51 protein-coding genes (1 of these 51 running past the window's edge) are annotated in these 56,950 nt (G+C 62.5%); 23 read left to right on the top strand and 28 right to left on the bottom strand.

All coding sequences use genetic code 11. The annotated features are described in order from the left end of the window. Positions 1 to 8: 8 nt before the first annotated feature. The 5 genes from F3J43_RS17035 to F3J43_RS17015 form a co-directional block, all read right to left on the bottom strand. Positions 9 to 992, bottom strand: a complete 984-nt coding sequence (locus F3J43_RS17035) for an IS5 family transposase (RefSeq protein ID WP_166889026.1) — start codon at positions 990 to 992, stop codon at positions 9 to 11. Between the two features lie 86 nt (positions 993 to 1,078). Beyond that, positions 1,079 to 1,459 (bottom strand): hypothetical protein, encoded by a 381-nt coding sequence (locus F3J43_RS17030; protein WP_166889023.1) that lies wholly within the window; start codon positions 1,457 to 1,459, stop codon positions 1,079 to 1,081. 8 nt (positions 1,460 to 1,467) lie between these two features. Beyond that, a complete protein-coding gene (locus tag F3J43_RS17025; protein WP_166889019.1) occupies positions 1,468 to 6,738 on the bottom strand; it encodes a two-partner secretion domain-containing protein in 5,271 nt (1,756 codons plus the stop codon). A 27-nt stretch (positions 6,739 to 6,765) separates the two neighbouring features. Beyond that, the gene (locus F3J43_RS17020; RefSeq protein ID WP_166889016.1) at positions 6,766 to 8,496 is read right to left on the bottom strand and encodes a ShlB/FhaC/HecB family hemolysin secretion/activation protein; all 1,731 of its coding nucleotides are present in this window, start codon (positions 8,494 to 8,496) and stop codon (positions 6,766 to 6,768) included. 260 nt (positions 8,497 to 8,756) lie between these two features. After that, positions 8,757 to 10,574: an ABC transporter ATP-binding protein/permease gene (locus tag F3J43_RS17015; RefSeq protein ID WP_166889013.1), complete on the bottom strand. Its 1,818-nt coding sequence runs from the start codon at positions 10,572 to 10,574 to the stop codon at positions 8,757 to 8,759. Between the two features lie 149 nt (positions 10,575 to 10,723). Between F3J43_RS17015 and F3J43_RS17010 the strand changes: the two genes are divergently transcribed. Next, positions 10,724 to 11,143, top strand: a complete 420-nt coding sequence (locus F3J43_RS17010) for a GNAT family N-acetyltransferase (protein WP_166889010.1) — start codon at positions 10,724 to 10,726, stop codon at positions 11,141 to 11,143. A 59-nt stretch (positions 11,144 to 11,202) separates the two neighbouring features. Here the strand turns inward: F3J43_RS17010 and F3J43_RS17005 are convergent, their stop codons facing one another. The 6 genes from F3J43_RS17005 to F3J43_RS16980 all read right to left on the bottom strand — a co-directional run bounded on the left by F3J43_RS17005 (position 11,203) and on the right by F3J43_RS16980 (position 18,795). After that, on the bottom strand, positions 11,203 to 11,409 hold the full coding sequence (locus F3J43_RS17005; protein WP_166889007.1) for a formate dehydrogenase subunit delta: 207 nt from the start codon (positions 11,407 to 11,409) through the stop codon (positions 11,203 to 11,205). Next, entirely contained in the window at positions 11,406 to 14,291 is a 2,886-nt protein-coding gene (gene fdhF / locus F3J43_RS17000) for a formate dehydrogenase subunit alpha (protein ID WP_166889002.1), read from the bottom strand. The genes F3J43_RS17005 and fdhF overlap by 4 nt, the downstream gene beginning before the upstream one ends. After that, positions 14,288 to 15,841, bottom strand: coding sequence for a formate dehydrogenase beta subunit (locus F3J43_RS16995; RefSeq protein ID WP_166889000.1), 1,554 nt, complete (start codon positions 15,839 to 15,841; stop codon positions 14,288 to 14,290). The genes fdhF and F3J43_RS16995 overlap by 4 nt, the downstream gene beginning before the upstream one ends. Further along, positions 15,835 to 16,320 (bottom strand): formate dehydrogenase subunit gamma, encoded by a 486-nt coding sequence (locus F3J43_RS16990; protein ID WP_166888989.1) that lies wholly within the window; start codon positions 16,318 to 16,320, stop codon positions 15,835 to 15,837. The genes F3J43_RS16995 and F3J43_RS16990 overlap by 7 nt, the downstream gene beginning before the upstream one ends. Before the next feature lie 232 nt (positions 16,321 to 16,552). Then, a complete protein-coding gene (locus F3J43_RS16985) occupies positions 16,553 to 17,686 on the bottom strand; it encodes an acyltransferase family protein (protein ID WP_166888988.1) in 1,134 nt (377 codons plus the stop codon). Then, positions 17,683 to 18,795 carry an acyltransferase family protein gene (locus F3J43_RS16980; protein WP_166888985.1) on the bottom strand — a complete coding sequence of 371 codons (1,113 nt, stop codon included), beginning with the start codon at positions 18,793 to 18,795 and terminating at the stop codon, positions 17,683 to 17,685. Before F3J43_RS16980 ends, F3J43_RS16985 begins: the two co-directional genes overlap by 4 nt. A gap of 221 nt (positions 18,796 to 19,016) precedes the next feature. Here F3J43_RS16980 and F3J43_RS16975 point away from each other — a divergent pair, with 221 nt between their 5' ends. Both F3J43_RS16975 and F3J43_RS16970 read left to right on the top strand, forming a co-directional pair. Further along, entirely contained in the window at positions 19,017 to 21,974 is a 2,958-nt protein-coding gene (locus tag F3J43_RS16975; RefSeq protein WP_166888982.1) for an aminotransferase, read from the top strand. A gap of 106 nt (positions 21,975 to 22,080) precedes the next feature. After that, entirely contained in the window at positions 22,081 to 22,986 is a 906-nt protein-coding gene (locus tag F3J43_RS16970) for a LysR family transcriptional regulator (RefSeq protein WP_166888977.1), read from the top strand. 9 nt (positions 22,987 to 22,995) lie between these two features. Here the strand turns inward: F3J43_RS16970 and F3J43_RS16965 are convergent, their stop codons facing one another. Next, on the bottom strand, positions 22,996 to 23,310 hold the full coding sequence (locus F3J43_RS16965) for a DUF2388 domain-containing protein (protein ID WP_166888972.1): 315 nt from the start codon (positions 23,308 to 23,310) through the stop codon (positions 22,996 to 22,998). A gap of 237 nt (positions 23,311 to 23,547) precedes the next feature. Here F3J43_RS16965 and F3J43_RS16960 point away from each other — a divergent pair, with 237 nt between their 5' ends. The 4 genes from F3J43_RS16960 to F3J43_RS16940 all read left to right on the top strand — a co-directional run bounded on the left by F3J43_RS16960 (position 23,548) and on the right by F3J43_RS16940 (position 27,611). Continuing rightward, entirely contained in the window at positions 23,548 to 24,132 is a 585-nt protein-coding gene (locus tag F3J43_RS16960) for a hypothetical protein (RefSeq protein ID WP_166888967.1), read from the top strand. An 816-nt stretch (positions 24,133 to 24,948) separates the two neighbouring features. Continuing rightward, a complete protein-coding gene (locus F3J43_RS16950) occupies positions 24,949 to 25,932 on the top strand; it encodes a DUF1852 domain-containing protein (protein ID WP_166888964.1) in 984 nt (327 codons plus the stop codon). Positions 25,933 to 25,959: 27 nt separating this feature from the next. Next, positions 25,960 to 26,994 carry a methionine synthase gene (locus tag F3J43_RS16945; protein ID WP_166888960.1) on the top strand — a complete coding sequence of 345 codons (1,035 nt, stop codon included), beginning with the start codon at positions 25,960 to 25,962 and terminating at the stop codon, positions 26,992 to 26,994. 107 nt (positions 26,995 to 27,101) lie between these two features. After that, the gene (locus F3J43_RS16940; RefSeq protein ID WP_166888956.1) at positions 27,102 to 27,611 is read left to right on the top strand and encodes a flavin reductase family protein; all 510 of its coding nucleotides are present in this window, start codon (positions 27,102 to 27,104) and stop codon (positions 27,609 to 27,611) included. A gap of 24 nt (positions 27,612 to 27,635) precedes the next feature. Here F3J43_RS16940 and F3J43_RS16935 read toward each other — a convergent pair whose 3' ends face one another. Then, a complete protein-coding gene (locus F3J43_RS16935) occupies positions 27,636 to 28,529 on the bottom strand; it encodes a LysR family transcriptional regulator (protein WP_166888953.1) in 894 nt (297 codons plus the stop codon). A gap of 94 nt (positions 28,530 to 28,623) precedes the next feature. On the opposite strand from F3J43_RS16935, the gene F3J43_RS16930 reads away from it, so the two are divergent. The 3 genes from F3J43_RS16930 to F3J43_RS16920 all read left to right on the top strand — a co-directional run bounded on the left by F3J43_RS16930 (position 28,624) and on the right by F3J43_RS16920 (position 33,376). Beyond that, the gene (locus tag F3J43_RS16930; RefSeq protein ID WP_166888951.1) at positions 28,624 to 29,790 is read left to right on the top strand and encodes an MFS transporter; all 1,167 of its coding nucleotides are present in this window, start codon (positions 28,624 to 28,626) and stop codon (positions 29,788 to 29,790) included. Between the two features lie 735 nt (positions 29,791 to 30,525). Further along, positions 30,526 to 32,679, top strand: a complete 2,154-nt coding sequence (locus tag F3J43_RS16925) for a DEAD/DEAH box helicase (RefSeq protein ID WP_166888948.1) — start codon at positions 30,526 to 30,528, stop codon at positions 32,677 to 32,679. Then, on the top strand, positions 32,672 to 33,376 hold the full coding sequence (locus F3J43_RS16920; RefSeq protein ID WP_166888945.1) for a DUF2290 domain-containing protein: 705 nt from the start codon (positions 32,672 to 32,674) through the stop codon (positions 33,374 to 33,376). The genes F3J43_RS16925 and F3J43_RS16920 overlap by 8 nt, the downstream gene beginning before the upstream one ends. 98 nt (positions 33,377 to 33,474) lie before the next feature. On the opposite strand, the gene F3J43_RS16915 is transcribed toward F3J43_RS16920, so the two are convergent. From F3J43_RS16915 to F3J43_RS16905, 3 genes are all read right to left on the bottom strand, one after another. Beyond that, positions 33,475 to 34,047 (bottom strand): hypothetical protein, encoded by a 573-nt coding sequence (locus F3J43_RS16915; RefSeq protein ID WP_166888941.1) that lies wholly within the window; start codon positions 34,045 to 34,047, stop codon positions 33,475 to 33,477. Positions 34,048 to 34,156: 109 nt separating this feature from the next. Continuing rightward, entirely contained in the window at positions 34,157 to 34,429 is a 273-nt protein-coding gene (locus tag F3J43_RS16910; protein WP_205297922.1) for a DNA adenine methylase, read from the bottom strand. 22 nt (positions 34,430 to 34,451) lie between these two features. Next, a complete protein-coding gene (locus F3J43_RS16905; protein ID WP_166888590.1) occupies positions 34,452 to 34,802 on the bottom strand; it encodes a primase-helicase family protein in 351 nt (116 codons plus the stop codon). On the opposite strand from F3J43_RS16905, the gene F3J43_RS24135 reads away from it, so the two are divergent. The 3 genes from F3J43_RS24135 (at position 34,786) to F3J43_RS16895 (ending at position 35,950) form a co-directional block, all read left to right on the top strand. After that, positions 34,786 to 34,920 (top strand): hypothetical protein, encoded by a 135-nt coding sequence (locus F3J43_RS24135; protein WP_286184691.1) that lies wholly within the window; start codon positions 34,786 to 34,788, stop codon positions 34,918 to 34,920. The two genes, F3J43_RS16905 and F3J43_RS24135, sit on opposite strands and share 17 nt — an antisense overlap. Beyond that, on the top strand, positions 34,917 to 35,303 hold the full coding sequence (locus F3J43_RS16900; RefSeq protein ID WP_166888588.1) for a hypothetical protein: 387 nt from the start codon (positions 34,917 to 34,919) through the stop codon (positions 35,301 to 35,303). Before F3J43_RS24135 ends, F3J43_RS16900 begins: the two co-directional genes overlap by 4 nt. A 371-nt stretch (positions 35,304 to 35,674) precedes the next feature. Next, positions 35,675 to 35,950, top strand: coding sequence for a pyocin activator PrtN family protein (locus F3J43_RS16895; protein WP_166888937.1), 276 nt, complete (start codon positions 35,675 to 35,677; stop codon positions 35,948 to 35,950). A gap of 264 nt (positions 35,951 to 36,214) precedes the next feature. On the opposite strand, the gene F3J43_RS16890 is transcribed toward F3J43_RS16895, so the two are convergent. The 3 genes from F3J43_RS16890 to F3J43_RS16880 all read right to left on the bottom strand — a co-directional run bounded on the left by F3J43_RS16890 (position 36,215) and on the right by F3J43_RS16880 (position 39,288). Next, positions 36,215 to 36,940 carry a hypothetical protein gene (locus F3J43_RS16890; RefSeq protein ID WP_166888934.1) on the bottom strand — a complete coding sequence of 242 codons (726 nt, stop codon included), beginning with the start codon at positions 36,938 to 36,940 and terminating at the stop codon, positions 36,215 to 36,217. A 413-nt stretch (positions 36,941 to 37,353) separates the two neighbouring features. After that, complete coding sequence (locus tag F3J43_RS16885) at positions 37,354 to 37,773, bottom strand: GIY-YIG nuclease family protein (RefSeq protein ID WP_166888929.1); 420 nt, start codon at positions 37,771 to 37,773, stop codon at positions 37,354 to 37,356. 393 nt (positions 37,774 to 38,166) lie between these two features. Further along, entirely contained in the window at positions 38,167 to 39,288 is a 1,122-nt protein-coding gene (locus F3J43_RS16880; RefSeq protein WP_166888924.1) for a tyrosine-type recombinase/integrase, read from the bottom strand. 56 nt (positions 39,289 to 39,344) lie between these two features. Here F3J43_RS16880 and dusA point away from each other — a divergent pair, with 56 nt between their 5' ends. The 3 genes from dusA (at position 39,345) to F3J43_RS16865 (ending at position 43,496) form a co-directional block, all read left to right on the top strand. Beyond that, on the top strand, positions 39,345 to 40,400 hold the full coding sequence (gene dusA, locus F3J43_RS16875) for a tRNA dihydrouridine(20/20a) synthase DusA (RefSeq protein WP_205297921.1): 1,056 nt from the start codon (positions 39,345 to 39,347) through the stop codon (positions 40,398 to 40,400). A 152-nt stretch (positions 40,401 to 40,552) separates the two neighbouring features. After that, positions 40,553 to 41,479 carry a transaldolase gene (gene tal / locus F3J43_RS16870; RefSeq protein WP_166888918.1) on the top strand — a complete coding sequence of 309 codons (927 nt, stop codon included), beginning with the start codon at positions 40,553 to 40,555 and terminating at the stop codon, positions 41,477 to 41,479. A gap of 163 nt (positions 41,480 to 41,642) precedes the next feature. After that, a complete protein-coding gene (locus F3J43_RS16865; RefSeq protein WP_166888915.1) occupies positions 41,643 to 43,496 on the top strand; it encodes an alkaline phosphatase D family protein in 1,854 nt (617 codons plus the stop codon). Positions 43,497 to 43,538: 42 nt separating this feature from the next. Here F3J43_RS16865 and rssC read toward each other — a convergent pair whose 3' ends face one another. Together rssC and rssB are read right to left on the bottom strand one after the other, a co-directional pair. Continuing rightward, the gene (gene rssC, locus F3J43_RS16860; RefSeq protein ID WP_023631332.1) at positions 43,539 to 44,021 is read right to left on the bottom strand and encodes an anti-sigma factor antagonist RssC; all 483 of its coding nucleotides are present in this window, start codon (positions 44,019 to 44,021) and stop codon (positions 43,539 to 43,541) included. Continuing rightward, positions 44,018 to 45,202, bottom strand: coding sequence for a two-component system response regulator RssB (rssB, locus tag F3J43_RS16855; RefSeq protein ID WP_166888912.1), 1,185 nt, complete (start codon positions 45,200 to 45,202; stop codon positions 44,018 to 44,020). Before rssB ends, rssC begins: the two co-directional genes overlap by 4 nt. Positions 45,203 to 45,472: 270 nt before the next feature. On the opposite strand from rssB, the gene F3J43_RS16850 reads away from it, so the two are divergent. Next, a complete protein-coding gene (locus tag F3J43_RS16850) occupies positions 45,473 to 45,772 on the top strand; it encodes a PilZ domain-containing protein (protein ID WP_166888909.1) in 300 nt (99 codons plus the stop codon). A gap of 52 nt (positions 45,773 to 45,824) precedes the next feature. Here F3J43_RS16850 and F3J43_RS16845 read toward each other — a convergent pair whose 3' ends face one another. Beyond that, positions 45,825 to 46,532 carry an MlaA family lipoprotein gene (locus F3J43_RS16845; RefSeq protein ID WP_166888906.1) on the bottom strand — a complete coding sequence of 236 codons (708 nt, stop codon included), beginning with the start codon at positions 46,530 to 46,532 and terminating at the stop codon, positions 45,825 to 45,827. Positions 46,533 to 46,721: 189 nt separating this feature from the next. Between F3J43_RS16845 and pcrP the strand changes: the two genes are divergently transcribed. Both pcrP and F3J43_RS16835 read left to right on the top strand, forming a co-directional pair. Beyond that, a complete protein-coding gene (gene pcrP, locus F3J43_RS16840) occupies positions 46,722 to 47,285 on the top strand; it encodes an HAD superfamily inactivated hydrolase PcrP (RefSeq protein WP_166888902.1) in 564 nt (187 codons plus the stop codon). 123 nt (positions 47,286 to 47,408) lie between these two features. Further along, positions 47,409 to 47,672, top strand: a complete 264-nt coding sequence (locus F3J43_RS16835) for a DUF4404 family protein (RefSeq protein ID WP_166888899.1) — start codon at positions 47,409 to 47,411, stop codon at positions 47,670 to 47,672. 129 nt (positions 47,673 to 47,801) lie between these two features. Here F3J43_RS16835 and queF read toward each other — a convergent pair whose 3' ends face one another. Both queF and F3J43_RS16825 read right to left on the bottom strand, forming a co-directional pair. Further along, positions 47,802 to 48,632, bottom strand: coding sequence for an NADPH-dependent 7-cyano-7-deazaguanine reductase QueF (gene queF / locus F3J43_RS16830; protein WP_166888896.1), 831 nt, complete (start codon positions 48,630 to 48,632; stop codon positions 47,802 to 47,804). Positions 48,633 to 48,699: 67 nt separating this feature from the next. Next, a complete protein-coding gene (locus F3J43_RS16825; protein WP_166888893.1) occupies positions 48,700 to 49,218 on the bottom strand; it encodes a cupredoxin domain-containing protein in 519 nt (172 codons plus the stop codon). 229 nt (positions 49,219 to 49,447) lie between these two features. On the opposite strand from F3J43_RS16825, the gene F3J43_RS16820 reads away from it, so the two are divergent. After that, entirely contained in the window at positions 49,448 to 50,128 is a 681-nt protein-coding gene (locus F3J43_RS16820) for a heavy metal response regulator transcription factor (RefSeq protein WP_166888890.1), read from the top strand. Beyond that, positions 50,128 to 51,471, top strand: coding sequence for a heavy metal sensor histidine kinase (locus tag F3J43_RS16815; protein ID WP_286184687.1), 1,344 nt, complete (start codon positions 50,128 to 50,130; stop codon positions 51,469 to 51,471). Before F3J43_RS16820 ends, F3J43_RS16815 begins: the two co-directional genes overlap by 1 nt. A 47-nt stretch (positions 51,472 to 51,518) precedes the next feature. Here F3J43_RS16815 and F3J43_RS16810 read toward each other — a convergent pair whose 3' ends face one another. From F3J43_RS16810 to F3J43_RS16800, 3 genes are all read right to left on the bottom strand, one after another. Beyond that, the gene (locus F3J43_RS16810) at positions 51,519 to 52,763 is read right to left on the bottom strand and encodes a lipoprotein-releasing ABC transporter permease subunit (RefSeq protein ID WP_166888888.1); all 1,245 of its coding nucleotides are present in this window, start codon (positions 52,761 to 52,763) and stop codon (positions 51,519 to 51,521) included. Positions 52,764 to 52,825: 62 nt separating this feature from the next. Continuing rightward, positions 52,826 to 53,509, bottom strand: coding sequence for a lipoprotein-releasing ABC transporter ATP-binding protein LolD (lolD, locus tag F3J43_RS16805; protein ID WP_205297920.1), 684 nt, complete (start codon positions 53,507 to 53,509; stop codon positions 52,826 to 52,828). A 7-nt stretch (positions 53,510 to 53,516) separates the two neighbouring features. Beyond that, positions 53,517 to 54,767, bottom strand: a complete 1,251-nt coding sequence (locus F3J43_RS16800) for a lipoprotein-releasing ABC transporter permease subunit (RefSeq protein WP_166888880.1) — start codon at positions 54,765 to 54,767, stop codon at positions 53,517 to 53,519. A gap of 201 nt (positions 54,768 to 54,968) precedes the next feature. Here F3J43_RS16800 and F3J43_RS16795 point away from each other — a divergent pair, with 201 nt between their 5' ends. Then, entirely contained in the window at positions 54,969 to 55,445 is a 477-nt protein-coding gene (locus F3J43_RS16795; RefSeq protein WP_205297919.1) for a PilZ domain-containing protein, read from the top strand. A 29-nt stretch (positions 55,446 to 55,474) separates the two neighbouring features. Beyond that, positions 55,475 to 56,191 carry a glycerophosphodiester phosphodiesterase gene (locus F3J43_RS16790; RefSeq protein WP_166888874.1) on the top strand — a complete coding sequence of 239 codons (717 nt, stop codon included), beginning with the start codon at positions 55,475 to 55,477 and terminating at the stop codon, positions 56,189 to 56,191. A 48-nt stretch (positions 56,192 to 56,239) separates the two neighbouring features. Here the strand turns inward: F3J43_RS16790 and sthA are convergent, their stop codons facing one another. Next, positions 56,240 to 56,950: the 3' portion of a Si-specific NAD(P)(+) transhydrogenase gene (sthA, locus tag F3J43_RS16785; protein ID WP_166888871.1), read on the bottom strand. It continues 684 nt past the right edge of the window; the window shows 711 of its 1,395 coding nt (coding positions 685-1,395); its start codon lies beyond the right edge, outside the window; the stop codon is at positions 56,240 to 56,242.

Below are 56,950 nucleotides of genomic sequence, written 5' to 3'. Positions count from 1 at the left end.
TTCTGCCCTCACGCGCGCACCTCTCCCGCAGTAGACAATAATTGCCGGCGCACCATCCACAGATTCGACAGCGCGAACAGTGTGGTCAATTGCGCCGTATTCTTAGCCAGGCCGCGGAAGCGGGTCTTCACATAACCGAACTGACGCTTGATCACCCGAAACGGATGCTCGACCTTCGCACGTAACTGGGCTTTGGCCTTCTCGATCTTGCGCCTGGCCTTGTACAGCGCACTGCGTTTGCTCAAATGCTTGTAGGTGCTGCGTCGCGCCGCGACCTGCCAGATCACTTGCCGACCGTCGTGCTCAGGCCGTTTCTCTACGCCGGTGTAACCGGCGTCAGCACAGACAATGTTCTCGCCACCGTGCAACAGATGGGCCACTTCCGTCACGTCAGCCACGTTGGCGGCGGTGCCATGAACATGATGTACCAGGCCCGATTCTGCGTCGGCTCCGATGTGCGCTTTCATGCCGAAGAAGTACTGGTTGCCTTTCTTCGTCTGGTGCATTTCAGGATCGCGTTTGCCTTCCTTGTTTTTGGTCGAACTGGGTGCGTGGATGATAGTGGCGTCGACGATGGTGCCCTGGCGCAACGACAGGCCCTTGTCTTGCAGGTAATTGTTGATGGTTTCCAGAATGCCCGCCGCCAACTGATGCTTCTCCAGCAGGTGCCGGAAATTCATGATCGTCGTGTCTTCGGGGATCGGTGCGCTGAGCGTTAGCCGAGCAAACTGGCGCATTGAAGTAATCTCGTACAGCGCCTCTTCCATGGCCGGATCACTCAACGAGAACCAGTTCTGCAACAGGTGAATGCGCAGCATGGTTTCCAGTGGATACGGCTTGCGGCCACCGCCAGCCTTTGGGTAATGCGGCTCGATCAACGCCACCAACCCGCTCCACGGCACCACCTGTTCCATCTCGGCCAGGAAACGCTCGCGGCGGGTTTGCTTGCGCTTACCGGCGTACTCGAAATCGGAAAAGCTCATCTGGCTCATGGGATGGCGGGCTTGGAGAGGGCAGTTGGACGGAGGGCTATTTCAGCACAGGTCAGATGACCTGTGCTGACTTGTTCGGAGAATCCCTAATCAACCATGTTTTTCAGAAAATTAATACCAAACTCATCACGAATCACATACAAACTTTCGTACTGAAAAGAAAGAACAAATTTAAAATCCGTCTCTATCGACAGCTTCGCAAGGAAAGACTTAATATCCTCAGAACTCTCCAGCAAATATTTTATAGGGCAATGAAACGCTCCACTCATACCTGCTTTCCAATCAACATTAACCCCTTCAGCAGCAACGTCCTCAGGTGTACTAAAGCAACGAAATACAAAATAAACACCTGAATATTTAAAGTTACCTGTTAGATAACCACTTTCAATTGCGTGCTCAGCCCCCATCACTGAGAGCACTGAAGCAATTTCTTCAAAGGAAATTCCAACTTCAATCTCAAGATTCATTGTAATTGTCACTTCGCTGCCCCTATCACCCTAAATTCCCCGCCCTTCATCAAATAAAGCTTTTTCAAGCCTTCGACAGGATTCGAGCGCAGTGCGTTTTCTATCTGCTCAAAGGTCAATGGAGAGTCAGCCAAATTCACAACAATATTGCTAGCCTGAGTCTCAACTTTACCGGTTATTGTTTTCAGCACTGAAATTGGACTATTGGTGATTGGCGAGAAAACATCAGCTAGTTCACCATTAATCCGCAAATCAGGGTTGGCTCCTTTTTTCCCAGAATTTGCCAACTGCTCAACATCATATCCAGCTTGAGCAAGTCCTTTCGAAGCTTCATTTTGACGCTCAATTGATCGAATCATGTCCGGACTTGCATTTTTTGGTGGCAGCTCAGGCTCTCCCTTCAAAGAACCTATCTTTGCCAATCCACTGGTTCCAGCCTCAGCGTCTGTTATAGCACTCGTCGGATTCAGATTACTCGCTGGCCCTCCTTTTGCACCGTTAGCCCCCGGCAACGCCAACGGCTGCCCCACCGCCTTGCCATACGACCCTATCTCACTCACCCCATTCGGGTAAACGACCTTCATCGTATCGTCGGCCACCGTCACCACACTGCCCTTGGGCAGCACCTTCCCGCCCGCCAGCGTCACCGCCTCGCTCAGCTGTACCGTGGTATTGGCCTGGATGACTTTGCTCTCAACGTAGGTCGCGCCGCCCTTCAGAACAGCCTCCCCCACCTGTTCCGCCACCTTGGCTTCGACGGCCGCTGCCGCTTTGCCGCCGACACTGGCCGCACGCCCCAACGGCATCACATCCAGCAGGGTGAAGTCCTTCAATCCGCCAATGGTCGAGTCCCGAACACGCTGCATCGTCGTATCGGACGCGTCGCTGGAACCCTTGAACAGGCCGATCTCAGAATGCCGCTTCACCGCCGTCTCTGCACCGAAGCGTTCGGCATCGCCCTGCAGGTTGCCAGCCATAGGCCCGAGGCTGCCGCTGCCATTGCTGGCAAACAGCTGACTGTCCGCCTTCTGCTCGGCCGTCGCCTGGAACGCACGCACTTCCTTGCCATGCGCGGTGATGACCGAGCCATCCTTCCAGTGCAGCGGCGTGCCCAGCTCGCTCATTTGCTGCACGACCGTACTGGCGAACTTCATGTCACTGTCGAACTTCGCGATCAGTGGGTTGCCTTGTTGCGAGTCGGCCTTCAATGCAGCGCGCAATGCGTTGTATTTGCGCTCGGCACTGTTGTCCAACTGGCTGTCACTGGCCAGTGTCAGCAACTCTTCCCAGGTGAACCCCTCCAGCTTCGGCTGACCACGCTCACGTGTCAGTTCTGCCGCCTTCTCCTTGATCAGGAGCTTCTCCTCAGGGTGCAACTGACGGTTGTACGCCGTCGCATCCTTGGCGATGTCGATCCCGGTCTGCAGGTCGCCACCGATCATCGCCGCCGAGGTCAGACCGACCAACTGCGAGGCCATCAGCTCCAGTTGCTTGTCACCCTTGACCAGCTTGCTCAAGCCATCGCTCAGCGCCTCGTTGGCGCCAGCCGCCAACGCGCCGGTGGTAAAGCCCTTGCCCTCGGCCTCGCTGAGCAGGCCGCCGACCAATGCATGCAGCGCGGTCTTCTCGAGGCTGGCGTTCGCCCATTTGTGATCGCCGGCGAAGTCTCCCACGGCATTGAACGCGACGCCGCGCAGCACGCCTTGCGCCTGGGAGGCCAGGGAACTGCGCAGGTTGTCCCCGAGGCTGCCACCTTGCAGCGCGGTGCTGAACGACGCCTGGGCGGCGCCCTGCGCAGCCGAATAAGCGGTGAACTTGCCAATATCGGACAGCTTGCTGAGGTCGAAGCCCTTGGTCACCCGGTTGACGTTGTCCCCCGTGACCCCGAACGCGTTGTCCAGCACGCCGGCGGTAAAGCCGGCGGTCAACGCGCCCGAGGCATAGCCACGCAGGTTCTGGCTCGAGGTGACATCCTTGAACGTCGCGCCCAGGTTATCGGTGCCGATCAGCTTGCCGTCCTGGTTGTCCAGGCGAGTGGCCTCGACGCTCAGTGCGCCCTTGCCATGCAAGTCGCCACCGCGGTTGTCGAGGTGGCTGGCGCGTACCTGCCCGGCACCGTCGCCGACCAGGGTGCCGCGCTGGTTGTCCAACAGGCCGTCGACCGTGGCCTGCAGGCCGCCCAGGCTGCTGATCATGCCATCGGCATTGGCCAGGCCGGCGCTGCGGCTGTCGAGCCCGTTGGCGCTGATACGGCCTTTGAGGTTGCTCAACAGTTGCTCGACGCGCAGGGTCAGGGCCTGGTCGCTGACCAGCTTGCCTTGGCTGTTGTCGAGGCTACGGGCCGCCAGGATGAAGGCCTGCTGGCTGGAGATCTCGCCGTGCTGGTTGTCGACGTCGGCACTGCTGACCCGGCCGCCGTCATTGTCGGCATTGGCAGCCTGCAGGGTCAGGCCGGCATCGCTGCGCAGCGTCCCTTGACGGTTGTCCAGCCCGGCGCCCAGGTGCAGCGACAGGCCGTGCTTGGCATACAGGCTGCCCTGCTCGCTGTTGTCCAGTTGCAGCGCCTGCAGATCGACTATGCGCTGGCCGGACACCAGGCCCTTGAGGTGGTTGTCCAGGCGCTGCAAGGTCAGGCGCAAGTCACCGTTGGCCAGCAGGCGGCCGCCGCTGCTGTTGTCCAGTTCAGCGCCGAGCAAGGTCAGGTCGGTGGCGCTGGAGACTTCGCCTGCGCGGTTGTCCACGGCCTGCACCGCCAAGGTCATGGCCTGGCCCGAACTGACCAGCCCCCCTTCGCGGTTGTCCAGCCGGGCGCCGTCGGCGTGCAGCGTGCCCTGGGCGGAAACGCTGCCGCCTCGGTTATCGAACTGGCCGACGCCAAGGGCGAGCGCCTGCTTGGCGGTGATCCGTCCCTTGGCCTGGTTGTCCAGGCTGGCCGCGTGCAGTTGCAGGCGGGTGTTGCCCGCCAGCAGCCCGGCCTGGTTGAGCAACTGGCCCTGGATCACGGCATGCAGCACACCTTCACTGGTGAGCGTGCCCTGGCTGTTGTCGAGGCTGGCGGCGCCGAGCGTCAGCGCCTGGCCGGCCAGCAGGCGACCTTCACGGTTGAGCAGCGTGCCCGTCTGTTCGAGGGTCAGTTGCTGCCCGCCCTGGACCAGGCCTTGGCGATTGTCCAGCGACGTACTGCCCAGCGTGGTGCTGGCGCCGAGGATCTCGCCGTGACGGTTGTCCAGCGCCCCGCCAAGCTGCAGTGCCAGGCCTTGCGTGGCGCTGATGCGTCCCCCCTGGTTGTCCAGGCTGGCGGCGCCGATATCCAGGGCCATGGCCGCGAGCAGGCCGCCGCGGTTGTCCAGCGCCCGGGCAAGGCGTACCGTCAGCGCCTGCTCGCCGAGGAGCTTGCCCTGGCCGTTGTCGAGACTGTCGGCCTGCAGGGTGAAAGCAGCGGCGCTGGCGATTTCCCCGCCACGGTTGTCGACACTGGCGAGGTTCAGCAGTTGCAGCGCCGCAGGTGCGCGAATCAGCCCGCCCTGGTTGTCCAGGTGGCCGTGGCCGAGGTCCAGGCTCAATGTCCCGGCGCTGGTCAGGTGACCGCCAGCATGCTGGTCCAGGCCGCTGACGCGGGCCGCCAGGGCCTGGCCCGCGGCGATGCGCCCGGCGCTGCTGTTGTCTACCTGTCCGGCCGTCAGGTCCAGGGTCTGCTGGCTGGAGACTCGTCCCCCCTGGTTGTTCAGCGCACCGCTGGCCACAAGGTTCAGGTGTTGGCCGGCCGTCAGCGTGCCGGCCTGGTTGTCCAGGCTGGCCACTTGGGCGCTCAGCGTCCCCTGGCTGGACAGCTCGCCGCCGTTGTTGTCCAACTGGCCGACCCTGGCGTCGATGGCGCCATCGGCCTTGATCAGCCCACCTTGGCCGTTTTGCAGGTGGCGGGCTTGCAGATCGCTGCGACCTGCGCTGAGCAGCCGGCCGCCGCCACGGTTGTCCAGCGTCTGGGCACTGGCCGTCAGCTGACGCTGGGCGCTCAAGGTACCGCCCTGGTTGTCCAGGGTCTGGCTGGCGTCTATGTGCAGGTCGCGGCTGGCCACCACGCTCTGTCCGCGGTTGTCCAGACGCTGCGCGCGCAACTGCACGTCACCGGTGGTATTGCGGCTGCTGTCGGGGTTGACTCCGGCTTCGATGACGCCGTGGTTGCTCAGGCGAGCGCCGCTGTCGAGGCTGACGCGCCCGGCGGCGGCCAGGGTCTGGCGGTTGTCCAGATCGCCCTGGGTCTTGACCTGCAGATCGGTGCCAGCGTAAACCGCGCCCCGGGCCTCGAGCTGGCCGGCGGTGATCTTGACCGCGCCTTGTTCCGCCTTGGCCTCGGCCAGGCGCAACTGGCCATTGGCATCGAGCTGGATATCACCGCCACTGGCGATCAACTGGCCGTCGAGCTTGACCCCCACCCCCGCTTCGGTCCCGACCAGGGTGATGGCCCCGGCGTACATCCCCCCCAGGGCCGACGAGTCGATGGCCAACTGCGGTGCGTCCGCCGGATTGGCAGCCCGTGCCGTGGCCTTGAGGCTCTGGGCATCGACGTCGTTGGCGCCGGCGACCACCGCCAGGTGGCGAGCCTGGAGCTGGGCGTTGATCCTGGCGCTGCGGGTGATGATTTCGAACTGGTCGACATTGCTGGCATTGAGCCCCGCGCCCTCGATGGCGACGCTGCCCTGCTCGACCTGGTAACGCTGCACCTGGCCGTTCTCGATCACCGGCCGGCCAGTGGTGAGGGTGGCGCGTGGCGTGTTGAGGAAGCCGCAACCGTTGCAGGTGATGCCATAGGGGTTGGCGACGATGACATGGGCCGACTGCCCCGCCACTTCGGTGTAGCCGTTGAGCTGGCTGGGGCGGGTACCGTTGACCTCGTTGAGGATCACGTTCGCCGCGCGGCCATGGAGCTGGTCGTTGCCGACGACGAAGCCGCCCAGTTGGGTGGCCTGGGTACGCTCGGTGGCGTTGTTGAGGATCACCCCCTGCTGGCCGACGTTGTAGTCGCTGAAGCGGTTGTGGGACAGGCCGGCGGCATTGGGCGTGGCGATGTTGATCACCGGCACGCCGTTGCCGGCCTGGCCGACACTGGTGGCACTGCCGTTGACCACGATGCCGTCGGCCATCGCCACCAACGGTTGCCAGAACATCATGTTCGCCAGCATGAACGCCAGGCCGCGCTTGGACAGGCCCCAGAAGGTGTCGCGCGGTTTCAGGGCGGCGGAAGGCTGGCGAACCAGGAAGGTGAACTGACGAACGTCCATGTCGGGCATCTCGGCGTTGAAACGGTGTTAAAGGAAGAAATCGAGGCGGAAGTAGACCGGGGCTTCAGCGTCCCTCACCACGTCCGGACGCTCGAGGGAATGGGCGAAGGTCACGCTGGCGGCAACGTGGGGCCCACGGGTGAACAGCTCGATGGAGTCGCTGGACATCCGCCCGTGCTGGGCGGCGTTGTAGCGGCCGTTGTCGATGGCGCCCAGGTCATAACCCAGGCCGACGCCGTATTCGGCCAGCACCGGGCGCAGCCAGTCCCAGCCCACCTGGCGGCTCCAGCGCAGGTCGTTGCGCCAGTAGTAGCCGCTGTCGCCGGCCAGGCTCTGGTCCTTGTAGCCGCGGATCGAGGACTGGCTGCCCAGGCTCATGCGCTGCGGGCTGAACAGGATGTCCTCGCTGCGCTGGGCCGTGACCAGGCTGCTGAACACCAGCGACTCGCCGCCCAGCTTGAAGGGCTGCAAGTAGCTGACGGTGGCGGTGTACTTGCGGTAGCGCGCGTTGGGCTGGCGGTTGCCATGCTTGTCGCGTTCGTCCTGGTCCTGGGCGCCCAGTGCCCCGACACCGTCCTGCAGGCCGAGGTCGAGGTTGACGAAGGCACCGCCGATCCGCCGGCCATGGTTGATGCCGAACTGCGCCTCGCTCAAGCGGTTGCTGCTGGCGGCAAGCTTGCTGTCTTCGATGTAGTTGCGGGTGCGCAGGTGGGCCAGGCCGGCGTTCAGCGAGGTCTTGCTGAGCGCGTCGCGGTGGATCACCCGCTCCAGGCGCAACTGGTGGTTCTGGCTGTCGCCGCTCCACTTGAAGGGATAGCCGTCGGCGCGTGCCAGCGAGCGGTAGTCGCTCTGGCTGTAGCTGTAGCTGAGGTTCCACCAGCCGAACGGCAGGTTGTAGTGGAGCATGGCGTTGCTCGACGTCTTCTGGTGATCGCTGATGGCATCGTGACCGCCACGCACGAGCAACTGGTCGGCCAGCCCCAACGGGCTGTCCCACTCCAGGGATGCGCCCCACTGCTGTTCACCGGTGCTCTTCTGCCCGTCGTTGCTGCGCGACAGGCCGGCACGCCAGGGCTTTTGCCGACTGTTGTCGACCTGCACGACACTGCCGCCGACGGCCTGGCCGGGCGTCAGTTGCATCTTGGCCTGGTTGGACGGCAACCGATTGAGCTGGTCGACCAGTTGCTCCACTTCCCGCAGGTTGAGCAACCCGCCTTCCCGGCCAGGGAACGCCATGGCCAGTTCACGAGGGCCGATCCCGCTGCCTTCGGCGGCTTTGAGGCCTTCGAGACGGCCCTCGACCACCAGCACCTGCAAGTGGCCGGTCGACAGGTCCTGCTGGGGCAGGTAGGCACGACTGGTCACCAGGCCCCTGGCGATGTACTGATCGGTGATGACCTTGAGCAGGTCGTTGAGCCGGACCGCGCCCAGGCACTGGCCGATGTAGGGGGCGATCAGGCGCGCGCGCTCGCCCGCCGACAGGCTGTCGGCGCCCTTGAGCTCGAGGGTCTCGATCGGGAAGCAGCGTCCCTCGCCAGCATCCGAGGGCGGCGGTGGCGCGGCACGTTCGCCGGGCAGCTGCTTGAGCTCTTCGAGGCGCCGCTGCTGCTCTTCCAGCAGGCGGTTCTGCCGTTCGCGGATCAGGTCCTGGTCGCCAGGGTTGCTGAAGGGGGCGGCCACCGCCGTATTGAACGCGGCGGACAGGCAAAAGCTGGCCAGCACGACACGCAGGCGTGCACCAGAAACAGGGAGATACATCCTCGATCCTTCGAAAGTCGCAAGAGCAAAATCGATAAAGCGCGCGATATTAAATTGACATCATATTGACGTCAATTAGCCATCGCTCAGAATCAGTTTGCCGACTTCGGAGAGGATCGGGGATAGGGTAATGTTTCCCTGCCAGCGCCCGTACGCCCGGCTCGAGCTCGCCGGGACTGGACTACGGCGCCGTCTGCAGGCGCGGCTTCAGCCGCCCCTGCAAGGCATTGTTCCCTGCGTACAGCGCAGGGGGTGTGGTGTCAGGCTGGCGCTCCGACCGAAGGTTGCTGCTCCAGCAGTGCCCAGCCACCCTGCCCGTCCACTTCCAGGCGATGGGAGTGGAACCCCGCCAAGGTACTGCGGTGCCCGACACTGACCAGCAGGGTCGCCGGCATTTCCGTGCGCAGCAGTGAATACACCGCATGCTCCAGCCCTTCATCCATCGCCGAGGTGGACTCGTCGAGGAACACCACCTGCGGCTGGTTGAACAGCACCCGGGCAAACGCCAGGCGCTGCTGCTCGCCCACCGAGAGGATGTGCGACCAGTCGTTGGCGGTGTCCAGGCGCTCGGCCAGGTGGGCCAGGTTGACCTGGCGCAGGGCCTGCTGCATGCGGGCGTCCTGCTCGGGATTGGCGTCCGCCGGGTAGGCGATGGCGGTGCGCAGGTCGCCCAGGGGCAGGTACGGACGCTGCGAAAGGAACAGTGCCTGGTTGCCCATGGGCCGCCGCACCTCGCCCTCGGCATAGGGCCAGAGCCCGGCCAGGGCGCGCAGCAAGGTGGTCTTGCCGCTGCCCGATGGCCCCTTGATCAGCAGGGCCTGGCCGGCCTGCAGGCTCAGGTCGAGGTCGGCGATCAGGGCATGGCCATCGGGGCGCCTCACCTGCAAGCCGCTGATGTCCAGGGCCCGCGGCTGGCTTTCGCTGAATACCCGGGGCAAGGCGCTGGCCTGCTGGTTGGCGTCGAGGAAGCCGGTCAGACGGTCCAGGGTGGCGCGGTACTGGGCGAACGTGTCGTAGGACTCACGGAAGAACGACAGCGAATCCTGCACCTGCCCGAACGCCTGGGAGGTCTGCATCACGTCGCCGAGCTTGATCGCGCCGCTGAAGAACCGTGGCGCCTGGAGAATGAACGGGAACACCACGGCGACCTGGCTGATGCCCAGGTTGAAGCCGCTGAACTTCAGGTTCCGGAACACCAGCGCCCAGGCATTGCCGATCAGCGCGAAGAAGCGGCCCAGCAAGGTGCCCCGCTCCACCTGCGCGCCCTGGTAGAAGGCGATGTTCTCGGCGTTCTCGCGCAGGCGCATCAGCGCGTAACGAAAGTTCGCGGTGAGCTTTTCGTTGAGGAAGTTCAGACGGATCAGCGGCTTGCCGAGGCGGAAGGCAACCCAGGTGGCCAGCAGCACATAGACATACACGGCGAACACCATCGCCCGCGGCACCTCGATGCCGGCCACGGTCAGCGGCGCCGACAGCCCCCAGAGGATACCGGTGAAGGCCACCAGCGAGACCAGCGCGCTCACCGCGCCCAGCGCCAGGGACACCGAACCGGTGACGAAGGCGTTGATGTCCAGTTCGATACGCTGGTCGGGGTTGTCCACCGGCTCGGCGAGGAACTGCCCGCGATAGTAGGCATCGCCGCGCATCCAGTCGGCGCTCAGACGCTCGGTCAGCCACACCCGCCAGCGGATGTTGAACGCCTGGGTCACGTAGTAGGTGAACAGCGAACGCAGCACATGGATGCTGGCGAGCACCGCGAACACTCCGAGCAGGAACCAGAACGCCGTCTGGTCCAGGCCCTGCAAGGCGCTGTAGAAACCGTTGTACCAGAACGAGAACAGCACGTTCAGACGCACCGAGAACAGCGTCAGCACCAGCAGCAGCGCGAAAGCCAGCAATGGCCGCCAACTGCGGCGGCGGTCGAAATAGGGCCCGGCCAACTGCCAGAACTGCCGCCCCCAGCGGGTGTAGCGCACCGCCAGCAGGGCGACGGCGGTGAAGCAGAAAAAGGTGATGCCTGTGGCGATAGCCAGCCAGCTCAGGCTCTCTTGCAGGGCCTGGTGCCAGTTCATGTCCATGGTAGATATCCGCAACGGTGGTTTCGCGAGCGTAGCATCGGCGCTACCTCAGGCCTGCAAAGATGACGGACTTTTCATCTGGGTCACAGGCTGTGCGCGCGACCTGTGCCCATGGATAATCGCCAGGTCGCTCTCCAAGGGAACCGAGCATGTCCATCCGCCCCGCCAGCCCCCAGGACCGCAGCGCGATGATCGCGCTGGACAGCGTTGCCCGAACGGATCCGCAGCGTGCCGCGCAGATCGGCGACTGGCTCAGGCACTACCGTTGCCTGGTGGCCGAGGCGCAGGGCGCGGTGGTCGCCTATGCGGTAACGCACCGGCACTTTTTCGGCTGTGCGTTCATCGAGATGGTCATGGTGGCCGACGCGCAGCGGCGCAACGGTCTGGCGGCCGGGCTCGTGGCATGGATACAGGCCGATTGCCCGGGGCAAAAACTGTTCACCTCCACCAATCGCTCCAACTTGCCCATGCGCCACCTGCTGGCGCGGATGGGATTCGTCGAGAGCGGGTTTGTCGAGCACCTCGACGAAGGGGATCCGGAGCTGGTCTATTTCTGCCAGTGCCCTTGACCGAACTGGCAGGCGAAACAGGCGCTGCGGGGATGGCACCGGCAAGGCCGGTACGGCGGCTACAACGCCTCCCGCACCTTCGGGTCGAGCCGCTCCCCCTCCCCTGCATGCGTCTCGAGCCAGGCCGCCAATTGCTGGCGCATCGCCGGCGTCCAGAAACTCTGCAGGTGCTGCCGCACCCCCTGCACCGCCTTGGCTCGATCCGGCTCGCTGTCGAAATAATGGGCGATCTGGTTGGCCATCTTGACCAGGTTGTCGCTGCTCATCGGCGCACCTCCACCTTGTCGGCACCTTCGGCCTGACGCCGCTGCTGGAGCAGGCGCTGCTGCTCGTCGCTGAAGCGCTGGTAGCGTTTCTGCCATTGCGAAGGCTCGAACACCTTCACCACCTCCACCGCGGTCACCTTGTATTCCGGGCAGTTGGTCGCCCAGTCGGAGTTGTCGGTGGTGATCACGTTGGCCCCGGACTCGGGGAAGTGGAAGGTGGTGTACACCACCCCCGGCGCCACCCGTGCGCTGACCTTGGCACGCAGCACGCTCTGGCCGGCGCGGCTGCCCACGCCCACCCAGTCACCCTCGCCGATGCCACGGCTCTCGGCATCGCTGGGATGGATTTCCAGGCGGTCCTCGTCGTGCCAGGCGACGTTACCGGTACGCCGGGTCTGGGCACCGACGTTGTACTGGCTGAGAATGCGCCCGGTAGTCAGCAGCAAGGGGTAGCGGCTATTGACCTTTTCATCGGTGGGCACGTAGCCGGTGAGCATGAAGCGCCCCTTGCCGCGCACGAACTGGTCGATGTGCATGGTCGGCGTACCGTCGGGCGCGGCGTCGTTGCACGGCCATTGCAGGCTGCCGTGGCGCTCGAGCTCGGCGTAGCTGACGCGGTGGAAGCTCGGGGTGAGACGGGCGATCTCATCCATGATTTCGGACGGGTCGCGGTAGTGCATGGGGTAGCCCAAGGCGCTGGCCAGGGCCACGGTGGCCTCCCAGTCGGCCTTGCCGGCCAGCGGCTGCATCACCTTGCGGACCCGCGAGATACGCCGCTCGGCATTGGTGAAGGTGCCGTCCTTCTCGAGGAACGAGCTGCCCGGCAGGAACACGTGGGCGAACTTGGCCGTCTCGTTGAGGAAGATGTCCTGCACCACCACGCACTCCATCGCCAGCAACGCGGCGGTGACGTGCTGGGTGTTGGGGTCGCTCTGGGCGATGTCCTCGCCCTGGCAATACAGCGCCTTGAAACTGCCATCCAGCGCAGCCTCGAACATGTTGGGAATGCGCAGCCCAGGATCCGGCTGCAAGCTCACGCCCCAGGCCTGCTCGAACTCGGCTCGCACGCTCTGGTTGGAGATGTGCCGGTAGCCAGGCAGTTCGTGGGGGAACGAGCCCATGTCGCAGGAGCCCTGCACGTTGTTCTGCCCGCGCAGCGGGTTCACCCCCACCCCTTCGCGACCGATGTTGCCGGTGGCCATGGCCAGGTTGGCGATACCCATCACCGCCGTGCTGCCCTGGCTGTGTTCGGTGACCCCCAGGCCATAGTAGATCGCCGCGTTGCCGCCCGTGGCGTACAGCCGTGCGGCGGCGCGGATCTGCTCGGCGGGCACGCCGCACACCGGGCCGAGCACTTCCGGGGCATTCTCTGCGAGGCTGACGAAGTCACGCCAGCGGGCGAAATCCTCGGTTTCGCAGCGTGCATCGATGAAATGCTGGTCGAGCAAGCCTTCACTGACGATCACATGGGCCAGGGCATTGAGCATCGCCACGTTGGTGCCCGGGCGCAGTTGCAGGTGCAACTCGGCGCGGGCGTGGGGCGAGTCGACCAGGTCGATGCGCCGCGGGTCGATGACGATCAGCCGCGCGCCCTGGCGCAGGCGGCGCTTGAGCTGCGAGCCGAACACCGGGTGGGCGTCAGTGGGGTTGGCGCCGATCACCAGGATCACGTCGGCCAGCATCACCGAGTCGAAGCTCTGGGTCCCGGCCGACTCGCCCAGGGTCTGCTTGAGACCGTAGCCGGTGGGCGAGTGGCAGACCCGCGCGCAGGTGTCGACGTTGTTGTTGCCGAACGCCGTGCGCACCAGCTTCTGCACCAGGTAGGCCTCTTCGTTGCTGCAGCGGCTGGAGGTGATGCCACCGATGGAGTCTCGTCCGTACTTGAGCTGGATGCGGCGCAGCTCGCTGGCGGCGTAGGTCACCGCCTCGTCCCAGCTGACTTCCTGCCATGGGTCTTCCAGGCGCTTGCGGATCATCGGCGTGGTGATGCGGTCCGGATGCGTCGCATAGCCCCAGGCGAAGCGGCCCTTGACGCAGGCGTGGCCGTGGTTGGCACCGCCGTTCTTGTCCGGGACCATGCGCACCAACTGGTCGCCCTTCATCTCGGCACGGAACGAGCAGCCCACACCGCAGTAGGCGCAGGTGGTGATCACCGCACGCTCGGGCTGGCCCAGCCGGACCAGGCTCTTCTCGCTCAGGGTCGCGGTCGGACAGGCCTGCACGCAGGCGCCACAGGACACGCATTCGGAATCGAGGAAGTCGTCGCCGCCGGCCGCCGCCACCCGCGATTGGAAACCGCGTCCGGTGATGGTCAGGGCGAAGGTGCCCTGGATCTCCTCGCAGGCCCGCACGCAGCGGTTGCAGACGATGCATTTGCTGGGGTCGTAGTCGAAATACGGGTTGGACACGTCCTTCTGCTCGGCCAGGTGATTGGCGCCGTCGTAGCCATAGCGCACCTCACGCAGGCCGACCTGGCCGGCGACGGTCTGCAGTTCGCAGTTGCCGTTGGCCGAGCAGGTCAGGCAGTCCAGCGGGTGGTCGGAGATGTACAGTTCCATCACGTTGCGGCGCAGGTCGGCCAGGCGCGGCGTCTGCGTGCGCACCACCATGCCTTCGCCGACCGGCGTGGTGCAGGAGGCCGGGTAGCCACGCATGCCATCGATCTCGACCATGCACAGGCGGCACGAGCCAAAGGCCTCGAGGCTATCGGTGGCGCACAGCTTGGGGATGGCGGTGCCAAGCATGGCCGCGGCGCGCATCACCGAAGTACCGGCGGGCACGCTGATGGCGCGACCGTCGATGACCAGGCTGACCTGCACGTCGCTGACGCGCGCCGGGGTACCCAGGTCGATGTCCTGGTTGGGATCGAAGTGCTTGATCATTGCGCGGCCTCCGGGTCGGCCAGGCCGAAATCGGCAGGAAAATGCTTGAGGGCGCTGGCCACCGGATACGGAGTCATCCCGCCCATGGCGCACAGCGAGCCGTATTGCAGCGTGTCGCACAGCTCGCGCAGCAGCCCGGCCTGGTTCTCGCGATAGGCCGGATCGCTGCTGGCGATCAGCCGGTCGATCAGTTCCACCCCGCGGGTCGAGCCGATCCGGCACGGCGTGCACTTGCCGCAAGACTCCTCGGCGCAGAACTGCAAGGCGAAACGGGCCATGCCGGCCATGTCCAGGGTGTCGTCGGCCAGCACCACGCCGCCGTGGCCGATCATCGCGCCGACGGCCGCCATCGCCTCGTAGTCCAGCGGCGTGTCGAACTGCGCCGGTGGCACCCAGGCGCCCAGCGGCCCCCCGACCTGCGCCGCCTTGACCGGCCGGCCGCTGGCGGTGCCGGCGCCGTAGTCTTCGACCAGCTCGCGCAGGGTCAGGCCGAAAGCCCGCTCCACCAGCCCGCCATGGCGGACATTGCCGGCCAGCTGGAACGGCAAGGTGCCCAGCGAGCGGCCCATGCCGAAATCACGGTAGAACGCCGCGCCGCGGGCCAGGATGATCGGCACCGACGCCAGGGTGAGCACGTTGTGCACCAGGGTCGGCTGGCCGAACAGGCCCTCCAGCGCCGGCAGCGGCGGCTTGGCCCGGACGATGCCGCGCTTGCCTTCGAGCGAATCGAGCAGCGCGGTCTCCTCGCCGCAGATGTACGCGCCGGCCCCGACCCGCACCTCGAGGTCGAAGGCCAGGCCCTGACCGGCCACATCCAGGTAGCCGGCCTCGCGGGCCAGCAGGATGGCTTCGTTCAGCACGCCGATGGCATCCGGGTACTCCGAGCGTACATAGATGTAGCCCTTGTTCGCCCCTACCGCGAGACCGGCGATGAGCATGCCTTCGATCAGCAGGAACGGGTCGCCTTCCATCAGCATGCGGTCGGCGAAAGTCCCGGAGTCGCCCTCGTCGGCGTTGCACACTACATACTTCTGCGCGGCCTGGGCCTGGCGCACGGTGCGCCACTTGATACCCGCCGGGAACGCCGCCCCACCTCGGCCACGCAGGCCGGAGTCGAGCACCGCGGCGACCACCTCGTCGGCCTCCAGCAGCGCCGCCTGGCGCAGCCCGGCAAAACCGCCATGGGCATGGTAATCGTCCAGCGACAGCGGCCGGGTGATGCCAGCCCGGGCGAACAGCAGGCGCTGCTGGGTCTTCAGGTACGGGATGTCCGCCACGGGGCCCAGTGCCAGGTCATGGCTGGCCGGATCACCGACCAGCGCATCGAGCAGGCCTGGCACGTCGTCGACGCCAACCGGGCCGAAGCCCAGCCGCCCGTCGTCGCTGTCCAGCTCGACCAGCGGCTCGAGCCAGTACAGGCCACGTGAACTGGTGCGCTGGATACGCAACGGCAACTGCCGGCGCTCGGCCTCGCGGGCCAAGGCCGCGGCCACCTGGTCGGCGCCGACCGCACGGGCAACGGAGTCGCAGGGGATGCACAGGCTCAACATGCCTTGGCCTCCTCACGGCAACCGGCCACCAGCGCCCGCAGGCGCTCGGGGGTGACCCGGGCGTGCAACTGGCCATCGAGTTCCAGCGCCGGCGAGCAGGCACACGCGCCCAGGCAGTAGACCGGGCGCAGGCTCAACGCACCGTCGGCGCTGGTGCCGTGATCATCCAGCCCCAGTTGCTCGCGCAATTGCGCGGCCAGCGCCTCGGCACCGCGGCTGCGGCAGGACTCGGCGCGGCACAGGCGCAAGGTATGTCGGGCCGGCGGCGTGGTACGGAAGTCGTGATAGAAGCTGATCACCCCGCGCACCTCGGCCTGGCTGAGATTGAGGGCGTGGGCGATCTCGGCGATGGCGACGTCGGGGATATGGCCGATACCGGCCTGGATGGCGTGGAGGATCGGCAACAACGCGCCGGGGGTCTGCTGCTCGCGGAGCAGGACGCGCTGGATCAAGGGCAGGTAGTCGGACTCATCAGGCATACAGCGGACCTCGCTCTCCCGGATATGCCCGCGCTACGGAACCGATCCGGCGGTGTTCGGCTGCGGCGATCCGGCCCTGCCACGGCTGCAGGCCTCCCGGTCGCCCTCTTCGCCCGGGCCGTGCGTCTTCGCGCCTTCAGCCTGCGGGCATCGTGCAAGCATGGCAGCCCTGTCACGCAGCAGTTGCGTGCAAGCGACAGGCCGCGTCCTGAAACCGACCCACGGCGTCGGATCAGGCCGAGGCCTTGCTCGACCCTCCCTTGCGTAACACACGCAGCCCAGCACGCAGCAATGTCCGGTTCTCCACGACCCGGCTCAATGCCCAGGCGACGACCAGCGCCACCAGCACCACCGCCGCGCTGAGCAGCCACGAGGCCTGGGCATCGCCGTGAATGCGCGGCTGGAACACCCCCAGGGCGAACAGCATGATCGGGAAGTGGATCACATAGAGGGTGTAGGAGTACCCCGCGTGGCGGTACAGCCAGGTGCCGAAGCGCACCCGCCCGTCAAGCAGCAAGGCCAGGAAGCAGGCGAACCACAGCCCCGACACCAGGCGGAACAGGCCGATCCTGGCCATCGCCAGCTGGTTGCCCGACCAGTCGGGATACAGGGCATAGGCCGTGGCGCCGGCAAAGGCCAGGCTCATCACCGCGAACAGCCAGGTGAACAGGCGCTCGCGCAGCAGCCCGCGGGTGTGCAGCCAGGCCAGGCCGAAACCGGCGAACCAGACCGGCGCCAGTTGCCAGAACAGCGGATTGGCGCGGGCCACATAGGCCACCAACGCCAGCAGCGCGACAGCGCCGAGTCGGTTGCCACGCCAGACGAACAACGCGGCGGCGGCCACGTAGTACCAGAACTCCAGCGACAGGCTCCACAACGGACTGTTGCTCGACGGGTTTTCGTACACGAAGCCGTTGAGGAAGGTCAGTGCCCCGAGCACATCGTTCGGCGCCACCACGAACGACGAACGCACGAACTGCGCGCCGGCGATCTCCAGCAAGTTCGAGGTCCCTGATGGAAACACCAGGGGCGCCAGCAGCCCGAGGCCGAGCATCAGCGCCACGGCCGCCAGCAGCGGCGGATACAGCCGCAACGCACGGTCCTTGAAATAGCGCACGGCGTCGAAGCGGCCATGGCGTGCCAGGTTGTTGCTGACCGACTTGCCGATCAGCAGGCCACTGAGCACGAAGAACACCATCACCGCCATCTGCGCCGCCAGTACCACGGCGGTGAACCAGGACTGCAGGGTCGGCAGCAGCAGGGTCTGGTAGGTGTGCCCGAGCAGCACCACGAACGCCGACAGCGCGCGCAGGGAATCGAGCTGGCGCGACTGTGCAAGGCTCAGGCGCGGGCCGGCCTCGTTCATCGGGTCGACTCCTGGCCCTGCGGCGCCGGCCTGGCGGTGCTCTCCAGCCGCTCGATCAGCCGGCGCCCGAGGGCGATACCGGGCTTCTCGACACGCTGGTAGGTCAGCCAGGACAGGCCCGCGGTGAGCGCCAGAACCAGCACGAAGAAGCACAGGCTCTTGAGGTTGCCGTCGCCGAACCAGGCGCCCACGCCCCACAGGCTCAGGACCTTGAGCACGGCGATGTGCACCAGGTACATGCTGAAGCTGAGCTTGCCCAGCCACACCGTGACGCGGTTCACCAGCCAGCGGCCGGGATACGCGCTGAGCAGCAGGGTGAACAGGGCGAACAGCGCGCCGGCCACCACGTGGTGCTCGACGAATGCCTGGCGCGGGTAGCAGAACTCCACCAGCAGCAACAGGAACAGTCCTCCCATCAGCGTCCAACCCTTCCAGCCGAACGCCGCGCACGCCGGCAGCAGGCGGTAGGTGATCAACCCGAGCACGAACACCGGGAACTGGCCGATGAAGTTGAAGAAGGTGAAACCGTCGATCAGGTACTTCTGCCGCTCCTCATACTGGAAGACCAGCGCCGAGAGCGTCGCGTTGTACTGCTGCAGCCACAGCGAGGCCACCAGCAACAGCAACAGCCAGCCCATGTGCCGCACCCGCATCAGCAGTGGGAACACCAGGTAGAAGGTCATCTCCACCGCCACCGACCAGCCGCCCGGCACCACCGAGTTGATGGTCTCGGGGTGCAAGCCATGGAGGAACAGCGCGGTCATCGGCACGAACCACCAACTGATGCCGTTGGGGGCGAAATAGCTGGCATGGGTGCCATTGAGCAGCAGGAACAGGATGATCGCCAGGTAGAACATCGGCGCAATGCGGAACACCCGACGCAGGTAGAAGTCGCGGACCGGGTGCAGGTCGGTGGCGCGCCGCGCCGCCCAGGACATGCACAGGGTCACGGCACTGGCAATGTAGAACAGCTGGACGCCTCGGGCGCCCTCGTCCATAAACTGCTGCAGCCACTGCGACAGCGGTTTGACCTGCTGCGAGGCATGCACCAGCACCACCAGGGCGATGGCCAGGCCGCGAAGCGCGTCGATATAGTCGTATTTTCTCACTGACAGCCCAGACATTTGCTAATTGCGCCCATCGTGCGATGAAGATCGCCGCCATTATCCATAAAAGGCGTGGTGCGGCTAGCGCCCGACGAACCCGACACACCTGCCTCAGCGCCAGCCTGCGCCTTGCGGTTGTCAGGAATACTGACGACCATCGTCTTTTGTCATCAGCCTGGCCAGACATAGAGTGGCTGCACCTGCCTGCCAATACGGTGCACGCCATGCCTTCCCCGCTCGCCCCTTGCGTTTCGCCCGCCTGCGCCCCCCACGCCTCGGCATGCCCAGCCCTGCTGATCGAGCGCGCCAACCAGCCTGGCCCTACGCTCGATGCTCCCCAGGCCCAGGCCTTGCTGCAACTGCACTATGCCCTGAGCGCCACCGTGCAGCCGCTGGGCAGCCAACAGGACCTCAACTATCGAGTCGACAGCGACCACGGGCGTTTCGTGCTGAAGGTCTGCCACGGCAACTATGCCGAAGTCGAGCTGCAAGCCCAGCATGCAGCCCTGGCCCACCTGCGCGAGCACGGCCTGCCAACCCCGGCGGTACACCCCAGCCGCAGCGGCGAGGCCACCCTGCTGGCACTGGAGGTGGATCGCCAGCCCCTGCGCGCCAGGCTGCTCGATTACATGGAAGGCCAGCCGCTGACCTGGCTCGAACATCTGTCGCCACGGCTGGTAGCCGAACTGGGCGCACTGTGCGCCCGGGTCGACCTGGCCCTCGCCGATTTCGACCACCCCGGCCTGGAGCGCACCCTGCAATGGGACCCACGCCACGCCCAGGCGCTGGTCGAGCACCTGCTGCCCACGCTTCCCGCAGACGAGCGACGCCAGCAGCTCGAGCGCATCACCCGCCAGGCCAATGACCGCCTGCGACCACTCGCCAGGCAACTGCCAAGCCAGGCAGTGCACCTGGACATTACCGACGACAACACCGTCTGGGCCCGCGATGCCGAGCGCCAGTGGCAGTTGCAGGGGGTCATCGACTTCGGCGACCTGTGCCGCACCTGGCGCATTGCCGACCTGTCGGTGACCTGCGCGGCCCTGCTGCATCATGCCCAAGGCGACCCCCTGCGCATCCTGCCGGCAGTCGCTGCCTACCAGGCCATCAACCCGCTGGACGACGCCGAACTGCGCGCGCTGTGGCCACTGGTGCTCAACCGTGCCGCGGTGCTGGTACTGAGCAGCCAGCAGCAACTGGCGGTGGCGCCCTCCAATCAGTACATCCTCGACAACATCGCCCACGAGTGGGAAATCTTCGATACCGCCTGCACGGTACCGATGGAGCTGATGGAGGCGGCGATCCTGCTGGCCGCCGGCAAGACGCCGGACACCCCGGACTTCAGCGATTGCGCGCCATTGCTGCCGACCCTCGCCGGACAAGCCGTGACCCGGGTCGACCTGGGCGTGCTCAGCCCGCACTGTGACGCGGGCAACTGGGAGCAGCCCGGTTTCGACACCCGCACGCTGATGGCGCAACCGGCTCCGGCCAGCAGCCTGCATGGCCAGTACCGCCTGTCCCAGACCCACGTCGACCGGCCCGACGAGCCCGCCACCTGCGCCCTTGGCGTGCACCTCAACCTGCTACCGGGCACCCACCTGCAGGCCCCCCAGGCCGGCGTCTGGCTGCGTACCGGCGACAACCGCGGCTACCTGCGCACGGCGCACTGGAGCCTGTGGCTGAACGGCCTGGAAGAGGCACCGCGGGACGGCCAGGCCCTGGAAAAAGGCCAGTCGCTCGGCGTCAGCTGCGGTTTGCTCGAGCTACGGCTGTGCGTGACCGACAAGTGCCAGCCGCCCTCGTTCGCCAGGCCGTCCCATGCCGACGCCTGGCTGGCCTTGTGCCCCTCGCCCCGGGCACTGCTGGGCTTCGACTGCGACGCCGAGCCCCTGCCGGACGCGCAGGCGCTGCTGGCCCGCCGCGAGGCCAGCTTCGCCCGTTCGCAGAAGCACTACTACAGCCAACCGCCGCAGATCGAGCGTGGCTGGCGCAACTACCTGATCGACCTGCAGGGCCGCTCGTACCTGGACATGCTCAACAACGTCGCGGTGCTCGGCCACGGCCACCCGCGCATGGCCAGCGAGTCGGCGCGCCAGTGGTCGCTGGTCAACACCAACTCACGCTTCCACTACGCGGCCATCGCCGAGTTCTCCGAGCGCCTGCTGGCCCTGGCGCCCCCCGGATTCGACCGGGTGTTCCTGGTCAACAGCGGTACCGAGGCCAACGACCTGGCCATCCGCCTGGCCTGGGCCTACAGCGGCGGGCGCGACCTGCTCAGCGTGCTCGAGGCCTACCACGGCTGGTCGGTGGCCACCGACGCGATCTCCACCTCCATCGCCGACAATCCTCAGGCCCTGGAAACCCGTCCGGACTGGGTGCATCCGCTGGAAGCGCCGAACACCTTCCGCGGCCGCTTCCGTGGCGCCGACAGCGCCGCCGGCTACCTGCGCGACGTCGATGCCAAGCTCGCCGAGCTCGACGCCAGCGGTCGTCAACTGGCCGGGATGATCTGCGAGCCGGTGTACGGCAACGCAGGCGGCATCGCCCTGCCGGCCGGCTACCTGCGCGAGGCCTACGCCAAGGTGCGCCAACGCGGCGGCGTGTGCATCGCCGACGAGGTGCAGGTGGGCTACGGGCGCCTGGGTGAACATTTCTGGGGCTTCGAGGAACAAGGCGTGGTGCCGGACATCATCACCATGGCCAAGGGCATGGGCAACGGCCAGCCGCTGGGCGCGGTGATCACCCGCCACGAGATCGCCGAGGCGCTGGAGGCGCAGGGCTACTTCTTCTCCTCCGCCGGCGGCAGCCCGGTCAGCTGCCGCATCGGCCTGGCGGTGCTCGACGTGTTGCGCGACGAAGGGTTGTGGGACAACGCCCGTGATATCGGCCGCCACTTCAAGGCACGCCTGCAAGCGCTGGTGGACAAGCATCCGCTGGCCGGCGCCGCCCATGGCTCAGGCTTCTACCTGGGGCTGGAACTGGTGCGCGACCGCCAGACGCTGGAACCGGCGACCGAGGAGACCATGATCCTCTGCGACCGCCTGCGCGAACTGGGGATCTTCATGCAGCCGACCGGCGACTACCTGAACATCCTCAAGATCAAGCCACCGATGTGCACCACCCGCGCCAGCGTCGACTTCTTCGTCGACAGCATCGACCGGATCCTCGGCGAAGGCCTGTGATCCCAGCGGCCCAGCACAGCCTTGCGCAGGGCCGCAGTTGTCGGCGGCAGGCCTTTGTGTTCATCATCTCGGTCATTCGCACACGCTTATCCCAGGTTCGCCACCCATGGCCTTTACCAGCGATTCCCTCGCCATCTTCCTCGCCGTGCTGGAAGGCGGCTCATTCTCGGCCGCCGCGCGCAAGCTCGGGCGCGTGCCCTCGGCGGTAAGCATGGCGATTGCCCAACTGGAGGCCGAGCTCGACCTGGTGCTGTTCGACCGCGCCACGCGCAAGGCCCTGCCCACCAGCGCCGCCCTGGCCCTGGAGCCCCAGGCCAGGCAGGTGATCTGCCAGTTGAACCTGCTCGATGCCCAGGCCCTGCAGTTGCACCAGGGGCTGGAGAAACGCCTGAGCATCGCCATGGCGCCCGAGCTGCAGACCGGGCGCTGGAGCCTGCCGCTGGAGGTACTGGCCCGGGAATTTCCGAACCTGGAGATCGAAGTGCGCTCGGCGACCCAGACCGAAGCCATTCGCCTGCTGCACGAGGGCAGCGTGCAGTTGGCGCTGGTGTTCGAGCGGCCCGGCATCGACGAACGCGAATCCTTTCTCGAGGCCGGCAGCCAGTTGCTGGTAGCCGTGGCCTCGCCGCACCACTCGGTCGGCCACGACAATGCCACGCCCTGGCCCGAGGAGCGGATCGCCGAGCAGCGGCAGATCATCGTGGCGTCGGGCAAGCCCACCGGCTCCGATCCACGCATGGTGTTGTCGCGGCGGATCTGGCTGACCGACAGCTACCTGGCCACGCTGGAACTGGTGCAGTCCGGCCTGGGCTGGGCGTATCTGCCGCAGCCATTGGTGCAACCCCTGATCGCCTCGGGAGCGCTGGCGCAGGTGCGCTTCGACAACATGGCCAGCCGGTTGCGGCTGTGGGTCGATGTCATCTGGATCAAGTCCCGCCCCCTGGGCCTGGGCGCACGACGCTACCTGGAGCGCCTGCGCGAGGTGTTCGGGCAGGAGGCGCCGCGGGCCTAGGCTGCCGGATCAGAGCGAGAGGATCGCGCGGGCCAGGGTCTGGTCCGACAGGTCGGGATCAGCGAGCACCTGGCGAATGCGCAGCAATGCCGCCTCCATGCGCGCCCCACGAATGGCACCGTCACTGGCGACGAAAGCGGCGGCATCATCCTTGGCGGCCAGCACGATCTTGTCGTCCTTGAATGAACTGCTGGTGCCTTGGCTGGTACCCATGGTCAGGCTGACGGTCATATCGGTGGTCAGGACGAAGCTGGTGGCGTGGACCGGGCTGACGGCCAGGCAACCAACCAGCCACAGCAGGCGTGGCGGGAACACGGTTCTCATGGGAAGACTCGAGAGGCTTTGGAGGATGTGCACCCTAGCAACCACGACCGCTCGACGACTTCAGGAGTTTTGCAAAGGATTGTTAAAAACTGTGGCGTATCGGCAACACCGTCCAGCCATGCGAGCGGCCTGGCGACTCGCGCCGTAAAGACGACGCCCACGCTGCGGGCGGTGGTGTTGCACGGCAGGCTGGGGTAATGTGGCCCCCCTTTTCCAGACCCCAACAATGGAGTGTCCGTGTCTGACAACTTGCATGCCCCGTCGCCATCCGAACTGACCGCCCCGGCCCGGGAAACCGAGCAACCACCGTTCTACGTGGTGTCCCGCGGCAAGTTCTTCACCCTGTACATCCTCACCCTGGGTCTTTACCAGCTGTACTGGGCATACAAGAACTGGAAATGTTTCGAGCGCAGCAGCGGCGAACGCCTATGGCCCGTGGCCCGGGCGTTCTTTTCCATTTTCTTCACCCACTCGCTGTACCGCCAGGCCGATAACCGGCTCAAGCAGGACGGCCGTGCATTCGAGTGGCGCCCGGGAACCCTGGCGACGCTGTTCGTGGTGGCGATGCTCATCAGCAACCTGCTCGACGCCCTGGTCCGCAAGAACATCGGCTTTCCCCTGACCGACGCCGCCAGCCTGGCGATACTGCCGGTCACCGCCTGGATCACCTGGCGTGGCCAGCGCGGCCTGAACGCCGCGGCGGGCGATCCCGAGGGGCATGGCAACGCTCGGTTCAGCGCGCTCAATTATGTGTTCATCGTGATCGGCGCGCTGCTGCTGGCACTGGCCTGCTTCGGCTTGACGCTACCGCCGGAGGTATAAGTACGAACTGGCCCTGCCGGTTTGCGCAGACACCGGCAGGACCTGCCTCGAAGCTCCACCCATGGCCGTCACGGAGACTGAATGCCGCTCTCACTGGCCATCCAGCCCGATTACGCCGCGCTGCGCGGGCTGAATGTCGGCGTCATTGCCCCGTGGACGGGCCCCGATGCGCAGGCGGATGTGGAAGTCAGGGCCTTCATGGGCGAGGAGTGCAACGAGGATGCCGTCACCGGCAGCCTCAATGCGAGCCTGGCTCAATGGCTGATTGGCACGCGTGATCGCTTCACGGACTACAGGCCCCTGCCCTCCCGGGCCGGCGTAGCAGCAAGGCTCTGTACGAAAAGCAGGGTCATCCATCGTCGTGGGGGTCTTCTCCCACAAAACTGTTCGTACAGCGCCTGGGCTCGCAGCCGTGATCAACAGCGGTTGTCCCTGAGATGCGCAACGCCCAGATCAACCACCACGCCCTGCTGTTGGCCTGATGGAAAGAGCACGCGACGTGCCGAAAGTGAGCGGACGGTAAGTAGCTGGAATGCAGCGGGATTCGCCAACCACGCTTGAATACGCCAGCCCTGATGAAAGCCAGCACGAATCAGTGATGCCTGCATGGCAGGGGCATCTGCAGCTGAACTCGCACGACATCATGAGCAAAATTAAAGTTCTTGTGAAATCAATTCAATTTCACTCAAGTTGCGAGCACACATAAAATACGCCCCATTCAAGCACATTTCAAATACCGTCGAGCAGAAACCAGAATACTGGAAAGCGCTGAAATAAATTCAGACTTGAGCTCAGGAACCAGGGCAGCAGATCACGATGAACAAGGCGTTTGCATTCACTCTCAAGAGCATTAGTTTCGACGAAAACTATCGCCCCTCGGACAACACGCGCATTACCACCAACTTCGCCAATCTGGCGCGCGGGGAAAGTCGTCAAGAGAACCTGCGCAACACCTTGAACATGATCAACAACCGGTTCAACGCGCTGGCGAACTGGGACAACCCGAAAGGCGATCGCTATGCGGTCGAACTTGAAATCATTTCCGTCGAGATGAGTATCGAGCGCGAAAGCAGTGAACATGCCCTCCCCCTGATTGAAATCCTGAAGACGAATATCGTCGACCGCAAGACCGGCGAGCGTATAGAGGGCATCACGGGGAATAATTTCTCTTCTTATGTGCGCGACTATGACTTCAGCGTACTGCTGCTGGCGCACAACAAGGATCGGCCCGGATTCAGCACGCCAGCGAATTTCGGCGACCTGCACGGAAAGCTGTTCAAGCACTTCGTCAACTCGAGCACCTACAAAGAAAATTTCAGCAAGCCACCGGTCATCTGCCTGAGCGTCTCGAGCAGCAAGACTTACCATCGCACAGAAAACCAGCATCCCGTGCTGGGCGTCGAATACCAGCAGGACGAGTACTCCCTGACCGATGCCTATTTCAAGAAGATGGGACTGAAGGTTCGTTACTTCATGCCGCCCAACAGTGTCGCGCCCCTGGCCTTCTACTTCACCGGCGACTTGCTCGGCGACTACAGCAACCTTGAACTGATCAGCACCATCAGCACGATGGATACTTTCCAGAAAATCTATCGACCTGAGATTTACAACGCCAACTCCGCAGCCGGCAAGTCTTATCAACCAAGCCTGCAGCACCAGGATTATTCGTTGACGCGCATTGTTTATGATCGAGAGGAGCGCAGCCAGCTCGCCATTGAGCAGGGTAAGTTCGTTGAGGAGCAATTCATCAAACCCTACCAGAGCCTGCTCGAGCAGTGGTCGGCCAACTACACCTTTTGATCATCCGGATAGACAAGGTAATCTTTCATGAACAAACTGCTCCCCACCTCCACTGCCGGCAGCCTGCCAAAACCTTCCTGGCTGGCCCAGCCCGAAACACTCTGGTCCCCCTGGAAATTGCAAGATGACGCGTTGCTCGAAGGCAAGCAAGATGCCCTGCGCTTGTCGCTGCATGAGCAACAACAGGCAGGTATCGATATCGTCAGCGACGGCGAACAGACACGCCAGCACTTCGTCACCACGTTCATCGAACACCTCAGCGGCGTCGATTTCGAGAAACGCGAGACCGTCAGGATTCGTGATCGATACGATGCCAGCGTCCCTACGGTTGTCGGTGCCGTGGCTCGGCAGAAGCCGGTCTTTGTCGAAGATGCCAAGTTCTTGCGCCAGCAAACCCGGCAACCGATCAAGTGGGCCCTGCCCGGCCCCATGACCATGATCGACACGCTGTATGACAGCCACTACAAGAGTCGTGAAAAACTGGCCTGGGAATTCGCCAAGATCCTCAACCAGGAAGCCCGGGAGCTGGAAGCTGCCGGCGTCGACATCATCCAGTTCGACGAACCGGCCTTCAACGTCTTCTTCGACGAGGTCAATGACTGGGGTGTCGCCACCCTGGAACGGGCGATCGAAGGCCTGAAGTGCGAGACAGCCGTGCACATCTGCTATGGCTATGGCATCAAGGCCAACACCGACTGGAAAAAGACCCTGGGGTCGGAATGGCGGCAATACGAGGAAGCCTTCCCCAAGCTGCAGAAGTCCAGCATCGACATGATCTCGCTGGAATGCCACAACTCCCATGTCCCCATGGATCTGATCGAACTCATCCGGGGCAAGAAAGTGATGGTCGGCGCCATCGATGTGGCCTCCAACACCATCGAAACCCCAGAGGAAGTCGCCAACACCCTACGCAAGGCGCTGCAGTTCGTCGACGCCGACAAGCTCTACCCTTGCACCAACTGCGGCATGGCGCCTCTGTCTCGCCAAGTGGCCAGGGGCAAGCTCAGCGCCCTGAGCGCAGGCGCAGACATCGTCCGCCGCGAGCTCTTGAACGCGCGTTGACGCAACGTTCGGGGAGCCTCCCACATGGCTCCCCGGGCAACCAGGATGATCGGGCGTCAGCGAACGTTCTCGACACTTGCGCGCTGCACCCAATTTCAGGACCTGCCATGCCACTTTCCAGCACGCCCATCGCGCCATTGAGCTTTCGCAAGGCCCTCGGGCACTACGCTTCCGGTATCACGGTGATCACATCGCACATTGACGGGGAACCGATTGGCTTCACCTGCCAGTCGTTCCACAGCGTGTCGATGAGTCCGCCGCTGGTGTCATTCAGCGTCATGTCCGGGTCGGCCAGCTACCCCAGGATTCGCCAGGCTGGTCGCTTCGCAGTCAACATCCTGTCAGGCGATCAGATGGCGATTTCCAACCAGTTCGCCCGTAAAGGCACGGACAAGTGGCAAGGCGTCGAGTGGCAGCACTCGCCGCTGGGCAACCCGATCATTACCGGCAGCCTGCACTGGATCGATTGCGAGATTCACGCCGAGCATGCCGCCGGCGATCACCTGATCGTGATTGGGGAAGTGAAAGCGCTGGACTTGCAAGAGGTCAGCACCGCGCAACCTTTGCTGTATTTCAAAGGCCAGTATTGCAACCTCGCCGCACAGGATGTGGCCTGACACTCCAGGCCCCAGCCACCCCTTTCACATCCGATGATGTTCCAGCAGGAAATCCACGAACAATCGCACCCGCGCCGGCATGGCCGAGCCACCGACGAACACCGCATGGATCGGTTCCCGGTCGCCCGGATTCCAGGCCTGCAACAGAGGCACCAGGTCGCCGCGCTGTAAATCCTCGCTTACGGTGAACTCGCCGATGCGCGCAATGCCGGCACCGACTCGTGCAAGCTGCGCCAGCGCTTCACCACTGCTGCATTCGATATTGCCGCTGACCTTCAGGGAAAATGCCTTGCCGTCACGGATGAACGGCCAGTTGGGCTCGGCACGCCGGAAGTTGAAGCCCAGGCAGTTGTGGCGCAGCAAGTCTTCCGGCTCCTGGGGAGTACCGTGGCGCTGCAGGTACTCGGGCGATGCCACCACGACCTCGCCGGTGTCGCCCAGCCGGCGCGCAGTCAGCGGGCTGTCGGGCAGATGGCCGAAGCGTATTGCCACGTCGGCCTGGCCACCGAGAATGTCGACCACTTCGTCGCCAAGGGCGAGGTCGACGACGATGTTCGGATAGCGCTCGCTGAATGCGGCCACCAAGGGCACGATGGTCTGCCGCCCATGCCCAAGGGCGGCGCTGACCCGCAATCGGCCCCTGGGCACGCCCTGGTCGGCGATCGCGGCTTCCACCTCGTCCATGTCGGCCAGGATACGTCGGGCGCCACGCAGGAACGCCTCGCCCTCGGCGGTGAAGGTGATTGCACGGGTGGTGCGCAACAGCAGCCGGGTGCCAAGACGTTGCTCGGTACGCGCGATGATCCGGCTCACCGCCGAGGGCGTCAGCCCCAGTGCCCGCGCGGCCGCCGACAGGCTGCCCGCATGCGCCACGCTGGCGAACACCAGCATTTCACCGGATCTGCCGTTGAAGTCCATTTGTGCCTCTTACGCAAAGGTGATTGCCAAAAATGCTATCTACCGCCTGAAAAGGCTGGATCGTAGCATTGCCGGCATAGATAAGGAGCCTTCCATGCGTATCAATCCCCCCCTTGTTGCACTCGCCATGGGTGCCTTCGGCATCGGCGTTACCGAGTTCGCCCCCATGGGCATGTTGCCGGGCATCGCGGCGGACCTCGGAGTGTCGATTCCCGCCGCAGGCCTGCTGGTGAGCGCCTACGCCCTGGGCGTGCTGCTCGGCGCGCCGCTGATGACCCTGACCACCGGCAGGATTCCCCGGCGCTACCTGCTGACCGGGCTCATGGCGATCTTCACCCTGGGCAACCTGATGTCAGCCCTGGCGACCGACTACGCCAGCCTCATGATCGCCAGGGTGGTGACCTCGCTGAACCACGGCGCGTTCTTCGGCGTCGGCGCCATCGTCGCCGCCAGCGTGGTCGCGCCAGAGAAACGGGCCGGTGCGGTTGCGGCGATGTTCATGGGCCTCACCCTGGCGACCATCGGCGGCGTGCCGCTGGCCACCTGGTTTGGTGAACTGTTCGGCTGGCGCACCACCTTCAGGGGCATTACCGGCCTCGGCGTCGCGGTCATGGCCGCGCTGTGGTTCGCCCTGCCCAACCTGAAGGCACCACAGGGCGCAGGTGTGATGGCCGAAATTCGCGTGCTGGGCAGTGGCCCGGTGCTGGGCGCACTGGCCCTCACCGTCGTCGGCTCGGGAGCGATGTTCACCGTCTTCACCTATATCGCACCGATCCTCAGCAGCGAGACCCACGCCTCCACCGCCTACATCACCGCCATGCTGATGCTGTTCGGCGTAGGCCTGACCCTGGGCAACCTGTGGGGTGGCAAGGCCGCCGACCGCTCGATCGATCGCACCTTGATCGTGTCGCTGGGCGTATTGATCGCGGTCCTGCTGGCGTTCACCGTACTGATGCGCTGGCCGCTGCCGGCCGCCGTTGCCATCCTGATCTGGGGCTTCGCCAGCTTCGCCCTGGTGCCACCGCTGCAGATGCGCGTGATGGAAGCCGCCAAGGACGCCCCTAACCTGGCCTCGGCAGTGAATATCGGCGCCTTCAACCTGGGTAACGCGATTGGTGCGGCGCTGGGCGGCGCGGTGATCAATGCAGGGCTGGGTTATCCGGCGATTTCTCTGGCTGGCGCGGCAATGGCAGGGTTGGGCTTGCTGATGGTGCTGGGATTTGCCTGGTGCTCGAGAGCGGTTGCGGCGGCAGTGGCGTGAAGGCGCTGTCAGCCGCCGCCGATTAAGTGATGGCCAGCGGCTCGGTGTGTGCAAGCCGCTTCGCCAAAATTGCAATGCGCGCGTCTACGGTGAATCTGGAATATGTCGGCACTTCAGCTGATATGGATTCGGCGCAGATGCGCGATTGTCGCAGACGGCCAGGCGCTTATCGTCGATCGGATCGGACGAATCCCGCCATGCTTGGTAAACTGGCACGCATTCACTCTATCCATTGCCTGCCAGCGCATCCCCTCGCCTGGCTTCGCTGAGTTCGTGTCCCAGACTTATGCCTTCTCAAGCCACTACCTCCCCAGCCCTGCGCACCGAGCCATCCCGCCGCTTCTCTGTGTCGCCGATGATGGATTGGGCATGCTTTTCTTAAAAGGCCAGTGATTACGGAATAAAAAGGTGTAGCGACTCAGCTCCGTACCAATTTCGTACCAACCTAAGCCCACCAGGCTACCTCCGACGCCTGCGTCACAATGAAGGAGGAGGCATCTGCATTGCCCTTTCGGTCAAGATGCGCCTGCTATTTCCAATGCTGCGGAGTCGCGATATAAGGTGTGAACGCTTCGCATCGACTCAAGCGCAGAGATACCAGACTCCGCGGAGCTGGCAGCGGAACCGAGACGCATTGAAATGGTGGGATAGTATTAGAAATAGTCGTTAGCACCTGCCGCGATCATTCGCCGCTGAAACCACCTACCACAGCCGACCCAGAGAGCTCACCCCGGAATGGAAATCGAAATTTTAGTAACGAGCGACAGAATCGGCAGCGACCCTCTCGCACGAGATTTCATATCACTACTAAAGACAAACTACGGAGAGCTGAACCTCGACGGGGCCGTACTTTACTACGACTTCCCTAGCTACTCCGATTATGAAACTGTAACACATAAACCTGACGCTTTACTCTTAAGCCCCCAACACGGAATTATTGCATTCCGCTTTGTAAGCGGCTCGCAGGCTGAGAGACTACCCATTCCGCAAATTCAAGAAATCAGCGAATCACTTAATCAGTTTTGCAGCATCCTCATTGGACGACTCCTAAAAAGCAAAACACTGCGAAAAAACCGGTCAGCCTTAGCCATTGAAGTCACGCCCGTAATCTACTGCGACTCAGACACTGCCGACAGGATCTTCGACACTGACGAATGCGAAGTCATCAATACGAACGGCGCACTTAGGGAATTGCTTACCGACTTAGAGAATGAGTCCACACTCAATATTGATCAAGTTCACGAAACCAGATCGGTCATCGAAGGAGCAAAGGCGCTAACCCGAAGCGGCAGCCGCGTAATTCAAAATCCTGCCCTACATAAAGAAGCAGTTGCTCTTTCCGAACTCGAAGCCGAAATCGCAAACTTCGATCAAAAACAACGAACTGCTGCACTGATCACTATTAATGGCCCACAGCGTATACGCGGCCTTGCAGGATCAGGAAAGACTGTTATTCTCGCGATGAAGGCCGCCCACCTTCACATGAGCAAACCGAACGAAACAATTTTGGTAACGTTCTTTACCAAAAGTTTAAGATCACCGATAAAGAACTTAATTACAAAATTTTTCCGCCACTATACAGAAGTCGACCCAGACTGGACCAAAATCAACATACTCCACGGTTGGGGCGGCTCTAACGCGAATGGTACTTACTCAGACGCTAGCCGCCGGGCAGGAAGAATTCCGATGAGTTTTGGTACAGCGAGAAGCGCTGCTCCAACAGGCGTAGATCCATTCCAACATGCTTGTGCAGATCTAGTAGCGACCAACAGTGTCCAACCATATTATGATCACATATTGATTGACGAAGGACAGGACTTCCCTACAGCCTTCTACCAACTATGCTTCCAGTTAGCAAGAGGCACCAGAGACAAAAAGAACATTGTTTGGGCATACGACGAACTTCAAAATATCCTCAATGTAAAAATGCCATCCTCCGAAGAACTCTTCGGCTTTGACGAAAACAATGAACCGTGCATTTCTCTTGACCGCGCTTCATCGGGGCTACCGCCTGGAGCCGTGAATGATACCGTTCTTAGCAAGTGCTACCGAAATCAACGTGAAGTTCTTACGACCGCACACGCTATGGGCTTTGGCCTCTATTCAGAAATCGTTCAACTTTTGGAAAGCCCCGACCATTGGCGGGATGTTGGCTATAATGTGCAAGCAGAAACGTTTGAGACGGGCGCACCAGTTGAAATCATGCGCCCCGCAGAGAACAGCCCTGTCTCGCTAAAAGGAAACGAGCTACCGAAGCTTATCGAATACTATTCAGCTCCAAACATCGACCGCGAGATTGAGTGGGTCACCCAGGATGCCAAGTCATTTTTGGATGGCGGCCTACTGCCTGAAGACATAATTGTCATTGCACTGGATGACCGCAACGCCCGCAACTATTTTAAACGCTTGTCTACCAGCTTTTCCCTAATGGGCATTGCGACAAACAATATTCACGCGGATCCATATTCGGAACCGCCTTTCTCACTTCAAGACAGGATCACTCTCTCAACTGTTTACCGAGCTAAAGGAAACGAAGCTGCTGTAGTGTATGTTGTTGGCGTTGATGCAATGTGGCTCCGCCAACGGAGTGACCGCAATAAATTGTTCGTAGCGTTCACTCGCACGAAAGCTTGGCTTCGCGTATCAGGCTGTGAGGGAGCTACGATTCCAATCGGCAAAGAAATTGACGCAGCTGCTGGCGATTTCCCTTTCCTGCGCTTCACAATGCCTGACCTTTCGAAAATGAACTTGATTCAAAGGGATACAAGCGAGAGAACACTGCGAGCCAAAAAGATACGGGAAGAGTTTATAGCTAAATTCCGCGCCGAAGGCTTCACCGACGATGAGATCGACGGCATTCTAACCGGACAGGAAGCTAAAGATGAATAGGGAAGCAGTGAGATCTGGAATAGGAAAAGTTTGGCAAATTGCCGAGGAATTAGGGGTTAGTGAAATTTTCTCTAACCCTGCCCCGCTCCCTGTGAGCGCGGAGTTTCGCGACCTAATTCTTTCGGATGCGTCAACTTACATCCAAGTATACAATAAAGCGCTTGCCCTTTCTCACTACAACATACTTCTCGCAGACTACTCATTCTTCCAGTTCAGCAGTGAAGGCGAGGAGAATGTACGATATGCATTCTACCCCAATCCTTACGCATCAAGCTCTGACGAATATAATAACTGGTTTACAAGCCGCCAGGACATGGTCGAAGCCGGCATGCTCACCCACGAAGAGTTTCTTTCTCTTTTATCGAGCAAGACAGGTGTCGGAGCCATTCCCCTTCTTCGATACGAAAACGCCCCAAACCAACGCGCCAAGTTCCATCATCCGTCATCTCACTTTCATATTGGTTTCCACTCCGAAAACCGGTGGGCAGTAAGACGTGTTCTAACTCCTAGCGCATTTGCCCTGCTGGTTTTCAAGTTATACTACGGCGACAAATGGCGAGCAATCGGCGACGATGACGAGCCAGATTTAATTAAAAACAAATTTGAAAGATCCCTCATCTCCGAGAGAACTAGATGTTACCTAGTTGCGAATGACCTTTTCGAAGCAGATGAAGAGCGAGCATTTTATTTTGCGTAAGTATTAACCAGCCAGCTTAGACAAGCCCAACATATTATGTATCGAGCGGAAACCGTGTTGAGCCAGCACTTTAAAGTGCCGGCTCGACGCAGTACGTCTCACTTCCGAGATAGCAGCTCAGATGGACAGGTCCATGCTTGCACCTTCTCTTGATCTCCGAGAGAAACCACCTTCAAACAGCCCTCCACGGGCGCTTGCTTATGAAGGGGCGTTTCGATAAAGGTGACTGCGGCCGGGGCATTGTCAATTTGCTCCTGACAGCCCTGGGCTTCATTCACGTATACCTTCAACGCTTCTTCTGACGTCTGAGTTCGGACTGTTCCTGCCATAGTCAACCAATACTCTTGAGCCTTGTAACCTGCACCACGACAATGAGAAAGCGGGGACAGGACACCGAAAGCATCCCCCTCAGACTTGAGAGCCAGCATCTTTTTACTTTGGGCAACCAAATCCGCCCCCACTGGAAGAACTGACAGACTTCGGATTTCGCCGACATGGGCTGTTGTCTTCAAGAGGTAGGCAATCGCTTCCTCGCGTTGCTTCTCGTACTGGCTGATCTCTTTTTTGTTGTCTCCTGTGACCTTGTAGCTTTGGTCGTTGCAGCCAACCAAAGCCGTTGTTATCGAAAGGGCCACAGCGGCCAAAAACACACGACGTTGATCCGTCTTCACATTCCCTACCCTCTTCTGGTTGTCCTTAGTCTCAGCGCGATGCCGTTGAGGCGGATCATCCTACAAGACGCGCCGTCTACGAACAAAACGCTTCCAATTCCCCTGAGTTTCAGAACAGCTGCCCTAACTGATCCGGTAACCAGTTCAGAATCACCAGCTCACCGGTGATCTCAGCCTTACCCTGCCGCTGGTTCGTGTTGGTGTAGCGGATATCTAGGTACTCGAAGTGGAAGCCGTCGAAGGCGCGCCGGATGTCCGGGTGATCGTTGATGCTGACCATCACCTTGCCCTTGCACCGGCGCATGAAGTCGGCCATACGCTGGTACTCCTCAAAGGGGAAGTCCACACCGTAGCCGGCGGTCTGCCAATACGGCGGGTCCATGTAGAAGAACGTGTGCGCTCGATCATAACGCTCGGCGCAAGCGAGCCAGGACAGGTTTTCGACGTAGGTGCCAGCGAGGCGTTACCACCTCTTCAGCCAGCGCGAACAGCTTGCGGCTCTGCCAGCCCGTGAACTGGCTTTCCAACTGCGCCTGCCCGATGGTGGTGCCGTACGCGCCATAGATCTCCCGCACCACCTTTTCCCACAGCAGGCTTTTACCAGGCCCTTCGGCCCCGAACATCACCACGGCTGTCGCCATCTTCGCGCCAGGGTTCTGAAGCGGATAGGCAATCCACTTCAACAAAAAACGGTACTCATCCGCGCGGTTGTTACACAGCAACCCGGAAACCGGCCAGTTGGAATGGCGCCCCATTAAGAACACCGACCAGATCCGGCTGATCGGCAACAGCGTCTGCCCTGACGAGGCTGAGGACCTGATTGCCGCCAATGCGAAAGACCTGATCGACCTGTACCAGCAGGAGGCCGCATGAGCACGCACCGCCATGATTGGTACATGAGCGAGGGTGACGCCGGCGGCCAGTACCACTGCAGGAAGTGCAGACGCTACAACGAAGGCTCCGTACCAGGAGCCCACGACTGCCCTGTGTCGGACGCCGAACACAACGCCGTCGCTTGGCTCGGCCAGGCCGGGATGTACCGCTCTCGTCTTGAAGGTGTGCGAAATGGCGAGCAGAGCCTGACCCCAGTGTCTTTCGACGACCTGTTCAAGCACGCAAACCGCTACTTGTACGTGACCAGAACACTGCGCATGGGCCTGAAGGCGCCGCACTCGCGCGTCACCAAAACACCAGCCGAAACCGACACGGCCGCCGATGCGTACATTCAACTCCATATGGAGAGCTGGCATGCCTAACCCAACCCGCACCTGGCAGTTGGTCAGCCTGGTTTTGGCCTGTGCGCTGATCGCTGCCCTGATCCAACTGCACCGGCCAGTCCCTGTTAACGCACAGAAAGGCACGTCACCGGCTGTAAACAAAATCACCGACTACGAGCGCTTGGCCTTGAGCCCGAACGCCCGACGCGTCCATGAGAGGTATTCGCTATGATCGACACATCGCCCTACCCCCCTTCCACCCGGATGCGCAAGGGTATGCAGCCCATGCTTCGCCCCGCGATGTCGTTCATCTGCGACATCTGCGGTAAGGCTCGCGTGAAGGGCAATCACGACCAATGCTCCAAGACCCGTCAAGCAGCTGGCTTCATCATCATGCGAGGGCGCAAGCCATGAACACTGCATTCATGCTAATGGCGCAATACAACGGGCTAGCCATCATCCCAATCGATCAGGTGTGCACCGACTACTTCACCCACCTCACCCCTGACATGTTTCAGCGAAAGGTTCTTGCCGGACAGATCAAGCTTCCTATCACTAGGCTCGAGACAAGCCAGAAGAGCGCACGAGGCATTCATATTGCCGATCTGGCGCAATACCTGGATCAACAGCGAGAGGCTGCCCTCAAGGAATGTGCGCAATTGAACAAGACGCTTCGGGTCGGCTAATCGGGAGATTGCACCTCACCTGGCAAGGTACCGGTGGCCGTCGACATCGTCGACGATCAACCCGGACCTGCCTTTGGCGAGGGCAGCTAACGGCCCGAAGTTGCACCTCGCTAGGAGCGGAAGCGACCAATAGCAGCCACTCGATTTCTTGCGAGCTGACAGTCTAAGAAATCCTAAACCATTCACCAAAACGGTAATCCGGAGGTTGCGAACACATGAAATAACCCGCGGGGCGACGCTACATCGCCCCAAAAAAATCCACACTCAAACTATGCGTAAAGGCATGTGTGTGAACTTGGAAAAATCAACTTCTAGCTCATTCGTAAACGGCTCTTCGTATACCTTTGCATCGTACCCAGAGAACGTTAGCCCGCTTTCCTTCAGAGCACCGAAGACTCGACATATTGCAGAAATAAAAATGGGCATGACATTTATATAGATTTGCCCGACTGGATACCTTTCCGATTCTGCGTATGCTTTTATATCTAAGAAGCGAAGCTCGGAATTTATTTTTTCCAAAAGCGATCGTCGTTTAGCAGCTCCCATTTTTTTCTCCAAATAGGGAGAACTTAAACTCTCATCTATCCGAAGATAAAAGTCCTCAAGCTTATAGAAGTAACGCATTTTAGAGGGAGCCCCTAAAACTGGATAGTCAACCAAAAGAAATTCTGCCCCAAGATAATTTTTGTATTTTTCATCTAGCGCCATTTCGTGATTCCAGCTCTTGAAAAGCAAGTGATCTCGATGATGGATCGCATTCCGCATGAGAATTACAGATGCTGTATCTGCGCTGGAGAAATAGTCGACTCTATCTTTTGATACATCGTACAGGCTATGAAAAGCTTCAAGCTTTGATTCAAATGCACGATCTAAATTATCAATCGCCTCTTCTTTATCTATATATTTTAACCTCTGAAATTCGCAATGTGCTTCAACATAAATTCTCATCGAATTTGCGAGTCTCCTCACTGCCAGCTGCAAAATCTCCACAACATAATCCTTATAACCAAATATTCTATTTTAGAGTTGCACTCTTGACATTGAACTACAGACATCAATCAATCGAGCTTAACAAGCTTCGGAGCGGAAATAGCAGTAGCTCTGAACCGAGGGTTGTGTGTTGTACTCCCATTCTATATCTCCCCGTTGATCCTCAGCGATAGGTTATCACTTCTCTAAGCTTATACCTCATTCAACCTCTATCACCGGCAGCTCCTGGCCAAAGGCAGTCTTCGTGAACAGCAGCTATGGACCCAGAGCGGTCGCTCGCCACGGGTTACTTTCGGCCAAATGCGGACAATGCGACTACTCTTCAGAACTCCCATGGATAGCCAATGGTTTCCACGTCGTCTGCTGGGTTGAACTTTGACTTCCGCGTTCACCAAGCAATCCAGTAAAATTGGTCACCTAGATTGATTGTGAACTTCGCGCACCTCTTCCGGAGATGCATCGCGATACTCTATTTCTAGAAAGTCCCAACCTTCCTCTATCAGTCCTTTGAGAGTGTATAAAAAATCACTGGTAACATCATAATTTGTACGCTCGAAGCTGCTGAAGTGTGGCAGCGGTGCGATCTCGAAGAACTCCCTTTTGTCATTAATCCTATGACCGCGTAGCACTTCGTGAGCAGCTTTCTCGGCCAAGTACTTATCGCCAACATGCCATACATGATAAATTGTCATTGGCAGCGCGGTCCCGGTAGTATGAAGCTGCTTTCTCCTGGCAAGCGGGTCTTTGCTAAATCCAACCTTGATCAAATTATTATTCAAGTGATCTCGAAGTATATAAATAAACCCTGGTTGCGGATCAGGTCTTTTCCTCATGCTAACAGGCTCCTTCGTCAACTACGACTTAAAATCTAACCAGATGAAATAAAACAACTGTAAAAGCATAAACTTATTTCCTTTCGCGGGACAGCCAGCCTATTCGCTCAAGCCGCGTATTAAGGATGCTCCAATCGAAACTCATCGTAGGTGCTCAGCCTGATCAACCCAATGAAGCCCAGTGCATAACAGGCGGAGCGCGCATGAGCACTTCGGTTTTCAGGCCGTGAGTGACGAATATCCTTACTTCGAGTCACAGCTTCCGGCCGTATGCAGCCGTTGCGAACGTCAGCAATGGGTCGAGAGCAGCCGTTCGCGACTGATTGCAATCGACCCACAGCCGATGCCTACCACCAGTAAGCGCATATAGAAGTAGCATCGTTACCCACCCGCCTACTCAGCCCGGGCGCCGAGTTTAACCGGCGCCTGGATAATCTGGTCCAACCACTTCCAGCCCTTGTATCGATCCCCGCGCCCACGCAGGTGGGTATATCGCCGCAGCGAGTTCCAATCCCGGTGCCCGGACACACTGGAAACCCTCGGTATATCCCAGTCCATCTCGAACAGACGGCTCACCCCTTCGTGACGCAAGTCATGAAAGTGCAGATCCTCGATCCCCTTCATCTTGCACGCCTTGGACCAGGCCGTACCGATTGAATCGGTGTTGTACGGGAAGATCTCACGGCACTGTCGCGGCATACTCTGCACAATGACCCAAGCCTCATCAGGCAGATAGCACCAGACATCATTGCCGATCTTCTGACCTGGGTTCTTCATGTCTCGCACCTTGACCGACTGCCGGTGCTCATCCAGGTCCTCCCATAGGATTCGGCTGATCTCATCCATACGGCGTGTCGAGAAGATCGCGAACGCCATCACCTTGGGCATGTGGATGACGCTTGGTCGCCGCTGAAGCATTTCGAAAAAGTGCTCCAGCACCTTATCGATCTCCTCCAACGTCGGCCGGCGATCCCGCTCACGACTCCTCATGTTGTAGCCGAACTTCTTCAGCACCAAGCGTGCATCAGGCATAGCCTGCGGATCGATCTCATACCCCCACGCCGCACGGGCCAGGGACAGCACCGACCCCAGGTGTGCCAGGTCGTTGCCGGCCGTCTGCGGCTTGATTCCCCCACCTTCAAGACTCATGCGCCACAGGGCATAGTCCACGAGCACCTGCTGGGTGATATCGGAGTCCACCTTATCGCCCAGGTAGCTGTTCTTGATGGCGTTCAACGTGCGCCGCTTCGTCTCGCCCAGCGGCCGGGCTTTCTCAGCCTCGACCAGATAGCGGTCAATCATCTGCTTGACCGTGTGCCCTACCCGGCTGGCCCGCTCGATTGCACCAGGTTCCGCCAACTCGGTTTCCCGTCGCTTCGCCCAGGCCACCGCCGCCTGTTTGCGGGCGAACGTCTGGCTCTCTTGGTAGACTGTCACCTTGTCGCGGTTGATGCGGATCTGAGCTGTGTAGCTGATGGTGCCGTCGGCCTTCTTGCGGGGTCTGATCGTTGCCATGAGAATTGGTACACGTTCTGATTCGATTGGTACATTGTACCAAGCGCTTGGTAAAAATGCCCCAAAACCCCCGAAAACCGGTAAGAAACACGTTGAACGAAAACACCACAAAATCAGACTCCAAGCCAGAAACTACGCGCCCTGAGCCGTCCCGCCGCTTCTCCGTGGCCCCGATGATGGATTGGACCGACAGACACTGCAGGTTCTTCCTGCGCCTGCTCTCCAAGCATGCCCTGCTCTACACCGAAATGGTCACCACCGGCGCCCTGCTGCACAACGACGCCCAGCGTTTCCTGCGCCACGATGAGTCGGAGCACCCGCTGGCCCTGCAACTGGGCGGCAGCGTGCCGGCCGATCTGGCCGCCTGCGCGCGCCTGGCCGAGCAGGCCGGCTACGACGAGGTCAACCTCAACGTCGGCTGCCCCAGCGACCGGGTGCAGAACAACATGATCGGCGCCTGCCTGATGGGCCACCCGGCACTGGTGGCCGATTGCGTCAAGGCCATGCAGGACGCCGTGGCCATCCCGGTCACGGTCAAGCACCGCATCGGCATCAATGGCCGCGACAGCTACGCCGAGCTGTGCGACTTCGTCGGCCAGGTGCGTGACGCCGGCTGCCGCAGCTTCACCGTGCATGCGCGCATCGCCATCCTCGAAGGCCTGTCGCCCAAGGAAAACCGCGAAGTCCCGCCGCTGCGCTACGACGTCGCGGCGCAGCTCAAGGCCGACTTCCCGGACCTGGAGCTGGTGCTCAACGGCGGCATCAAGACCCTCGACGAATGCCGCACCCACCTGCAGACCTTCGACGGCGTGATGCTAGGGCGCGAGGCGTACCACAACCCGTACCTGCTGGCCGAAGTCGACCAGCAACTGTTCGCCAGCGCGGCACCGATCGTCAGTCGCGCCGAGGCGATGGAGAAGCTGCGGCCCTACATCGTCGCGCACATGGCAAACGGCGGCGCAATGCACCACATCACCCGGCATATCCTCGGCCTCGGCCAGGGCTTCCCAGGGGCGCGGCGCTTCCGTCAGTTGCTGTCGGCGGATATCCACAAGACCCACGAACCGCTGAAGGTACTGGACCAGGCCGCCGAGCTGCTGCAAGGCCGCTGAGGGAACCTGGGACGGGGTAGCGACTCGAAGGGATGATCTTTCAACGCAGGCCCCGTCGTCAGCCGGGGCTTTCCCGATCGGCCTGCGACGGGCCTTGAGTGGCTGTCGGGGCTCGGGTAATGTCGAGTCATCGCACAGGACAGAGCACGCCCATGACCTCCAAGCTGGAACAACTCAAGCAGTTCACCACCGTGGTCGCCGACACTGGCGACCTGGACGCCATCACCCGCCTCAAGCCAGTCGACGCCACCACCAACCCATCGCTGCTACTGAAGGCCGCGGCCATCCCGGGCTATGCCGAGCTGCTCAAGCAGGTCAAGGCAGACGCCAAGGGCAATGTCGACCTGGCCTGCGACAAGTTCGCCGTGGCCGTGGGCGCGGGCATCCTCAAGGTCATTCCGGGGCGGATCTCCACCGAGGTGGACGCACGCCTGTCATTCGACGAACCGGCCCTGCTGAGCAAGGCCCGCCAACTGATCGGGCTGTACGAAGCCGCCGGCATCCAGCGTGACCGCGTGCTGATCAAGCTGGCCTCGACCTGGGAAGGCATCCGCGCCGCCGAGCAGTTGGAGAAGGAAGGCATCCAGACCAACCTCACCCTGCTGTTCTCCTTCGCCCAGGCCCAGGCCTGCGCCGATGCCGGGGTGTTCCTGATCTCACCGTTCGTGGGCCGCATCTACGACTGGTACAAGAAAAGCACCGGCAAGGACTATGCCGGCGCCGAGGACCCGGGCGTGCAGTCGGTCACCCGGATCTACGACTACTACAAGACCAACGGCTACAACACCGTGGTCATGGGCGCGAGCTTCCGCAACATCGGCCAGATCGAGCAACTGGCCGGCTGCGACCGCCTGACCATCAGCCCCGAATTGCTGCAGCAGTTGTCCGACGACCAGGGCGCGCTGCCGCGCATCCTCAAGCCCGGCAACACGGGCGAGGCGAAACAGCAGTTGAATGAAAACCAGTTCCGCTGGGCCATGAACGAGGACGCCATGGCCACCGAGAAACTGGCCGAAGGCATTCGTCAGTTCGCCCGCGACCAGGAAAAACTGGAAGCGTTGATGGCCGACAAAACCTGATACATCTTCGGCTTGATCGACGGGCGGTTAATGCAGAGCATTTTCCGCCCGTTTTTCGTTGGGGTGGCCGATCCAGCCGCCCGCTTCCACGATCAGACAGCACATGCCATGAGCAGCGGGCGTGCCCCACGATAGCGCCACACCTGACACAGCCGAGCCTCAGATGACTGCCAGCACCACGCTTCCCTCCGTCCTCGCCGGCCCGATACTGCGCCGCCTCGAGCCCCAGCGCCTGGCGATCTGGCTGGTCGGCTCGCACCCGTTGCAACCGGTCTTCCTGCTCGCGCACCCGGAAATCACGCCGAGCCTTCGCTGCACGGTGATCCCGGTGGGCAAGCAGGCCTTCATCCACCTGCTGGATATCCAGTTCGACAACCCGCTGCCCAGCGATACCGAACTCGAGTACGACCTGCGCCTTGCCAATGGCCAGGGCATCGCCGATTGGGCACCCCACCTGCTCTACCCCGGCGCCAGCCGCCCGAGCTTCGTCCTGCGCGAACGTCTCGACCAGTTGCTCCACGGTTCCTGTCGCAAGCCCCATCACCCTGCTGCCGACGGCCTGCTCTGCGCGGACCGCCTGCTCGCCGCCAGCCCGCGCCCCGAAGAGCGCCCCGCCGTGCTGCTGATGAGCGGCGACCAGGTCTACGTCGACGATGTCGCCGGCCCAGTGCTGCGCGCCATCCACGCGCTGATCGAACGCCTGGGCCTGTTCGACGAGACCCTCGACGGCGCCCTGGTCGACAGCGGCGCCGCGCTCTACCGGCATCCAGCCTGCTACTACCGCCGCGCCGACCTGCTGCCGGCACAGGCGGGCAACGAGACCCTGCGCGAGCGTTTCTTCGGCGGCAAGCGCAAGCCGATCTTCTCCTCCAGCAACGCCGACAACCATCTGGTCACCTTCGCCGAGATCATGGCCATGTACCTGCTGGCCTGGTCGCCGCAGCCCTGGACGCTGACAACCATGAGCCTGCCGGCAGGCCTGGATGCCCGGCAACGAGCGCGCTATCAGCAAGAGCTGCCGGCCGTCCAGGCCTTCCGCGATGGCCTCGGCCAGGTGGCACGGGTCATGGCCCACCTGCCCTGCCTGATGATCTTCGACGATCACGACGTCACCGACGACTGGAACCTGTCAGCCCAATGGGAGCAGACCGCCTATGGCCACCCGTTCTCACGGCGAATCATCGGCAACGCCCTGCTGGGCTACCTGCTCTGCCAGGGCTGGGGCAATGATCCGGATGGCTGCGCGGCACTGATCGGGCAGTGCCGGGAAAAAGACACGACACGGGATGAACTGATCGGCGAACTGCTGCGCTTCCAGGGCTGGCAGTACACACTGCCCAGCAACCCGCCGCTGCTGGTGCTGGACACCCGAACCCGCCGCTGGCGCAGTGAAAGCAACCTCGGCAAGCCCTCCGGCCTGCTCGACTGGGAAGCGCTGTGCGAACTGCAGCAGGCGCTGCTCGATCACCCCTCGGCAGTCATCGTGTCGCCAGCGCCGATCTTCGGGGTGAAGCTGATCGAAACCGTGCAACGGGTATTCAGCACGCTGGGCCATCCGCTGCTGGTCGATGCGGAAAACTGGATGGCTCACCGCGGCGCGGCCCAGGTGATCCTCAACATCTTCCGCCATTCACGCACCCCGGGGCATTACGTGATCCTTTCAGGCGACGTGCACTATTCGTTCGTCTATGAAGTGCTGATCCGCCACGGTCAGCGCAGTCCACACCTGTGGCAGGTGACCAGCAGCGGTATCAAGAACGAATTTCCCCGACGCCTGTTGGATGTGCTTGACCGTCTCAACCGCTGGCTGTATTCGCCACGCTCACCGCTGAACTGGTTTACCCAGCGCCGGGAAATGCAAGTGACGCCCCGTACGCCCAGTCGCAGCAAAGCCGGGGAACGGCTATGGAATAGCGCAGGGCTCGGGCAGGTGTTCTTCGATGAGCAGGGACGACCGACACGGGTGTATCAATTGAATGCCGATGGCTCGCCGGCCACGGCGTTCATCCACGACTGACTGCAGGAGCCGGCCTTGCCGGCGAACACCGAGCCAATAGGATCAGGAGCGTTCCAGGGCGCTTACCAGGTCATGGAACGCTTCGCGGTTGGAGTCGTTCAGGCCCATGAGTATCTTGTGCGCCTCGAGCACCTTGGAACGCACCACGCTCTCGTCCTGGTCCTGCGACGGCAGGTCGGTCAGGCACTCCGGGCATGGCACCGGGCGATCGACGATGTTGAACACCTGGTCGAAGCCCATGGACTGCAGCAGACGGGAAATGTCCGGGTTGGTGGTCACCACGGTCGGCAACAGGCCGACCTTCTGCCGGGACAGGATCGACAGCTTGGCCAGCAGACCCAGCGTAGTGCTGTCGATGCTTTCGGTTTCGGTCAGGTCGATAACGATGGCCGAGAAGTTCAGCGCGGTGAAGATCTTCTCGATCGTCGCATCCAACGCCGAACACAGGGTCAGGCGTACTTCACCGACGAACTTCAGAACGAAGGTCCCGCTCTGCTCGGCGAACTGGATTCTACCGGTACTCATTCAAGGTTCCTGCTCAACACCAATAGGGCGATATCATCCGGCATCTCCCCAAGCGTAGCCAATCCGAATCGTTGGCGCAGCCCCTCCAGGCTACCCCCCGCGGCCTTGACGATCTCCGGCAAGGACGCTTCCTTATCTTTGAGTGTGTCCCCTGGCAAAAGATCCAGAATGCCATCGGACATCAAGGTGAGGCTGAACTGCGGCGGCAGCTCCAGCACCTGGTCCTGGTAACTGGCCTCGTCGAACAGCCCCACCGGCAGGCCACGGCCCTCCAGGTAGCGGGACTGCCCCGGGGTGTACAGCACCGGTAGCGGCAAATGCCCGCCGACGCTGTAGGTGAGCAGGCCGGTGTCCTCGTCGATGACGCCACCGACCATGGTCACATGCTTGCCCAGCTTGCAATTGATCAGCCCGCGGTTGATGTGGCTGAGTACTTCCGACGGCTTGAACTCGCGCATCTTGCCGCTGCGCTTGAATTCGAACAGCAGCCGCGTGGTCATGAACTTGAGCAGCACGGTGACGAACGCCGAGGACGCGCCATGGCCGGAGACATCCGCCAGGTAGAAGGCAATACGCCGCTCGTCGACACGGAAATAGTCGACGAAGTCACCCGACAGGTACAGCGACGGGATGATCTGGTGGTCAAAGGTATACCCGTCGGCCAGCCAAGGGCTTTCCGGGAGCATGTTCATCTGCACCTGGCGCCCGGCGTTCTGATCCTCCTGCAACAAATGCAGGCTGGCTTCCAGTTCGCGGTTGGCCGCCTCGAGCTTGTCGCGGTAGCGCTGGTTTTCCAGCACCAGGCGCGAACGGTCGAGGGCACGGCGCACCGAATGCTCGAGCACGGCCAGATCTTCCAGGGGCTTGATCAGGTAGTCCGCCGCACCCAGGCGCAAGGCTTCCACCGCATCGCTCATGACGCCGGCGCCAGACACCACGATCACCGGCAACTGCGGGGCGCGCTCGCTGATCCGGCGAATCAGCTCGAGCCCGCCCATCTGCGGCATGCGCAGATCGCAGATCACAAGGTCAGGCTGGTGTGCTTCGAAGACCTGGAGCCCCTGCTGGCCGTTTCCGGCCTGGAGGACGCTGAAGCCGCTGTCTTCCAGATAAGCGGCGAGGCTGGCACGTACCACGTCGTCGTCATCGATGATCAGCAGCGTTGCACTGGTTTTCTGCATGTGGGCGAACGGCGCCAGATTTGGGTTGGCGTAGCGGCTGTGGAAAGCCCGACAGACGCTACTGGAATGCTCTCAAGCCACTCTCTATTTGAGTTGTAGGACAAGAAGACTGGTCCGGCAAATAGCAGAGGTGCCCTGTAAGGCGCTGACGGTACTCCCATCCGCCTGGGGTTTCAAGCATGGCAAGGTAGACTTCCCTGCACTTTACAGGGCAAATCACCCGGGGTTATAAGAAAGCCGACCAGCGCAACCTGATGAAAGGATGCAAGCATGTCCCAGCCCCCCGTGAACTACAGCGAAAAGCGCGATTTCATCCGCATGCGCATCGACACCGAGGTCAGCCTGCTGCATGCCGGCCAGGTGATCAGCGCCACCTGCATCGACCTGTCCAGCAGCGGCATGCAGATCGAGGCGCCGCAGCGCTTCAAGGTCGGTGATCAGATCGACGTGCGCATCGACTCCGAACACCCCGCCCTCAAGGACCTGCAGGCCAGCACCGAAGTGGTGTGGATCGCCGATCAGCCGGGCGGCGCGCAGAAGTTCGGCCTGCGCATCCTGGCGATGCATTGAGCCATGAACGAAAAAGGCGACCCTGAGGTCGCCTTTTGCATTCATCCGCGGATCAGAAGTCGTCTTCGACCGCACCGTCCTTGACCTTGAACTCACGGTTCTGCAAGTAGGCGTTGCGGATGAAGATGTACTTGTCACCCTGGATCAGCTTCTCGGCCGGCAGCAGGTTGGCACGGGTATCGATCACGTCCAGGGCGAAGACAGAGTTACGCACCGGCACATCGTTGATGTAACGGTAGGGTTCGGTGTAGGTGTCCGGGTACTTGGCCAGGCCGTCACGCACGGTGCTCGGGCCGAGCAGCGGGATGACCACGTAAGGGCCGCTGGGTACGCCCCAGTGGCCAAGGGTCTGGCCGAAATCTTCGTCGTTGCGCTGCAGGCCCATCCGGGTACCTACGTCGAACAGGCCGCCGATACCGAACACGGTATTGACGATCAGCCGCGCGGTGTCCACGCCCGCCGCACGCGGCTTGAGCTGCAGCACGTCGTTGGCCAGGTTGGTGACATCGCCGAGGTTGCTGAAGACGTTGTGCACGCCGTCCTGGACGAATTGCGGGGTGACCGCCTGGTAACCCTTGGCCAGCGGCTTGAGGGCATAGGTGTCGAGGGTGTCGTTGAACTTGAAGATCGGTCGGTTGACCGCTTCCCAAGGATCCTCCTCGGTGGCTGCCTGGGTGGCCGCCATGGGCGCCAGCAACAAGCTGGCGCAAACACAGGCCTGGGTGACACGTTCGATCACACCGGCACCGATCTTGCGCATAGATGTTTCTCCATCGGATTTCACGGCGGCAACGCCCTTTGGCGCGTTACCTAATTAGGCGCAAGTATAATGGCTTGCTGGCTAACCGGTAGTCTTACACATCTCTGTCAAGATTATGTGAACAAGTGTTGCGGTCATCTGCCGGTAACAATCGCTGGCTAGCCTGCGCTGTATTTCAGGGAAGTTGCCATGCAAGACGCACCCGCCTTCACCGCCGTGCTCTTCGGATTGCGCGGCTGCCTGGTTCAGGCCGCCACAGGCATCCCCCTGCCCGCCCCCGGCGCCCTTGACTCCCTCGCCCGCCTGCGCGAACGCAACGTGCCGTGCATCTGGCTCGACGAGTTGAGCAGTGCCGAAGGCAGGCAACTTTCCCACGTACTGCCTGACTGGCTGCCCGGGCACGCCGCCAGCGATTGCCGATGGCCAGCCCCCGATGCTTGCTGGAAAGCCCTCATGACCCTGGAAAGCCAGCGCCTGGACGGCTGCGTGCTGGTCAGTGGCGAGCCACGCCTGCTGCAGTCGGGGCTCAACGCCGGACTATGGACCGTGGGCCTGGCCACCTGCAGCCCGACCTGCGACCGGACATCCAGCCAGTGGCAGGCGATGTCCCCGCAGGACCAGGAGCGGGCGCGCGGTAAAGCCACACTGGAGCTGTTCGACCTGGGGGCGCACTCGGTGATCGACCATCTGGAGTCCCTCGACACCTGCCTGGCCGACATCGCGCTGCGTCGACACAAGGGCGAGAAACCCTGATCTCCCGGCGTTGATGCCAGTCATGCAAAGCGTTGGCAGGTGGATTACGCTAGAGGACAGGCCAGAACCTTTGCCACCTCGCCGAGGTCCATGGCTTGCCAAGCCATTGATGGAGAACGAACAATGCCCGCCCGCGAACTGCAAGAGCAACTCGATAGCCTGCGCGAGCAACTGGACCGCAATCCACCGCTCTCGCTGGAAGAGCGAGACCACTTGCATCAGCTGATGCAACAGATCGAAGCCCGGATCAAGCTCGAGGAAGCCACCCAGGACAACAACGTGGTGGATGGCGTGAACCTTGCCATCGAGCGCTTCGAGGCCGATCACCCAGATCTCACCGCCACCCTGCGCAGCATCGTCAACTCGCTGCACAGCATGGGTATCTGATCAGGCCAAGCTGTCACGCATGAAACAGCGGCGAGGGCGCGGGCTTGCCCCGCGACACCGGCGTAGCCGGCGCCACCCCTGGCAGGGTCAGCCCGCTCCCCCGCTGTCATGCAAGGCCATCACCGCTTATTACTGACGCACCAAGCGCAGGTTCTGCGGATCGATCGCCCCAGTGCTGCGGTATGGGTTGATATCCAGGCCACCCCGACGCACATAGCGCGCGTACACCGTCAGATGTTCCGGCTTGAGCAGTTGTTTCAGGTCCAGATAGATCCGCTCGACGCACTGCTCGTGGAAGTCGGCATGCTGACGGAAGCTGATCAGGTAGGTCAGCAGGCTGGCGTGATCGAGCGCCGGCCCCTTGTACTCCACTACCACGCTGCCCCAGTCCGGCTGGCCGGTGACCGGGCAGTTGGACTTGAGCAAATGACTGTGGATGGTCTCTTCCACCACTCGCTCGGCCGAACAGCGCAGCAGTTCAGGTTGCGGCTGCTCGTAGTTGCTGATGCTGACGTCCAGCGCATCGATGCATTGGCCTGGCAAGGCGGTAACACCTTGGCGCTCGACCTCGGCCAGGGTGCTGACCTTGACCCCTACCGGCTTGACTGCGGCGGCGGACAGGTCCTTGACCAGGCAAGCCTGCAGCTCTTCCTTGCTGGCGAACATGGTCTGGTTCAGCGAGTTGAGGTACAGCTTGAACGACTTCGACTCGATGATGTTCGGCGAGTCGCAGGGAATGGCGAATTCGGCGATGGCCACCACCGGTTTACCCGAAGGCAGCAGCCAGGACAGCTCGAAGCAGTTCCAGTAGTCCACCCCCTGCCAGGGCAAGGCGTCACCGCTGACACCCAGCTCGGCCCACTTGGCCAGACGCGGGATCGGGAACAGCAGCGAGGGGGTGTAGGTGGCAAGGTATTCGCTGGACTTGCCCAGCGGGGAATGTTCGGCGGCGGGATGCATGGTGTCTGACCTGAAGGTTCGAAATTGCCCCTAGTCTACCGGTTTTGCCCCCGCCTTGTGGCCGATGTCACTCGATGGTCAATGGCCCGACCATCCCAGCCTGGTAATGCCCCGGCACGTTGCAGGCGAACTCGATGGGCGCCGACTTGCGGAAGGTCCAGGTCAACTCGGCACGCTGACCCGGCTGTACCAGCACGGTATTGCCACCGGCGTGGCCATGTCCGGCGCCCATCATCTGGCTGTGGTCCATCTGGCCATGATCCATGCCCTCATGGTTCATGCCGGCCGTGAACAGCTTGCCCTGCATGGCGACCATCTCTTTCTGGTGTTCGGCATGCATGGCCTTGTCGCCGAGGTTGAACTCGTGAGGCAGCTTGCCTTCATTGATCAGCACGAAGCGTACAGTTTCCCCAGCCTTGACCTTCAGGCTCCTGGGTTCAAAGGCGATGTCCTTGAGCACCACTTCGACGGTGCGGCTGGCCTTGGTCGCCGCAGCCGGTTCGCCGAAAGCGAAAGTCTTCGATTCGTCAGCCAGGGTCGGCAGGCTGACCATGGCGAGTGCGCTAGCGATGAACAGGTGTTTCATGGGTGACTCCGGATGAATGCAGCGAAGATGGTGCCATTCTCGAAAAGCCTGGCTGGCAGCTGGCTGACAGGAAGATTACAACTTTGTCAGCTTGGGCAGGCCGCCAGATCGTCACGTATCATTTCCTCGACGCCAGGGCCCGGGCCTTGCGGGAGCGGGCCGGGCGCCCGCCCAGCCCCCCCCCCCGCTCCACGCCCACGCCACAAGCCGCATCATTACAAGGACCCTCATGAAACTGCTGATCGTCGAAGACCAGGCCAAGACCGGCCAGTACCTGCGCCAAGGCCTGAGCGAGGCCGGCTTCGCCACGGAGCTGGCCGGCGACGGCGAGACCGGTCAGCACCTCGCGCTGACCGGTGACCACGACCTGCTGATCCTCGACGTCATGCTCCCAGGGCGCAATGGCTGGCAGATCCTCGAGGCGGTGCGCCAGGCCGGCCTCGACACGCCCGTGCTGTTCCTCACCGCCCGCGACGCCGTCGAGGACCGAGTGCATGGCCTGGAGCTGGGTGCCGACGACTACCTGGTCAAGCCCTTCGCCTTTTCCGAGCTGCTGGCCAGGGTGCGCAGCCTGCTGCGCCGCGGCGCCAGCGCCAGCCAGGACACCTGCCTGAACCTGGTCGACCTGCGCCTGGACCTGATCCGCCGCCGCGCCGAGCGCGCCGGCCAGCGCATCGACCTGACCGCCAAGGAGTTCGCCCTGCTCGAGCTGCTGCTGCGCCGCCAGGGCGAAGTACTCCCCAAGTCGCTGATCGCCTCGCAGGTATGGGACATGAATTTCGACAGCGACACCAACGTGATCGAAGTGGCCATCCGCCGCCTGCGCCTGAAGATCGATGACAGCCACGCGACCAGGCTCATCCATACCGTGCGCGGCATGGGCTACGTGCTCGAGGAGCGCCAGGACTGATGCGCCGCCTGTCCCTCGGCAACCGCCTGGCACTGCTGTTCGCTGCCTGTACCGCGACGGTGTCGCTGAGTGCCGGCCTGCTGTTCAATCGCGCCAGCGAGCAGCACTTCGTCGAGCTTGACCAGCAGTTGCTCAGCGGCCGCCTGTCACTGATGCGCAGCCTGCTCGAGGGCGTCGCCAGCCGCGAGCAGCTCCCTTCGCGCCTGCCAGCGCTGATCAACGAACTGAGCCACCAGTCCGATCTCGCCGTGCAGGTACACGGCACCGATGGCTCGCTGTGGTTCGCCAGCCGCGGCGACCTGCCGGCGGCACCCGGGCACGACGACCTCAGCACGCTGCACAGCCAGGGCGTCGACTATCGCAGTCTCGGCACCCATCTTGACCCAGCCCGCAGCGACTCGCCGCAGCTGACGCTGCTCCTCGACATCACCCACCACCAGCACTTCCTGCAAGGCATGCAGCGGCTGATCTGGCTCACCGTTGGCCTGTCGGCGCTCGCCACCGCCCTGCTCGGCGCCTGGGCCGTGCGCCGCGGCCTGAAGCCGCTGCGACAGATGGGCAAGGTCGCCGCCAGTGTCAATGCGCGCTCGCTGACCACCCGGCTACCGGCTGCCGAGATGCCCGAGGAGTTGGCCGAACTGGCCGGCACCGTCAATGCCATGCTGCAGCGTCTGGACGATGCCTTCCAGCGCCTGTCGGCGTTCTCCGCCGATATCGCCCACGAGCTGCGCACGCCGCTGTCCAATCTGCTGACCCATACCCAGGTCACGCTCACCCGCCCGCGCAGCCTGGAGGAGTACCGCGAGGCCCTGCACGGCAACCTCGAGGAGTTGCAGTGGATGGCCCAGTTGGTCAACGACATGCTCTATCTGGCCAAGGCCGACCATGGCCTGCTGATACCCAGCCACCAGCGCCTGGATCTGGCCGCCGAGGCCGATGCGTTGCTGGAGTACTACGCGCCACTGGCCGAGGATGCCAAGGTGCGCTTGCTGCGCGAGGGCGAGGCCCACGTCGAAGGCGACCGGCACATGTTGCGCCGCGCCTTGTCGAACCTGCTGGACAATGCCCTGCGCTACACCCCGGCAGGAGGAGAGATTCGGGTCAGCCTGACGTCGGGCATACGCATCGTCGTGGCCAACACCGGGCCGGCCATTGCACCGCCCTTGCTGGAGCGGCTGTTCGACCGCTTCTACCGGGCCGACCCGGCGCGCCAGGCCGGCAGCAGCGAGCATGCAGGCCTGGGACTGGCGATCACCCGTTCGATCGTGCAGGCGCACGGCGGAACGATTCGCGCTCAGTGCGAAGGTGGCTGGACGCGCTTCATGATCGAGCTGCCTGAATAGCCCCCATCGCGGAGCAAGCCCGCCCCCACGCCTGAAAGCGTGGGCGCTTACTCGTAGCGCAACGCCATCGCCGGCTCGATCTGCGAAGCACGGTACGCCGGGTAGATCGTCGCCAGGAAGCTCATCACCAGCCCGGCCACACAGATGATCGCCACATCGCCCCACTGCAGCTCCGACGGCAGACTGCTGATGAAGTAGATGTCGGAGGTGAAGATGTGCTGTCCGCTGACCCGCTCGAGCCAACCGACCACGGCACTGACATTGAGCGCCAGGATCACCCCCAGCACCCCGCCCAGCAACGTGCCGACGATGCCGATCAGGCTGCCCTGGACCATGAACGTGCCCATGATCTGCGCCGGCGTCGCACCGATGGTACGCAAGATGGCGATGTCCGCCCCCTTGTCGTTCACCACCATCACCAGGGTGGCGATGATGTTGAACGCCGCCACTGCAATGATCATCATCAGCAACAGGCCGATCATGGTCTTTTCCATCTTCATCGCACTGAACAGACTGCCCTGGGTATGCGACCAGTCGTCGGCGCGGTAACCCTCGCCCAGCCCCGCGGCAATGGCCTTGGATACCTGAGGCGCAGCGTACAGGTCATGCAGTTTCAGGCGCACGCCCTGCACCTGGCCCGGCGCCCAGCGCTGCATCTCGCCGGCGTCGGCGACATGGATATAGGCCTGGGAGCCATCCAGCTCGGCGCCCACCTTGAAGATGCCGACCACGGTCAGGCGCTGCATGCGCGGGGTGATGCCGCCCGGCTCCTTGCTGATTTCAGGCACGATCAAGGTCAGCTTGTCACCGGTATTGAGGCGAAAACGCCGGGCCGTGAGCTCGCCGATGACCACGCCATACTCACCCGGCACCAGCGCCTGCAGGCTGCCCTGGACGATATGCTGGCCGACGATGGAGACCTTGTCCTCTTCGGCCGGATCGATGCCGGCGACCTGGATCGGCTGCATCGCCCCTTTGTAGGACAGCATGCCTTCGAGCTCGGTGAGCGGTGCCGCAGCCACCACCGCCGGATTACCCTCGGCAGCGCTGGCGACCTTGCGCCAGTCGTCCAGCGGCTGCACGCCCAGGATCGCGGCATGGGGCACCAGGCCAAGCACGCGCGAGCTCATCTCGCGCTGGAAACCGTTCATCACCGAAAGCACGGTGATCATCGCCAGCACACCCAGCGAAAGACCGATCATCGAAGTCATGGAAATGAACGAGATGAAGTGGTTGCGGCGCTTGGCACGGGTGTAGCGAGCACCGATGAACAAGGGCAAGGGTCTGAACATGAACAGGAACACCCAATGTAATAGTGAACCGGGGCCGCCTCAGGCAACCCCGTGCAAGCGACTCAGATCGCCACCAGGTGCCCGTCTTCCAGGCGCAGCACACGGTCCATCTGCCGCGCCAGGTTGAGGTCGTGGGTCACCACCAGGAACGCGGTCTGCGAATGGCTGGACAACTCCTGCATCAATTCCTGGATGCCTTGGGCAGTGTGATGATCGAGGTTGCCGGTGGGCTCGTCGAGCATCACCAGGCCCGGGCGGTTGACCAGCGCACGGGCGATCGCCACGCGCTGGCGCTCGCCGCCGGACAGCTCGGCCGGCTTGTGATTCAGCCGATGGCCCAGGCCGACGCGCTTGAGCAGCGCCTCGGCACGCTCACGGGCCTCCGGGATCGGTGTCTTGCCAATCAGCAGCGGCATGCAGGCGTTCTCCAGCGCGGTGAACTCCGCCAGCAGGTGGTGGAACTGATAGACGAAGCCCAGCGCACGGTTGCGCAGCAACCCGCGGGCACGTTCGCCCAGCGCCGACAGCTCCTCGCCGGCCAGCCAGACGCTGCCCTCGGTCGGCGTGTCGAGGCCGCCCAGCAGGTTGAGCAAGGTACTCTTGCCCGAGCCGGAGCTACCGACGATAGCCACCCGCTCCCCTGGGTGCAGCTCGAGGTTCAGGCCGGACAACACCTTCACCGACTCCGGGCCCTCATCGTAGCTCTTGCCCAGGTTGCGGCAACTCAACACGGCTTTATCACTCATGCGCGACTCACTCATAACGTAGCGCCTCTGCCGGCTGGGTGCGCGAGGCGCGCCAGGCCGGGTACAGGGTGGCGAAGAAACTCAGGACCAGCGCCGCACCACAGACCATGTACACGTCCTGGGCCTGGATCTGCGACGGCAGGTAATCGATGAAGTACACGTCGGCGTTGAGGAACTTGTGCCCGATCAGCTTCTCGATGCCGGCGATCGCCGCGCTCACATTGAGCGCGCCGAGAATGCCCAGCACCGCGCCGATCAAGGTACCGACCACGCCGATCACGGTGCCCTGGACCATGAAAATGGCCATGATCTGCGCCGGCGTGGCGCCCAGGGTGCGGAGAATGGCGATGTCGCCGCGCTTGTCGTTGACCACCATCACCAGGGTGGAAATGATGTTGAACGCGGCCACCGCGACGATCAGCAGCAGCAGCAGGCCGATCATGGATTTTTCCATGCGGATGGCCTGGTACAGGTTGCCATGGGTACGGGTCCAGTCACGCGGGTAGTATTCCTGCTCGCCCAACCGCTGGGCGATGTCCCAGGCCACGCGCGGGGCCTGGAACAGATCGTCGAACTTCAGGCGCACGCCCTGGACCTGGTCGGCCTTCCAGCGGTGCAGGCGCGACAGGTCGGCGATGTTGGTCAGGCCCAGGTAGCCGTCGATCTCGCCGGCGCCGACGTGGAAGGTGCCGACCACGGTGAAGCGCTTCATCCGCGGGAACATGCCCGCCGGCGTGACGCTCACCTCGGGGGCGACGAAGGTCAGCTTGTCGCCGATGCCCACGCCCAGTTTCTGCGCGGCCTTGTCGCCGATCATGATGCCCCACTCGCCCGGCGCCAGCTTGTCCAGGCTGCCGGCCTGGACGAAGTGGTCGATGATCGACACCTCGCGCTCGCGCGCCGGGTCGATGCCGTTGAGCAGCACCTTCTGCACCTTGCCATCGTGGGTCAGCAGGCCCTGCATCTGGGTGAACGGCGCCACCGCCGCCACCTGCGGATTCTGCTTTACTCTAGAGGCAAGGGCCTGCCAGTCATCGATCGGCTGGCCGGTCTCCAGCGTGGCATGGGGGATCATCCCCAGCACGCGGGTACGCATCTCGTGGTCGAAACCGTTCATCACCGAGAGCACCACGATCATCACCACCACGCCCAGGGCGAGGCCGATCATCGAGGTCAGCGAAATGAACGAGACGAAGTGATTGCGACGCTTGGCACGGGTGTAGCGCGTACCAATGAATACGAAAAGAGGTCTGAACATGTCGGGGCTTGTTCGGATGAAAGGGAACGTCCTTGTGGCGAGGCGCCTGCGGCGGCTTTACACTCGGACCACCGCCGTAACCTTGGGTTCGCCATGACGACATTAGACGAAGAAGATCGCCGCGAATACTACCGCATCGAAGATCGGATCGCACTCCAAATCAGCCCTCTCAGCGCGGCCGAAGCCCTTGAAACAGAACTGTTGCAAGATGATTCACCACTGTTCAACCTGCTCAGCGAGCTGCATCTCTCCGACTTCGAGTCGCAACACCTGCTGCGTCAGCTGAGCGAAAAGGATCGCACCCTGGCCGCCTTCCTGCGCGCCCAGAACAAACGCCTCGATCTGCTCAGCTCGGTGGTGGCCTACACGCTCATCGGCGAGATCGGCGCGCCGATCCCGGTGATCATCTCCGAAGGCGGCATCGAGTTCGCCCAGGCGCAGCAGATCGCCCCCGGCACCCGGGTCAAGGTCAAGATGGTACTGATGCCCCGCGCCCACGGCCTGCTGCTGCGCGGCCGGGTCACCCACTGCGACCCGCGTCCCGGTGGCGACTATGAGGTCGGTACCGAATTCACCGACATGACCGACGCCCAGCGCCAACTGCTCGCCCGCTACATCCTGCAGCGCCAGCAACAGCAACGGCGCCAGGCACTGGAACAGAACGATCCCGCCTCCTGAGCCCTGCTCTCTGATTTGAAGGAACGAACGTGACCCTGATCTACGGCCACCGCGGCGCCAAGGGCGAAGCACCGGAAAACACCCTGACCAGCTTCCGCCAGTGCCTGTCGCACGGCGTGACCCGCTGCGAACTCGACCTGCACCTGTCAGCCGACAACGAGCTGATGGTGATCCACGACCCTACCCTCAAGCGCACCACCGGCCGTCGCGGCAAGGTAGTCGAGCATACGGCGGCCGAACTGGTCACCTACGACGCGCGCAAGGGCGGCCCGGGACACGTGCAGCCCTGCCCCATCCCAAGACTTGAGGAACTGTTCGAAAAGTGCCCGTTCGAGCACTGGCAACTGGAGGTCAAGAGCGCCTCGCGCACCCGCGCCGCCAGCACCGTGCTGGCCATCCGCGAGCTGGCCCAGCAACACGGCCTGCTGGACAAGGTGACCATCACCTCGAGCTCACGGGAAGTACTGGGTGCGGCTCAGGAGTTGGTGCCGGACATCAAGCGCGGCCTGGTGGCCGAGTACGCCTGGCTCGACCCGCTGAAGGTCGCGCAGAACTACGCTTGCGAGATGCTCGCGCTGAACTGGACGCTGTGCACCCCCGAACGCCTGGAAAAGGCCCAGCGCCAGGGGCTGCACGTGTCGGTATGGACAGTCAACGAACCGGCACTGATGCGCCGGCTCGCCGACTTCGGCGTGGACAGCCTGATTACAGACTTTCCCGGTTTGGCCAGGACCACCCTCGGGTAGGGCTGAAATCGGTCTCCCCGACCGGCTCAGGCCACCGGTCGGAGCCGCTCAAAAAAGCCGGTTCAGACCATCGTAGGCAGCTACCCGATAGGCTTCGGCCATGGTCGGGTAGTTGAAGGTAGTGTTGACGAAGTACTTCAGGTTGTTCTGCTCGCCCGGCTGGTTCATCACCGCCTGACCGATGTGGACGATCTCCGAGGCCTGGTAGCCGAAGCAGTGCACGCCGAGGATCTCCAGGGTCTCGCGATGGAACAGGATCTTCAGCATGCCTTGCGGCTCGCCGGCGATCTGCGCGCGCGCCATGCTCTTGAAGAAGGCCTTGCCCACCTCGTACGGCACCTTGGCCTGGGTCAGCTCCTGCTCGTTCTTGCCGATCGAGCTGATCTCCGGGATGGTGTAAATGCCGGTCGGCACGTCATCGACGAAGCGCCAGCTGCCATTGTCGACGATGCTGCCCGCGGCCGAGCGGCCCTGGTCGTGGGCGGCGCTGGCCAGGCTTGGCCAGCCGATCACGTCACCGGCGCCATAGATGTTCGGCACGCTGGTGCGGTAGGCCTGGTCGACCTCGATCTGGCCACGGCTGTTGACCTTGATGCCGATGTTCTCCAGGCCCAGCTTGTCGGTGTTGCCGGTACGGCCGTTACACCACAGCAAGGCATCCGCCTTGATCTTCTTGCCCGACTTCAGGTGCAGGATCACACCGTTGTCCAGACCTTCGACGCGCTCGTAATCTTCGTTATGGCGCACGGTGATGTTGTT

This window comes from Pantoea sp. Cy-639, assembly GCF_011752525.1.
Taxonomy (GTDB): Bacteria; Pseudomonadota; Gammaproteobacteria; order Pseudomonadales; family Pseudomonadaceae; genus Aquipseudomonas.
Note: the sequence above shows the minus strand (reverse complement) of the source record. Positions and strands in the feature narration are given on the sequence as shown.

Bases quoted from the DNA above. Each gene is read 5' to 3' on its own strand.
- F3J43_RS17035 (WP_166889026.1), bottom strand. From the start codon at position 992: ATGAGCCAGATGAGCTTTTCCGATTTCGAGTACGCCGGTAAGCGCAAG.
- F3J43_RS17030 (WP_166889023.1), bottom strand. From the start codon at position 1,459: ATGAATCTTGAGATTGAAGTTGGAATTTCCTTTGAAGAAATTGCTTCA.
- F3J43_RS17025 (WP_166889019.1), bottom strand. From the start codon at position 6,738: ATGGACGTTCGTCAGTTCACCTTCCTGGTTCGCCAGCCTTCCGCCGCC.
- F3J43_RS17020 (WP_166889016.1), bottom strand. From the start codon at position 8,496: ATGTATCTCCCTGTTTCTGGTGCACGCCTGCGTGTCGTGCTGGCCAGC.
- F3J43_RS17015 (WP_166889013.1), bottom strand. From the start codon at position 10,574: ATGGACATGAACTGGCACCAGGCCCTGCAAGAGAGCCTGAGCTGGCTG.
- F3J43_RS17010 (WP_166889010.1), top strand. From the start codon at position 10,724: ATGTCCATCCGCCCCGCCAGCCCCCAGGACCGCAGCGCGATGATCGCG.
- F3J43_RS17005 (WP_166889007.1), bottom strand. From the start codon at position 11,409: ATGAGCAGCGACAACCTGGTCAAGATGGCCAACCAGATCGCCCATTAT.
- fdhF (WP_166889002.1), bottom strand. From the start codon at position 14,291: ATGATCAAGCACTTCGATCCCAACCAGGACATCGACCTGGGTACCCCG.
- F3J43_RS16995 (WP_166889000.1), bottom strand. From the start codon at position 15,841: ATGTTGAGCCTGTGCATCCCCTGCGACTCCGTTGCCCGTGCGGTCGGC.
- F3J43_RS16990 (WP_166888989.1), bottom strand. From the start codon at position 16,320: ATGCCTGATGAGTCCGACTACCTGCCCTTGATCCAGCGCGTCCTGCTC.
- F3J43_RS16985 (WP_166888988.1), bottom strand. From the start codon at position 17,686: ATGAACGAGGCCGGCCCGCGCCTGAGCCTTGCACAGTCGCGCCAGCTC.
- F3J43_RS16975 (WP_166888982.1), top strand. From the start codon at position 19,017: ATGCCTTCCCCGCTCGCCCCTTGCGTTTCGCCCGCCTGCGCCCCCCAC.
- F3J43_RS16970 (WP_166888977.1), top strand. From the start codon at position 22,081: ATGGCCTTTACCAGCGATTCCCTCGCCATCTTCCTCGCCGTGCTGGAA.
- F3J43_RS16965 (WP_166888972.1), bottom strand. From the start codon at position 23,310: ATGAGAACCGTGTTCCCGCCACGCCTGCTGTGGCTGGTTGGTTGCCTG.
- F3J43_RS16950 (WP_166888964.1), top strand. From the start codon at position 24,949: ATGAACAAGGCGTTTGCATTCACTCTCAAGAGCATTAGTTTCGACGAA.
- F3J43_RS16945 (WP_166888960.1), top strand. From the start codon at position 25,960: ATGAACAAACTGCTCCCCACCTCCACTGCCGGCAGCCTGCCAAAACCT.
- F3J43_RS16940 (WP_166888956.1), top strand. From the start codon at position 27,102: ATGCCACTTTCCAGCACGCCCATCGCGCCATTGAGCTTTCGCAAGGCC.
- F3J43_RS16935 (WP_166888953.1), bottom strand. From the start codon at position 28,529: ATGGACTTCAACGGCAGATCCGGTGAAATGCTGGTGTTCGCCAGCGTG.
- F3J43_RS16930 (WP_166888951.1), top strand. From the start codon at position 28,624: ATGCGTATCAATCCCCCCCTTGTTGCACTCGCCATGGGTGCCTTCGGC.
- F3J43_RS16925 (WP_166888948.1), top strand. From the start codon at position 30,526: ATGGAAATCGAAATTTTAGTAACGAGCGACAGAATCGGCAGCGACCCT.
- F3J43_RS16920 (WP_166888945.1), top strand. From the start codon at position 32,672: ATGAATAGGGAAGCAGTGAGATCTGGAATAGGAAAAGTTTGGCAAATT.
- F3J43_RS16910 (WP_205297922.1), bottom strand. From the start codon at position 34,429: ATGGACCCGCCGTATTGGCAGACCGCCGGCTACGGTGTGGACTTCCCC.
- F3J43_RS16905 (WP_166888590.1), bottom strand. From the start codon at position 34,802: ATGGGGCGCCATTCCAACTGGCCGGTTTCCGGGTTGCTGTGTAACAAC.
- F3J43_RS16900 (WP_166888588.1), top strand. From the start codon at position 34,917: ATGAGCACGCACCGCCATGATTGGTACATGAGCGAGGGTGACGCCGGC.
- F3J43_RS16895 (WP_166888937.1), top strand. From the start codon at position 35,675: ATGAACACTGCATTCATGCTAATGGCGCAATACAACGGGCTAGCCATC.
- F3J43_RS16885 (WP_166888929.1), bottom strand. From the start codon at position 37,773: ATGAGGAAAAGACCTGATCCGCAACCAGGGTTTATTTATATACTTCGA.
- F3J43_RS16880 (WP_166888924.1), bottom strand. From the start codon at position 39,288: ATGGCAACGATCAGACCCCGCAAGAAGGCCGACGGCACCATCAGCTAC.
- dusA (WP_205297921.1), top strand. From the start codon at position 39,345: ATGCCCCAAAACCCCCGAAAACCGGTAAGAAACACGTTGAACGAAAAC.
- tal (WP_166888918.1), top strand. From the start codon at position 40,553: ATGACCTCCAAGCTGGAACAACTCAAGCAGTTCACCACCGTGGTCGCC.
- F3J43_RS16865 (WP_166888915.1), top strand. From the start codon at position 41,643: ATGACTGCCAGCACCACGCTTCCCTCCGTCCTCGCCGGCCCGATACTG.
- rssC (WP_023631332.1), bottom strand. From the start codon at position 44,021: ATGAGTACCGGTAGAATCCAGTTCGCCGAGCAGAGCGGGACCTTCGTT.
- rssB (WP_166888912.1), bottom strand. From the start codon at position 45,202: ATGCAGAAAACCAGTGCAACGCTGCTGATCATCGATGACGACGACGTG.
- F3J43_RS16850 (WP_166888909.1), top strand. From the start codon at position 45,473: ATGTCCCAGCCCCCCGTGAACTACAGCGAAAAGCGCGATTTCATCCGC.
- F3J43_RS16845 (WP_166888906.1), bottom strand. From the start codon at position 46,532: ATGCGCAAGATCGGTGCCGGTGTGATCGAACGTGTCACCCAGGCCTGT.
- pcrP (WP_166888902.1), top strand. From the start codon at position 46,722: ATGCAAGACGCACCCGCCTTCACCGCCGTGCTCTTCGGATTGCGCGGC.
- F3J43_RS16835 (WP_166888899.1), top strand. From the start codon at position 47,409: ATGCCCGCCCGCGAACTGCAAGAGCAACTCGATAGCCTGCGCGAGCAA.
- queF (WP_166888896.1), bottom strand. From the start codon at position 48,632: ATGCATCCCGCCGCCGAACATTCCCCGCTGGGCAAGTCCAGCGAATAC.
- F3J43_RS16825 (WP_166888893.1), bottom strand. From the start codon at position 49,218: ATGAAACACCTGTTCATCGCTAGCGCACTCGCCATGGTCAGCCTGCCG.
- F3J43_RS16820 (WP_166888890.1), top strand. From the start codon at position 49,448: ATGAAACTGCTGATCGTCGAAGACCAGGCCAAGACCGGCCAGTACCTG.
- F3J43_RS16815 (WP_286184687.1), top strand. From the start codon at position 50,128: ATGCGCCGCCTGTCCCTCGGCAACCGCCTGGCACTGCTGTTCGCTGCC.
- F3J43_RS16810 (WP_166888888.1), bottom strand. From the start codon at position 52,763: ATGTTCAGACCCTTGCCCTTGTTCATCGGTGCTCGCTACACCCGTGCC.
- lolD (WP_205297920.1), bottom strand. From the start codon at position 53,509: ATGAGTGATAAAGCCGTGTTGAGTTGCCGCAACCTGGGCAAGAGCTAC.
- F3J43_RS16800 (WP_166888880.1), bottom strand. From the start codon at position 54,767: ATGTTCAGACCTCTTTTCGTATTCATTGGTACGCGCTACACCCGTGCC.